Below are 55,560 nucleotides of genomic sequence, written 5' to 3'. Positions count from 1 at the left end.
CGGCGATCACCGTCTTCGGCGGCACGGCGCGGCACTGGCGGCGCTCTCGCTTCTGCTCGTCGGCACAGCCACGCCTGCAAATGCCGTGGAGCAGGCCTTCAGCGTGGAGCGGGTCGAGAACATCAAGCACGCCGCTGCATCCATAGCGGAACTGCAGATCCAAAAGGGGGCTCCGGCTGCGATTGCCGCCATCAGCGATTGCTACGACAAGGAGCTGGAGACGGCGTCCACCGTCACCCTCGGTCTCGAAGCCTGCATGTCCCAGGACATCGCCGTGTCGCGCATGGCGTCCGCCGTCGATAGCCGCCTGTCGCCGGAGGAGCGTGCGAAGGAGGGGGCTGACGATCCCCAGAAGCGTCTGGATGCCATGGCCGAGCGCATCGCCAATATCTACAAGCAATTCGGCATGCCCGACGATGCCATGAAGCAGTTCGTCCGTACCGTGAACGCCTACGGTATGGAATCCTACAAGGATACCATCCTGCGCGAGATGCCGGGTGCGGAAGAGAGTGTCGAAGGATCCGCCCAATGAGAGATCGGCCGGAACGCGCTCTCGACCTTCGATCGTCGGCGAACAAGAGCTTGGGCCAGGGGATGCCATCGCCATGCGGACGCTGCTGACATTCTTCCTCGGCCTGCGTGCCATCATGCTGATCGGCTCCGCCGGCGCAATCGTCGGCGCGCTGCTGATGTTTCTGCAGGGCGGATTTTACCTCGCCGAGGCCTGGCACATCGCCGTGGCCTCCGGCACCGGCTTCGAACATGCGTCCGAACGCCAGGTCACCGTGCCGGTGCTGGAAGCGGTCGACGCCTTCCTGTTCGGCCTGGTGCTGGTGATCTTCGCCTACGGCATCGCCATCGGCTTCGTCTTCACCTTGCCCGAGGGCTATGGCCGCCGCTTGCCGGCCTGGATGAAGGTGGACGGCATCGGCCAGCTGAAAGCCAGCCTGTCCGAGGTCGTCATCGTCGTTCTGATCGTCATGTTCGCCCGCGTGGTGGTCGAATCCGGCGGCAATTTCACCTATGAGATGCTGGTGCTGCCGGCTTCGATCCTGATGATCGCAATCGCCCTCCGCATGATCGATCTCGGCGCGGGCCACACGAACGGCGACGGGGAAGAGCTCGGCAAGATCGAGGCGGCACGGGCAAAGAACGAGAACCACTCAGAGAACGGTCAACACTGATGAGCAACCAGCCAGGCAGCGTCTATTCGTTTCAGTCTTCCGAAGAGAAGCCCGAGACCCATACCATCAGCGTCCTCGTGGACAACGAGCCGGGCGTGCTGGCGCGCGTCATCGGGCTGTTCTCGGGCCGGGGCTACAACATCGACAGCCTGACCGTGTCGGAGACCGAGCACGAGGCCCATCTCTCCCGCATCACCATCGTCACCACGGGCACGCCCATGGTGATCGAGCAGATCAAGTCCCAGCTCGACCGGCTGGTGCCGATCCATTCGGTCACCGACCTGACCGTCGAGGCCAACGCGGTCGAGCGCGAGCTCGCCATGCTGAAAGTGGCGGGCAAGGGCGACAAGCGCGTCGAGGCCCTGCGCCTGGCCGACGCGTTCCGCGCCAAGGTCATCGACACCTCCCTCGATCACTTCATCTTCGAGGTCACCGGCAAGCAGTCGAAGGTGGAGCAGTTCATCCAGCTTATGCAGCCCCTCGGCCTCGTCGAGGTGGCCCGCACGGGCGTCGCGGCGATCTCCCGCGGCCCCGAAGCAATGGCGGAGTAACGCAGGGCGAGAAGGCTTCTCGATACGCCTCAAACCTGCTAAGCCCCGCTCCAATCTCGTCCGAATATTAAGTCTGCAAGGAAGTTCAGCATGCGCGTTTATTACGATCGGGATGCCGATCTCAATCTCATCAAGTCCAAGAATGTCGCCATCATCGGCTATGGCTCCCAGGGCCATGCCCATGCGCTGAACTTGCGGGATTCCGGCGTGGAGAACGTGGCCGTCGGTCTGCGCCCCGGCTCGAGCTCCGCCGCCAAGGCCGAAGGCGAAGGCTTGAAGGTCATGGACGTCGCCGAGGCCGCCAAATGGGCCGACGTGGTGATGATGCTGACCCCCGACGAGCTGCAGGGCGACATCTGGAACGAGAGCTTGAAGGACAACATGAAGGAGGGCTCCGCGCTCTTCTTCGCCCATGGGCTGAACATCCACTTCAATCTCATCGAAGCGCGCCCGGACATGGACGTCTGCATGGCCGCGCCGAAGGGCCCGGGCCACACCGTGCGCGCCGAGTATAAGCGCGGCGCCGGCGTGCCGACCCTGGTCGCCATCGCCCAGGACGCATCCGGCAATGCCCACGACTTGTCGCTCTCTTATGCCTCCGCCATCGGCGGCGGCCGCGCCGGCATCATCGAGACCACCTTCCGCGAGGAGGTCGAGACCGACCTGTTCGGCGAGCAGTCCGTGCTCTGCGGCGGCGTCGTCGAGCTGATGCGGAACGGCTTCGAGACCCTCGTCGAGGCAGGCTACGCGCCCGAGATGGCCTATTTCGAGTGCGTTCACGAGATGAAGCTGATCGTCGACCTGATCTACGAAGGCGGCATCGCCAACATGAACTACTCGATCTCCAACACGGCCGAGTATGGCGAGTACGTCTCCGGCCCCCGCGTGGTCCCGTCTTCGAGCAAGGCGGCCATGAAGGAGGTGCTCGACGACATCCAGACCGGCAAGTTCGTGCGCGACTGGATGCTGGAGAACAAGGTCAACCAGACCAGCTTCAAGGCGACCCGCGCCAAATGCGAAGACCACCAGATGGAAGAGGTCGGCAAGAAGCTCCGCGGCATGATGCCGTGGATCGCCGAGCGTGCCATGGTGGACAAGTCCAAGAACTAGGGCGCTTCGCGCAGATCATTTCGGATTGGGAAGCCCGGCCATCGCGCCGGGCTTTTCGCTTTAGGAGTGGATGGTGCGCTGGGCCCGCCTCCAACCCCGAGGCGTCATCCCCGGCCTTGTGCCGGGGATCCATAACCCCGGTCTCAGTTCTTTCAATAAACGGCGGTGTTCATGGATTGCCGGGACAAGCCCGGCAATGACAATATTCGGACCATGCTCGTCGCCCGCCTCGCCAAAATCGTCATGGTGCTCTGCCTCGCGGCTTTCTGCGCCATCGTGGCCTATGACAACGTCGCCGATTACGAGGCGAATTACGGCTTCGTCGGCCATGTCCTCTCCATGGAGGACACCTTCCAAAACAATCCGCTGCGGGACAGGGCGATCCGTGACGAGGGCGTTTGGCGCGCCGCTTACGCCGGTATTATTGCGGCCGAAGCCGTGACGGGGCTGCTCTTCCTCATCGGCGCCGTCCAGATGAGTCTCGCGCTCCGCAAGCCCGCATCCGAATTCCAGCGCGCCAAGGCGTTCGTGGTCGCCGGCGCGACCCTCGGCTTCCTGCTCTGGTTCTTTGGCTTCATGGTCGTCGGCGGCGAGTTCTTTGCCATGTGGCAGTCGAAGGACTGGAACGGCCAGGAGGCCGCCTTTCGCTTCTACGCCACCATGCTGCTGGTGCTGATCTTCGTGTATGGGCGTGATGAGGCGTCGTGACGCGCCATGCGTGCGGCATCGCCCCACTTGCGTATCCGCGGTAGCTGGCCTATTTACGCTTCATGCAGGCGGCACCACTGCCGCCGAATGACCGTTTATGGGCCACGTTATGTCGTACGAAGTGAAAGAGCAGCAGACGGGGGAAGCCGGCAACGTTGTGTCGGCCGTCTATGCTTGTGCGATGTCCGCCCTCTCCAAGCTCCTCCTTATCCGCCCCTGAGCACCGGCGGTCTCGGATCTTTCCGGGGCGGGCGTTCAGGGGATCGCAACGTAGCCCAAGCGAAAACGGATAAGATCGCCCCGCGCGTCGCAGGACCAGGGCGAGGAGCAAAGGACGAGACCCATGACTTCCGAAACGAACTCCGACTCTAAGACCAAGAGCCCGAAGGAAGAGCGGCGCGAGGACGATCGCGTCATCATCTTCGACACGACCTTGCGCGACGGCGAGCAATGCCCCGGCGCGACCATGACGTACGAGGAAAAGCTGGCGGTGGCCGAGCTGCTCGACGATATGGGCGTGGACGTGATCGAGGCCGGCTTCCCCATCGCCAGCCAGGGCGACTTCGAGAGCGTCTCGGAGATCGCCAAGCGCGCGAAGAATTCGGTCATCTGCGGCCTGTCTCGGGCGCAGATCCCCGATATCGACCGCTGCGCGGAGGCCATCAAGCCTGCGAAGCGCGGCCGCATCCACACCTTCATCGGCACCTCGCCGCTGCACCGCAAATATCAGATGGGCATCGATCAGGACGAGGTACTGAACCGGATCGAGAAATCCGTCACCCGCGCCCGGTCCCACACCGACGATGTGGAGTGGTCCTGCATGGACGCCACGCGCACGGAGGAGGACTTCCTGTGCCGCTGCGTGGAGATGGCTATTCAATGCGGCGCCACCACCGTGAACATCCCGGACACTGTGGGCTACGCGCTGCCCCATGAGTTCGCCGAGCTGATCAAGATGCTGATCGAGCGGGTGCCGGGCGCCGACGAGATCGTCTTCTCTACCCACTGCCACGACGATCTGGGCCTGGCGGTCGCCAACTCCCTGGCCGGCGTCACCAAGGGCGCCCGCCAGGTGGAATGCACCATCAATGGGCTGGGCGAGCGCGCCGGCAACGCCGCGCTGGAAGAGATCGTCATGGCGATCGAGACCCGCTCCGACGCCATGCCCTATTGGACCGGCATCGATACCACCATGCTGACCCGGGCCTCCAAGCTGGTCTCCGCGGTGACGGCCTTCCCGGTGCAGTACAACAAGGCGATCGTCGGCCGGAACGCTTTCGCTCACGAGAGCGGCATCCATCAGGACGGCGTGCTGAAGAACGCCCAGACCTTCGAGATCATGACGCCGGAAAGCGTCGGCCTGACCCAGTCGAACCTGGTCATGGGCAAGCATTCCGGCCGCCATGCCTTCCGGGAGAAGCTGAAGGAGTTGGGCTACGAGCTGGGCGACAACGCCTTCGAGGATGCCTTCGTGCGCTTCAAGGCCTTGGCCGACCGGAAGAAGCATGTCTACGACGAGGACATCGAGGCTCTGGTCGATCAGGAGATCGCCACGGCCCATGACCGCATCAAGCTGGTCTCCCTGACCGTCATCGCCGGCACGTCCGGACCCCAGAAGGCGACCCTGACTCTCGACATCGACGGTAAGCAGCAGACCCACGAGGCCCAAGGCGACGGCCCGGTGGACGCGACCTTCGCCGCGATCAAGGCCATGGTCCCCCATACGGCGACCCTGGAGCTGTACCAGGTCCACGCGGTGACCGAAGGCACCGACGCCCAGGCCGAGGTGACCGTGCGGCTCGAAGAGGACGGCCGCATCGCCACGGGCCGCGGCTCCGACACCGATACCCTGGTGGCGAGCGCTCGCGCCTACATCATCGCGCTCAACAAGATCTTCGCCCGCGATGTGCGCAAGAAGCCCGAGACCATGATGGCCTCGTAAACGGGAATCGAAGTCAGGGCGGTTCCGGAAGGAGCCGCCCTTTCTTTTGGTTGCGGAGTCCAACCGAACCGAATGCGCACGCTGATCCTTGCCGCGCCGCGTCAGAGCGTCCCGGTGGAAACTAGGCCGTTATAGAGCCGGGCTATTTCCCGTTTCGGTAGATGGAGAGCGACACGATATAGGTCGCGTGCTCGAAGAGCTGGAGGTCCATCGCCACCGGCACGTCCGCCTTGGTATGCGGGATGGTGAAATGGGTGTCCTCGACGCCCTCGACCGAGCTTTCCCGCAGGTCGGCCTCGACCTCGTCGAAACAGTCGACGATCTTGTCGCCGACTTCCTTCATTTGGGCCGTGGCCTCCTCCTTCGTCTCGAAGGACACCTCGCAGTCGTAGGACATCAGCCCGGAATCGTTGGTGACGTAGCAGCGCCGCATGCCGGGCAGGGTGATCGTCCCGTCCGCCTGGCTGACGCTGTTGCTCTCGCCCGCGGGCAGCTTCTCCGCGCCCAGATGCACGAAATCCAGCTTCGCCTCGTCGGCGATCTGGTTCAGATCCTCGCAGAACGGATCGCCGCCGCTGCAGCCCGAAAGTGCGGGCGCAAGCAGCGCCAGCCCGCCCAGAACCACTGCGCCGGAGAGAATGCGCGATGCCGATATGAGATGTGTCATATGCCCTGTTGCCCCGTGAAAGCCCTAAGGGATCAAGGATACAGAACTCGCCGAGCGCGGCAATGACCTTGCCGCAGGCAATGACGAGGGACGCGATCAGGGGCGGTCGCGGCGCCGGATACGAAAATGGCGGCCCGGAGACCGGACCGCCATTTCGGATGGGGGAGGGGTTGCCTCCCGCGCATCGGATGCTTTTCAGCGTCGCGTGTTACGCGAGCTGAATGTTGGTGGCCTGCTTGCCGCGGCCGCGCGGATCGTCCTCGATCTCGAAGGTCACGTTGTCACCCTCGTCGATCGCCGGCACGCCGGAGCGCTCCAGAGCAGACGCATGGACGAAAACGTCCTTCTCGCCGCCTTCCGGGGCGATGAAGCCGAAGCCGCGGGAATGATTGAAGAATTTAACAGTGCCGTTAATGCGAGACATATTGGGAGTCCTTTCCCGTTAGTCGTTGAGTGCGGGCCGCTGGGCGAGGCCGGATGGCTTCGTCTTGCGGCGACGTCTTCAGATGTCGGGAAAGGTCGTGCTCGTAATCGGCGCGATAACTTGCCGTCGTCGTTAGTCCACGCCCAACACGGGCGTACCGTCTAGGGGCGCTATATGGACGGCGTTTGTGGCGTTAGCAAGGGCAATTCGGTTGGGCCTGCCGCTTGCCGCGTGGTTTTTGGCCTGTCTGCGCGGTTTCCGCGCCGAAAATAGTTTGGCTGGGAGGGCGTTTATCGCCACCGACGCTCTAGACAGGACGTCTGCCCTGGTGCTAACAGGTCCGTTCGATTTCGCATCCCCCAACACCTTTTCATCGGTGACGCTTTCAGCAGGGGATGCCGGTCGGGCGCATAGCTCAGTTGGTAGAGCAGCTGACTCTTAATCAGCGGGTCCAAGGTTCGAATCCTTGTGCGCCCACCAAATTTCCTTTTGTTTTCAACGCAACAAGCGTTCTGGCTCGACAGAGTGTGCAACACATACAGTGGCACACTCCGGGCACATTTCTCTTTCTCAACAAGACCATCACCTTGGACCCGCTGACGAAAAATCAGCGCGTCCAAGGTGCTATTTCAAGCGCGAAAGCCCTTGGCCCTCATCAGGGTCCTCGCTAAGGCGCCTACGGTAAAGAGTAGCCTCGAGCTATGCTAGCTCATCCGCCCGCAGGCGCTCCGCGGAACCCTCGAAGATAAACGGATTGAAAAAGATGCGCTGCCCCAATAGACGGCGCTCGACGCCACTTAGCGTAGCCTCCTCGCACACTTCCTCCCAGCCCGCTTGGATTGCTGTGATTTGTTGCTCGATGATATCTTCCGCCGCTTTCTTGCTAAGCTGGAAATGAGGTGCCGCCTCCAGGCATGTGGCTAACGTACTCATGCGTTTATTGTCCACGATCAGCATGGCTTGACTTGCCTCATTGCCCGCGCGGTTCTGCGGACAAATGTCGTAGGCCGGCGTCAGCGTCAGTTGCTTGCCATCCCAGAACCCAGCGTGATTGCGAGCATGATCGTCAGTGTTGCCGCACAAAACATTGAAAACCAGCCGCCCGAATAACTCATGCAGTGTCGCTTTAGGCGCAGTGAAGCGATGGCGGATAATTTCAGCCAAGTCTTCATAGCTCGCGTAACGCGCCATCATTTCATCAAGGCCGAACAGCGTAAGCGCCGATACCATAGCCTTGCGCTCCCAACCGTTTTCTACCTTCACACGATCGAACCGTTCCACCAGTAAGACATCTTTTCCCGCGACGTGTTCCAGTTGTACTTTGGCTGAATCCAAGCCCGCTTTGGCAGCGAGACGCATGGCAACATATTCGGCCTTCACCACATTGTGGGTATCCGTTGAAGAGGAGAACTTAGCGATCAGTTTGCGATCACCATCTACGATCATGGCCTTAGGCCGGGCGCCGCCAATGGAGCTTCCATGGAAAAGTGCCTGATCGAGCTCCGGCGTGAGCGTTATTCCCTTTTCAACTTTCTCGGCTGCGTGCAGCAACTCTTCGAGTGTTGCCGCTTGCGCGGCGCGCGGAACGTACTCAGTCGGAGACCGCTGGAAATCGAGAGCACCGATACGATCCGATCCGGATTCCAGAAGGTAGGTCAGCTCATCGAGGGTATCGAGATCGGCGTCTTTGCCTTTGCGCCCGGCGACCTGTTGAGAATGACGCGGCGCCCCCATGCATCTGGCGCAGCATCGCGCAAGCAGCCGGCCATGCGCAATCCCGCATCAGGCGGGATTGCGCCACTTCTTAAGGGAAGCTCCGGTGCATAAATTGGGATCGCGTTGTCCCGCTCGAGATAGCTCTGACCGTAGTTGAAGATCAGGCGATCGCCGTCACGCGCGATGCGCCCAGCAACAACAGGTTCCGTTGTACCGAGCAACCAAAACCAGACATAGGCTTCGTCTGGGGTCTTGGGCCCAGTGGGTTTAGAATTCATCCTTCACCCCCTTGGCCACATGACGAGCCGCTTTCGGCAGCAAGACGAGCTTGTCGCGCTCCATCGACAGTTGCCCGGTCAGCCTCGTCGGCCCGGCATCAAACAGGCGTAGCCCCAAAATCGCCGCCACCTCAAATGCCGCGCCGAGGGAACAGCCCATATCGCCATTCTCGATCCGATGAACGAGCCCCCGAGAAACTCCAGCGCGCTCCGCGACGTCGGCGATTGTCAGCGCGCGCTCAATCCGCGCATTGTGGATCATGACCCCCAGCAGCTCTGCGGCCTCGCGGGCGTACCGGGAATAGGATCTGTTCTCAGGTTTAGCCATTTCTATCTCTTGTTCCATAAATAGGTCGTATAGGGGTTTCTTGCGCTATTTATAGAACATACTAACACGGCACAAGGGCCATGTTCAAGGGATCGTTCTATAAATAAGTCGGGAAAAGCCTATATGATCTATTTATAGATCATATCTATCGATAGAACCGTCGGAAGCCCCATTCACACCGCCCCAGCGAACGGGCCGAGGCGAGTAGTCCAGCTATAATGCGTGGCCTCTGCACCATTGGACACGCCCTTGCCGAAACCAAAAATGCGAGCCGCAATCTTTCTTGCGCCAGATGGAAGGATGCAGGGTCGCGGTGCCGTCGGCATGGTGTGTGACTCGCCAGCAGGGGCGATCATCCGGTAGCAGGTTCATATGAAGAACCTTGTGGCACCCGCAGGGGCACAGCATGGCCGCTTGCTCTTCAAAGCCGTCCTCCTGCACGAGATACAGGGTGCGGCGGCGGAGGCGATGCGGGAGCCTTTCCTCCACGACAATCGTTCGATATGGGGGTACTAGCCAGCGATATAGCGTCTCCTTTAAGTGCCTATACAGCTTGACCAAAGACATCATGCTGTCCGCCTTTCGGCGAGTTCCATCACTCCCAGAAGCGGCGCCACGTCGCCCATGCCAACTTTGCCGCCTAGGATTTCGCAGATCCCTTCCTCGGGATCGCAAATCAATTCCATGCTGGCGAGGCTGAATGTCACAGCGGCGTAATTGTTGTTGGGTTCTTCGCGGAAGGGATGCAGGCGGGCCAGGAACTCATCGACGGCTAGCGCAGCCGCAAACATGTTCACGCTGATGACCGCGGGACGGTTGGCCTGCACGCCAGCAATGTAGCCGTCCCTGACCTGACGATCGTGTGCGGCAGGGTCGTTGCGCCGCAATCCGGCAGCCGCAACTTGCTTCATGCTGAAAAGACCCCGACTCATCAGGCTCGAACGGCCCGGCCGGATGTAGTGCACCGTACCGCAAATTTCGCGGATGTTGCTGCCGGATTCGCGCTGGCTGTCCGCCACGAGCCGGACGCCGACATCGAAATACGGCAGCGTGTAATAAGCAGCTAGGGCGTTCAGCAGATACCGGCCATCGACGGTGTCCATACAGCCGAACACCACGTCACATTGTGCCACGGCGCGGACTACGTCTCGGTCCCAAAGGTTCTTTTTGATTCGGATTACGCGCGTGCCAAGGTCGGCTCGCTCTATGGCATCAGCCAGAACATCGACTTTGCTCCGCCCGTCCAGCGCATCTTTCTTAGTGGAATTCAGGATGCGGTTGACGTTGCGCTCTTCCATTCCGTCATCATCGACGATCAACAGCTCACCTACCCCGAGCCGCACGAGCTGCTCGATCAGCGGACTGCCAGTGCCCGACGCGCCGATGACTGCGACCGACAAGCGCCGCAGACGCTCTATCGTGCCAACGTCAAACGCCTGGGCGTGGGAGGCTACAAAGCTAGGTAGTTCGGCACCGCCGACATCCGCATACCAAAAATGCAGGTCGTCACCTGCAACGCTAATGCAATCGATCGGCTCAAAGGTGTTGCCCGGCCACAGCACGCGTCCGAACATCTGACCGTCGGGCAGCATGACGGCGCTGCCGTGTGGAACATCCGCCTCGACCCAGCCCCGGATCATTGGTAGGAGCCGGGCGTCACCTTCATCGTCGATATGGGAAAAGGCTCCGTAGCCACCTGGATGGCTATGGACTTTTACTACTGAAAGCCGGTCGAGGGCGGCGCGTTCGAGAATGGGGGCGATATAGTCAGGCGGCCAGGTTACCCGCGTCGGCGTCCGTTCAGAACAGTCCTCATAGGGAATGCCATGGACTTCGCGCACGACCAGTCGGTGGCAGCGATCGCCTGCGCGTCGCCCGCAAAGAAGAAGAGCGACGGCCTCATTTCCATCACCAGGATACAAAAAGTCGGTCAGGTGATCGTGCTGGTCACCTGACAGAGCGAGCGTTACGGGCGCGGCCATTTTTCAAACTCCCGTGCCAACCACTCTTCAACCAGAATGATGTGAGTTCCGAGATAGTCGCGGCCGACCTTCCACGGGTTTTGCGCTGTTCGATGGCGTGACCATCGCTGATAGACCTTGCCGTCAATGGTTTGGGTTGCCTGCGTCGCACCGATTCCCCGCCCGTCTTTTCTGGTCAGGGCTGGATAGAAGTACACCATGTTGAGCTCGGCGTTGGGATAGGCCGTTTCCATGCGGATGGCCGCCGTGACTTTGGGGTGGTTGTAGCCTTCGTGCGTCGGGAACTCGTGGACCAGTACCCACTGCGAACCATCGGTTATCGCTTCCCAGGGCAGTCCATACTCGTTGAGAAATTCCCGATCCTGAGGCAGTAGATCAAACTGGCGACGCAGAGACATTCGGTTAGCCCTCCGTCTGGTCGCACGGCAGAGCCTTGAACTTCTCGACGCCGGGATGGCGCAGGTCGACATGCTCGTCGAGCTTGACCTTGTGCGGCTTCTGGCCGGCGAGCTTGACCCGCAATGTGTAGTCTTCCGCGGGCAGCAGCCCCGCCAGGGTCAATATCTCCCGGCCTGTCGGCTTCGGATCGTGCACCACATAGGGCTCGCCGTTGATCTTCAGGCGATATCCCTTGGCGAGAGGAGGACGCTCGCCACGCTTGGCGTATTCTTCAAGGTCGATGATGTCGTCGAGGACGGCTTCGACGCCGGCTTCGCGTTCTTGGGTCTCAATTTCCGTCATTTCTGTTCCCCTTTCAGGTGGTTGTCCTGGCCAATGCCGGCCGGGAATGCCTATCATCAAAATCGCATAGCGTGCTAAGTTTGTCAAGCAAAAACATAGCATGCTTGACGACGAGGTCGGATAACGTTAAAATTCTAAGAGGAACAACACCTTGGAGGAGGGTCACGCCATGCTCGCCCCTGCAGCTGAGAGGAGCACCGTGAAGCTAACGCTAGGACAATATCTCGCCGCGATTCGTAAGGACCGGAAAATGACCCTGCGTGACGTGGAGGAAGCGACAAACAAACAAGTGTCGAACGCATATCTCAGCCAAATCGAAAACGACAAAATTCGTAAGCCGTCGCCTAACGTTCTTCACACGCTTGCGGAGCTCTACGGCATTAGCTTCGAGAATCTTATGGAAATGGCTGGCTATTTTGTCTCGCCTGCAAAACGCAAGATCGAAGATAGACACGGGCGCGTGGCCACCTTCGCTGAATACAATCTGACACCGGAGGAAGAGTTAGAGCTTATGCAGTTTTTGCAGTTCCTAAGGAGTAGGAAGAAACCGGGTGACAAAACCTGACGACAGCAGCCTCGACCCCGAAGACCTTCGCGCGGTCGAGGAGAGAGCAGCACGCCTCCTTGACCGCGCAGACGCTTGGGATCGGTTTCCGATTCCCATCGACGATATTCTCGCCGCCGCCGATGTACAGGTGTCGTCGTCAAGCGCGTTTGATGCTGCCGCTATTGTGGCCTACCTCAAGGGCAAGGCCGCCCATGCCGGAGAGCAAATAAAATCTGCTATCAGCAAAGTGTTTGGCCTCTATGATGCCGGCGAGAACCTGATCCATATCGATGAGACGGTCGTTGAATCAAAGCAGACCTTTTTGAAGCTCCACGAGACGGCGCATCACGACATGCCGACGCACCGAAAGGTGTTTCGGTTCTTTCAGGATTGCGAAAAGACTCTCTCGCCGGAAATAGTCGACCAGTTCGAGCGTGAAGCGAATAACTTTGCTCGGTTCGCTCTCTTCAAGGGCGATCTCTATGCAGAGTATGCCGCCGACTGCGCATTCGAAATCAAGACGCCGATGAAGCTCGCTAAGAAGTTTGGCTCCTCGGTCTATGCATCCGTCCGCGAGTTCGCCCGCACCAACCACAAGGCCTGCGTCGTCTATGTTCTACAGCCGCTAGAGTATGTCCAGGGTGACGGCGCTCAGGCTTCTGTCCGGCGGATAGAACCCTCGCATGCGTTCAAGGCTCAGTTTGGCCAGCCGACAGACACAGTTATTACGCCGGACCATTATCTCTGGCCCGTAATCCCCGTGGGCCGAAAAATGACGCCGCCGGTCTCGCTCTCTTTGATCGATAAGAACGGAGATGCCCATGAATGCCTCGCCGAGGCATTCGACACTACGTACAATATCTTGATCCTGCTCTATCCCGTGAAGGCTCTGACCAGCAGTAGCGCGATCATTCTTCCGCCCGGCTGTAAAGAAGCACCTCCCAACTAGAGACGTCTTCTGGCTGCGCCGCGTGGCTAACACGCTCGTGCGATTCAAACCGAGCCTTGCTCCCATGGGGTTGTGCGCCACGAGCGAATTGGCTGGCACTAGGCGGTTCAAATGGCAACCATGTCTGACGATTGGAACTGGTGGTGGGGGGCGTGGCGAAATCGCATCCGTTGCGGCTCATGTCGCGCACTTGTTGATCTCAACGACCCATGCCCGATCTGTGGTGCCGACTACAGCAAAGTTGAACCCGTCGAAGTCATTATCGATGGCAGCCCCGTGACAGTGTCTCCTGCTTTGCAAGGAGCTCTAGACTGGTCGCCCTACGTGATGCTCAAGCTGATGCACCAGGAATGGCTCCGACCTTTGTCTGAGGAGGACTGGGTATTGCCAGAGGCCAGTCAACCCTCCCCCAGATTGGTAATAGTCTTGGTTTTCTGGACTTATTTCGAGGCGCTCATGGACCGGTATTTCGAGGCCGTAACAAGCGAATTGCCAAGGGCCGTGGCTACAGATTTATTGGCACGCTACAGCGGGATCGGCGTACGCCTAGATCGATTACATCGAGTCTTTTTTAATGCGCGTTATGGCGAGGACCTCGATCGTCTCGGCTTCACCGCAATCCGCGTGCACCTCGAGTTGTTGCAGAAGCGACGCAATGCATTCGTCCACGGAGATCCTGCGGCCATTAGCGACGAGCTGGTTGAAGATACAGTACGGCTCTTGCCCCAGTTCCATGAGGCCTGGTTCAAACGTTTAACCTCCGCTGCGCCAAGCGCTCTTAACTCGTCTCAGAGCCCTAGTAAAAGGCGCGTATAAGGAAAAAGGCATGGGAAGAGATTCAATGAAAGCATGCAATGCCTCGCCCCCGAAGCGTCAGGCGGAAATCAGGGCGCGCTCTGAAACGCTCCAAGAACTCGGCGAGGCTCTCGACTTCACTCAGGAAAAGCTTGCGCATGATCCCGGCGCGCTTCTACGGGGCATCACCCCGGAGAATCTTCACGAAGAAGTCGATTTCGGAGACCCCGTAGGCAATGAGAACTTGTAATAGGCACTCATATGCCCAGTACCAGCAGAAGTCTCGCTTGCCCGGGGGAGCCCAAAAATGACTGGAAGCAGCCAAAAAATACCGAAAGCCACTGGCACACTTTCTGGCACATACACGGCTGCATCCGCAAAAAGTCTATATCGTTCAATAGGTTTAGCGTAGGCTGCGTTATCTCTTAATCAGCGGGTCCAAGGTTCGAATCCTTGTGCGCCCACCACTTTTCAATTCACAGAAGCACGGTGCGATGGGTCAGCGGCGGCGGGCGATCAAAAGCCGTGCCTCGTAGGTGGAGCCGATACTTCCGCCGTGGGCCTCGACAATCTCCCGGACACCCTCGAAGAGCGCCATCTTCACCTGCGCCGGCAAGTTGTGCTGGAACGAGAAGGTATTGAGCAGGCGCACGTAATCCTCCGCCCCCAAAACATGCTCATGCCAATGGGAGCGGTCGGCGAGCAGGTCGAAATCCTCTGACGCGTCGATCTCACCGGCGAGATCGCTGCTGGTCTGCCAGGCCGGCTGATAGAGCGCATCCAGCGCTTCGGGCACCACGCGACCGTAAAGCGCATCCAGCGCCTCGCGCAAAGCCCCGCTCTCCCGGTCATGGCGATGGATATTGTGCACGATTGCGAGCGTGCCGCCGGGCTTCAGCAGGGCGGCCGATTTCTGCCAGCGCGTAGCCTTGTCGAACCAGTGGAAGGCGGTTGCCGCGATCAGCGCATCGAAGCTTTCCGGCGCAGCCTCGAAATCCTCGAAGGAGGAGCAGACGAACCGCACATTGGGGTAGGGCGTGCAATGGGCTTTCGCGATGGCGAGCAGCTCCGGGCTCAGATCCGAGGCAACGATCTCTGCCCCGAGCGGCGCGAGCTTGGCCGTCAGCTTGCCCGGCCCGCAGCCGAACTCCGCCACGCGGGACTCCGCCGTGATGCCGGCAAACGCCTGCCAGTCCGCCACCAGCGCATCGGGATAGCCCGGCCGCACCGCGTCATAATCCGCTGCAACCCGCGCAAAGGTATGCTTGCCGCTATCGTCTTTCAGCATGGGGGAGTGGCCTAAAAGTCCGTCGAGGCGCGCACATTAGCAGGGATGCGGGGCGGACGTGTGGCCAGACAGGCGTGAGACCGGATAAGACAGATGCGAGGCGGTACGGCGGCCCGGCTTTTCGCGCCAAGACCGCCGATTGGGTTTCAAGCCGCCCGAGTGCTCATGCGGCGAGCTGTGCGCGGCTCGCTGCCATCGGCAGGAACAGATAGGCCGAACCCGTCATCACGAGATTGATCCCGACCAGCAGCCCGATGGCCCAGGCCGCCGAGGTCGGCAGGTTCATCACGATCATGATGCCGACCGCGAGCGCCACGATCCCCGCGAACAGCATCCAGCCCCAGCCGTCATGGGGCCGCATGCGCAGCCCCATGGCGATTTCGAGCACGCCCTGGATCGCGAACATCGCGGCCAGGAAGATCGTCAGGGTGATGATGCCCGTCAAAGGGAAGAACGCCAGCCAGGCGCCGGCAATGAGATACAGAACGCCCATCAGCAGGTTCAGGAAGAACTCGCTCCAGCCCTTGGTCGAGAAGGCGTGGAAGATCTGAACGATCCCGCCGATGAGGAACAGCCAGCCGATGAAGATCTTTGTGGCAATTGTGGTCAGGAAAGGAAATGCGATCGCTACGGCCCCGAGGATGATCAACAAAATCCCGAGAATGAAGAACCAGGTGCGATTTTCGGTAATGGTCGCTGATGTTGGCATCGTCGCCTCCTCCAGTTAGCTCCCAAGACTCAGAATACTCGCACTGAAGTCTACCACGCTGCCGCAAGCGGAACGCGAAAAGTGACGCGTTTTCCCGTGGGGATCAGGGGGGCACCTGAGTCAAAGACGCGCGGCACTTCTTCAGCCGGTCGGAGGTTCGCAGCCTTGTGCGCTGACAATTCTTCATCCAGACAATCTTCAAGCGAAGCTAGGAGTTCGCGCGAGACCAAGAAGAGCTGATTATGAAAGTCTTGGTGATTGGTGCCGGAGCAACCCTCGCTGAAGCTCGCCACCTAGGCAATCCTTACGATATTTGCCCCCCTCTCATTCGCGATTTCGCTCGGAAAACCTGGGCCAACTATACGCCGCATCCTCTTCTGGAAGCGTATTTGGCTACGCTCGGCTACCATGAACTGCCTCGCGACCCCCGTGAGCTCTTCTTTCAACTGGAAGAAGAAGGAGTGACGAATATTGAGAGGTTCATGGAGTTCGCTTGGGAAAATAGAGATGAGCCATTCGAAGTGAGCGGACAGCCGGTCCCAGGATACATTTCAGGGTTGCAAGTCAACGGGCCAGGGGCGAGCGAAAGCCGCGCCGAGGGGCCGAGCTTCTGGGAGAACCTACTTTATCATGGGATGGGCAATCCCCTTTCATTCGCGATGCTTCGCTGTTTTCACGCAAACGGAAGTGGCTGGAGAGATCTCGAACTCTCGCGCTGCATGATTGAGCGCCTTAACTCAGAAGACGTGGTCTTAAACCTGAACTATGACACACTATTCGAGTTAGCCCTTGAGCAAGAAGGCAGACCCTTTGCGTACTCACCACACCAGACGGGAGGTGAATCCCTGTTGGTGGTGAAGCCCCACGGATCTCTAAATCTTGTTTCTAACGATGATGGCTTTGCATTTGGACGGCCCGGATGGCTTGGCGCACCGCAACCACGCGGGTATCGGAGCTATTCTGGCCTCATACCCCCAAGGCTTAAGAAGAGCTATCGTCAGCATCCCATTTCTCAGATGATTCTGAAGCCGGCTGAGAGTCTGGAACCAGAAAAGATCATCATGTGGGGGATTGGAATCACCGAAAGCGACGAAGACCTTCTCGCCCTCTATCGCAGGTGGTCGAAACACGTAACGCTGTTGAGATTATTAATCCCGATGCCATGGTATCCTATAAAGTGGCCCACCTTCTCGATTGCAACGTTATTGCTTATCCAGCAATCGAGGGTTGGCTGATGGACAATTAGGGTGGACCCGCCGGAAGCCTTTGCCATCTGCTCCCGTGCACCGTAACAAATCCATCGTAATCCCGGCGTAGGGAAGAGCATCCATCACTCCCTTTCAGGATGTCGCCCGATGTTCTCCGCCAACCCATTGAAATCATGTCTTTTCGCTGGCGCGTTGGTCGCCGGCTTCGCCGCACCGGCCTCGGCCGCCGAGCTGCTCGTCACCACGGGCGCCGATTCCGGCCCGGGCTCGCTCCGCGCCGCTTTGGCCGAAGCCGCCAAGGGCGAGGGCGAGGCGCAGATCTTCGTCACCACCGGCGACGATATCGAGATCGAGAGCACGCTTGTCTACGAGGGTACCGCGCCGCTCGGCCTCTATGGCTCCGGCCAGGTCATCAAGACGGACAAGAACGTCAATCTGCTATCCGTGACCAACGCGCCGACCTCACCGTCAACGCGCTGAGCCTCCAGGGTCCCGGCGGCTTCTCCATCGAAAAACGCGGCGACACGGATGGCCCCGCCGGCAAGGGCATCTTCATGCATGTGCCCAAGGACCGCACGGGAACCGTCCATCTCGACCTTCAGAAGGTCGCCGTGTCCGATGTCGCCGGCCATGGGGTGCACGTCTCCGACTGCAGCCTTGCCGATGCTTGCGGCAATGGCGGCGGCGGCGCGGGCTCCGGTTCGCCGGCATCCGTCTCGGTGCGCCTGACCGATGTGGAGATTGCCAACGCAGGCCAGGGCCGGTTCGACGGAGACGGGCTTCGCGTGGATGAGCGTAGTGAAGGCGACATCGTCTTCCATGCCCAGCACTCGAAATTCACCCATATGGGCGCCGACGGGGTGGAGCTGGATGAAGGCGAGGGGGGCAGCGTGATTGCGACCGCCGTGGACAACGCCTTCAACGACAACGGCACGTATTGCGATCCTGAGCTCCTGAAACCGTTCCTGCCCAAGGAGGTCGAGGGCAAGTTCGAGGACGGCGAGAAGGCGGAGGCCGACATTCCGGCCAAGATCACCGGATCGCCCGACGATGCCTGCTTCGAGCGCGAGGTGAAGCTCTACGAGTCCGGCGCGGTGAAGAAATATGAGATCGCAATCGACCTCGACGACGGCTTCGATATCGACGAGGAGGGGGAGGGCGACCTCATCGCCGTGCTCTCCGGTGTCGAGGTGAAGAACAATAAGGATGAGGGCATCGATTTCGACGAGGCCGACGGGGGCCGGATCAGCTTCGCGCTCCGCGATGCTGAGGTTGAAGCTCAGACCGACGACGGCGTGAAGGTCTCCGAGGAAGGCGCCGGCGGCGTCACGGCGCTCGTGCACGACGTCTCCTCCAAGAAGAACGGCGGCAAGGGCGTCGTGTTTGAGCAGGAAGACGAAGGCGAGATCCGCGTCGTGGCGGTGAAGCTCGAAACCTCCGGCAATGACGACGGCGACAAGACGGGCCTCGAGGTCGTCCAGGCCGGCGACGGCAAGGGCACCCTGATCGTCCGCGAAAGCGACATCGCCGACGGCATTGCCGCAGAGGGCGTCGAGGTGACCCGGGAGAAGCTTGCGGTCAACGAGAAGAAGTAGCGCTCGGAAGGTGAAGCGTCCGGCGGACGTCGGGGAAGGCCCGCGCCGCTGTCGCAGAGAGATCGGGGCCATGCCACACCAGGGAGCATTTCCATGGCATGGCCCCGCCCTCTCAGTCCGATCGTCTAGATGCGATCCGCCGCATTCTGGGTCGACCGGAAGCCGCGGGTTTTGGCGCCCCGCGGATGATAAGCTTCGAAATAGCGCTGCCCGAGCTCAGCCAGCCCGGCGCCGGAGAAATGCTCCAGCCCGCCCTCGGCGGGGATGCCGCCGACATCGACGAAACGCATGAGCATGTGGTCCTGGGCCGCCTCCACCAGGGCGCAATTCACGCAGGCGTCGAGCGGCGAGGCGAGGCCGCCCAGCAGCACCGGCCCATTGCGTTTCAGGATGCGCTTCTCCCGCAGGCTGGCGACCAGCCAGTCGAGCGCTTCCCGGTACCACCCCGTATCGCAGCCGCGGTCGGCCTCACCCTGGTGCCAGAGCATGACGTCGTAGGGCGCGCTGCCTTGCGCCTCGAACACGGCGTCGATGGTGCGCGACATGGTCCCGACCTCCGGCAGCCACTCCACCATCGAAGCGTCCGGATTGGCGACCACCGTCAGACGCACATCCTGGCGCAGGCGCTGGGCCGCGCAATGGGCGAACCAGACACCGAGATTGTTGCTCGGTCCGGTGAGATGGAAGGGTGGGCGCGCTTCTTGCGGATAGACCCAGTCGTATCCGTACGAGCCGTAAGGATTGAAGTTGTTCCAGACCTGAACGCGGTCATCGCAATCCGCGAAGCGTGGGCCGCCTTCGCGCAGCCCCAGCGCGTTGGATTGCCCAGAAAGTAGCACGTTCAACAAGACCGATCCCCAGCCGGATGCATATGCCGACAGATTAGGCATGGAGCGCCTGCCAAACTTGCCATTTCGTGCCAGTACGTTCGCAAGAGCAGCGGAGCGGCTGGATGAAGGCCACTGGATCTGCAAGATATGCGAACGCCCTCCCGGCCGAGGCCGGGAGGGCGTCCAATATTCGTTCATCCGTCGGGGCAAAGCCTTTGCAACGACTCGCTTTTCCGGTGGAAGGGGCCTGCCGTCCTAGATCTCGTCCCGGTGGTAACCGCCGAGCGCGCCGGCCACGCCGCCGATGAAGCCGCCGATCAGCAGCGATATGGCGGTGAAGATCGAGAAGTTCGCAGCGGCCTCGGCCACCTGCTTGGCCGTCTCCTTGGAGACCTCCGCCGCGCTGGCGGCAGCGTCGGCACCCGGCGCCACGGCGTCGACGGCGCCCAAGCCGGCAAACACGGTGCCGACGGCGAACAGGGCCGCGACCAGAAGCGTAGCGAGTGCCCAGGCGAGCAGCCCATGGGCGGAATCCCGGAAGAAGACCTCATCCGTCCGCAGCCCCGGCGTCTTGCTGCGCAGCCGTCCGGCGAGATAACCGCCGAAACCAGAGGACAGCCACTGCATCACGATGAGCCAGACACCGGCTCCGATGGCGAAGTTCTCAGGTGCGCTGTTGGTGAAAGACCAGGCTCCACGGTCGAGAAACCGAAGCCGGAGCCGGCGGTGAAGAGAATGATGGAGACGGCGACGGCGGCCAAAGCCCCGCCGAAGATCGCCCCCCAATCGGTCGCCATCGCGGACCGGTCCAGCGTGAACTGAGAGATGGACATTTCGTCCATCTCCGCCACGGCGATATCTGGCTTCCTTACCATGTCGAAATCCTCCCTCGTACCAGGCGCCGCGAGGACGCCTGGCAGCTTGCCTCTTGATTGCCTCTCGCGACGACGCGCTACCCGCGAAGGGCATGCTGATCGCATCGTCCCGGAACCAACTCGACTTCGGGTTGTTCCGTTCCTGGAGACTACGCAAACGGGAGGAGAGACTGACATGCTGCCTGGTATTCTTCTTTGGCTGATGGGCGTGCCCCTGATCGTGATCGTAATTCTGTACCTATTGTTCTAGCGGCGGGGGCGCGAGCTTCCTTGGCGGAAGGCGCTTTTTCAACGAGCCGAGATCGGCTAGTGGATAGCGTCCGGTAAGTCAGCGGAGTTCGCGCCCGTGCCTTTTCTCAGGCTGATCAATGAAGCGCCGCTGCCCGTCGTGGTCTTCGGCATCATCGGCGTCTGCGAGATCTATACGATCGGCCTCATTCTGCTCGCCCGCCGTCTGTGGGGGCCGGAGCGTCTTCAGCGGAACAACGAGATCGGCGGGTTTAAATTCGCCAATGTCGGCGTGCTCTACGCCGTCATGATCGCCTTCATGGTGATCGCGGTCTGGCAGGATTATCAGGACGTCGAGACCGCCGTTCGCACCGAGGCCAAAGCGGTGCGCGATCTCCATCATCTGACCTATGCCATTCCCGGCAACCAAGGCGAAGCGATCCGCCAGCCGTTGCTCGAATATGCGCGTCACGTCAAAAAGGACGAATGGCCCGCAATGGCCAACGGCACGCTGGGTATGCGGCCTGCGGACCATTTGGCCCATGTCGCAGAATCCATCCTGGCCCTGAACGTTGAGACCCTGAAGGATCTCGCCCTCTTTCAGGAGGCCTTGCGCCTCGTCGCCGTGATCCAGGACAGCCGGAGCGAACGGATCGAGAGCGCCAACGGCTCGATCCCCAACGTCCTTTGGCTCGCGCTCATCGGGGGCGCCTTCATCCTTCTGGGATATCCCGCGTTTTTCGGGGCACAGAATATGGTCGCCCAGATCGCTATGGCCGCCGTGATGGCGGCGCTGGTGGGCCTCGTATTGCTGCCGGCGATCCTGCTCGATTTCCCGTTCACCGGCCCCGTCCATATCTCGGCGGAACCGTTCAATATCGTCGCGCGGGAAGCGCCGCCTCACTGGCAGGCGACCGATCCCGCCGAGCCATAGCCGAGCCATAGCCCTAACCAAGCCCTGGCCAGCTCCCGGTGCCGCCGATCTGTCCCGGAATCGCCTCCGCGATCTCCACAGGCCTTCGATTGACAACGGGAAGTTTCTCAACCGATGATGGCGGCGGCCCGGCCTTGCTACGCCGGGCTCATTCATCCATCCGTTCAGCGTGGCTCCGGATGGAGACGGGGGCGTAAGACGGACAAACTCTGTCTAGCCGGGCGTCGTGTCCTGACCTTCCACGACCGGCCGCGATGCTCATCGCCGGCCTGGCCCGCCTCAGACCTTTGCGCAAAAAATCGACTAATCGGCCGTCCGTTCGCTGTCATTCCAGCGCGCGTTCCGCCGGGCCTCCGCCCGTTATCCCGCTGGTCTTCAATCCATCTGGGGGGACGTTTCCCTGAAAGGAACGATCATGGCTGACAAGTCGAGCGAACGGCGCCACGAAGGTGGCGTCTCATATCACGTGCCGGGCGCGGACTATTTCACCAAGCGGGAGCTGACGCGCTACGCCGGCGTCTTCTCGCTTTGGGCGCTCGGCGTGGGCGCGGTTATCTCCGGCGACTTCTCCGGCTGGAACCTGGGCTTCGGTGTCGGAGGCTGGGGCGGCATGCTGGTGGGCACCATCATCATCACCATCATGTATCTCGGCCTCACCTATTCGATCGCCGAGATGAGCGCGGCGCTCCCTCACACAGGTGGCGCCTATTCCTTCGCCCGGACGGCCTTCGGCCCCTGGGGTGGCTTCATCACCGGCGTGGCGGAGAACATCGAATACGTGCTCACGCCCGCCGTGGTGGTCTTCTTTATCGGCGCCTATCTCACCAGCATCTTCGGAACGCCCGTGGCCTTCCAGCCCGTCTGGTGGCTCATCGGGTATGTGATTTTCGTCGGGCTGAACCTGCGGGGCGTGGCGCTATCCTTCACGGTCACGGTGGTGGTCACGCTGCTCGCCTTGGCCATCCTGATCTTCTTCTTCGTCAGTGCCATCCCGCATATCGACTTCTTCAAATACGCGCTGAATATCGGCGTCGATCCGGGCACGGGGGAGGCGGTCGAACTCCCCGATGGCAATGGACCGTTCCTGCCCTTCGGCCCCTATGGCATTCTGGCCGCCATGCCGTTCGCGGTCTGGCTGTTCCTCGCCATCGAGGAACTGCCTCTGCGGCCGAGGAATCGGCCAATCCCCAGCGCGACATGCCCAAAGGCATCATGCTCGGCATGTTCACCCTGATCGCAACGGCCTTCCTGATCTTGTTCATCAACCCGTCCATCCCGGTCGGCTCATACGCTCTCGGCACCTCGGGCGAACCGATCCTAGACGGCTTCCGTGCCATCTACGGTTCGGGATGGGCGAAGATCCTGTCGCTCTTCGCGGTGGCGGGGCTGGTGGCGAGCTTTCATGCCATCATCTTCGCCTTCGGCCGGCAGATCTATTCCCTGTCCAGGGCGGGCTATTTCCCGCACTTCCTGTCGGTGACCCACGGCACCCATAAGACGCCGAATGTCGCCCTGATCACCGGTGCTACGGTCGGCTTCGTCGTGATGCTCGTGATCTGGTTCACCGAAGGCGGCGAGGATGCCGGCGCGTTTATCGGAGGCGTTCTTCTGAACATGGCGGTCTTCGGCGCCATGTTCTCCTATCTCCTCCAGGCGCTCACCTTCATCAAGCTGCGCAGGGATTTCCCGAACATCGAGCGGCCCTATCGTAGCCCGTTCGGTCTCGTCGGCGCCGGCCTGACGGTGATTATCGCTCTGGTGACCATCGGCTTCCAGCTCTCCGATCCGCTCTATCGCGCGGGCATCATCGGCGTTGCGATCTGGTACGCCCTGACCATCATTTACTTCGCAGCCTATGGCCGCAACACGCTGGTCTATTCGCCGGAAGAGGAGTTCGCGGTGAAGAACCGCGAGGGAGCGGCGAGCATGAAGGCCCAGCCAAGAGGCTAGACGACCAAGCATGAGGAGAGCGGCCCGGTTCACCGCCGGGCCGCTCCAACCTTTTCTAGTGTTGGTGATGGCCGCCTGACGTAGCGGGCGCGCTCAGCATCAGCTGGGGCGCGGGCGCTCGAGGCTATGGGCATCCTCACCGTCCTTCGGCACTTCCGACCAGTCGATCTCGCCTTCGGTGCAGGTCTGCTTGACCGGGAAATAGGTCGGACCCGGCTTCATCTCCTTGGCGAGATAACCCGTGACCACGAACTCGTCGTAGAAATCGTCCGGCACCTCTCCGCCCGACCAGATGACCTTCACCACGCCGTCCTTCTTTGTCATGCCGTGGATGAAGGCATATTCGCGATCGTAATCGCCTTTCACGGTCTCGATCTTCCAGCCCGGCTTCATCATGGGCTTGGCCGAGATGAAGCCCGCAGGCAGCGTCGCCTCCACGCGCACCGTAGCGGCACCGTCGCAGCCATGGGGCAGCTTCAGGATCGCCTTGTAGAAGCTGCCTGACTCGGCATTGGCCGTCTCGAGCGACATATGAGCCTGGGCGCCGGAGCTCAGAAACGCGGCGAACAGCGCCGCCGATAGGGTTGATACGACTCTCGTTTTGCTCATCAGTCTCACCATTTCATCTGAAGGCCGGCGAACACGGCGCGGCCATTGCCGGGCCAATACAGCGCGGCTTCGGGATTGGCCTCGGCGACGATGTCGACCGCGGCGATATAGGTTTCATCCGTGAGATTTCGCGCCTCGACATAGCCGGACCACTTGCCCTTCTCGAAGCCGAGCTTGGCGCCGAGCAGCGCATAGGCATCGGTCCTCGTCGTATTAGCGTTGTCGACGAAATAGCCCTCCGGCACCCAGTCGAGGGTCGGCCCCGCATAGAATCCCCACGGGTGCTTGTAGAGGAGCTCCGCACGGATGATGTGGGGCGGGGCGCCGGGAAGCTGGTTGTTGCCGTAGATCGGATCGTCGTCGAAGAAGAAGTCGTTGTAGGTGTAGACGCCGTTCAGCCAGATCCGGTCGGCCTCCTCGCCCTTCTCGAAGATGCCCTTCACCAGGCTGTAGCCCAGACCGAGCTCCACGCCCTGATGGATCGTCCTGTCGGCATTCACCACCGTGCAGGCTGCGGTCGATGCCCCCAGGCATTGCAGCTCGTTGCGGATTTCCGCCCGGTAGATGGATAGGTCCCAGCTGTAATCCGGACGGCTTCCGCGGGTGCCGATTTCATAGGTGGTCGCCCGCTGGGCGCGGATCTCATCGAACGAGAACACTGCGCCTCCTTCGCCGAAGCTCGGTACCTCGGCGCTGCGGGAGATGTTGCCGAAGACCTGCCAGTCGGGCTCCACATCCCACAACAGTCCGACCTTCGGACTCCAGAGGTCGAAAGTGCTGTCGCCATCGGTCGTGTTCAGGATGGCGATCTGCTCGCGCTCCGCATGGAGGAACTGCGTGCCCGCGACGAAGGCCACATCGTCCATGAAGTAGAACGAATCCTCCAGATAGGCGGAAAGATTGTTGGAGATCTGGTCGGAACTCTGCATCAGCGGGCCTTTCGCGGCGCCCGGTCCGATGCCGTAAAGGTCCGCATCCGTCTCTCCGTTATGGAGATTGACGCCCGCGATCAGCAGGTTGCGCTTGCCCGAGATCTGGCGCTCGTCGAACAGCCGGGCGAAGCCGCCGTAATCGGCATAGTCGTAGTCCAGATACATGAAGATCGGATGGATCAGATGCCGGTCCACGCCGAATGCACCGAGCTCAAGCAAGGTATCGGGCGCAAGCCGGATCGCCGTCTTGTTCGCGATCCGGTAGGACTGGATGTTGCGCTGCCAGTCGTTGATTACGTTGATCGGGGCCGGCGTCTTGGGGGCGGTGAGGGCGACCTGCCGCGTCACCGCGCCCGGCATGTTCTGCTGGATATCGTTGGCGTTGAAATAGAAGCGCGTCTCGATATTCGGCGTGATCTTGTAGCCGATATTGGCGACGCCCCGGCCGGATTCACCGGAGCTGTGCTCGCGGAACCCATCCGATTCCTGGAAGGTGCCGTGCACGAAGTAATCGACATTGCCCGACACGCCGCCTGAGCTGACGGCGACCTTTCGCATGCCGAACGAGCCGATATCGGTGCGCACTCCGAAGGCTTCCGAATTGTAGCCCGTGGGCATCACGAAGTTGATCGCGCCGCCCAGGCTGTTGGCCCCGAAGCGGAGCGCGTTCGCCCCCTTGAACACCTCAACATATTTGTAGGCCGTTGGGTCGATCTCCTGGAAATCGCCGTAGCCGTCCGCCGTGTTGATGGGGATGCCATCCATATAGAGCTGCACCCCGCGCAGGTGGAAATTGCGCGACAGGCTCGATCCGCGGATGGAGATGCGGGAATCCTCGCCCCATTTCGGCTCGATATAGACGCCCGGCACGTAGTTCAGAACGTCCTTCAAGGTCGTGGACGGCGTGCTCTCCTGATAGGCGCTGCCAGGCACGATCTCCACGCCACCCGGCGTCTGATTGATATCGGCGATGGCCTCGCCGATGGTCGGAACGGTCAGGCTTCCCGACCGGGTTCCCGGCGGGATGACGCTGGTTTCGAACCTTTCGGCGTCCTCGGGCAGCGCCGCCGGCGCATCGGCGGGCAGCGCGTAGCGATTGGCCGCGGCCGGTGCCGGCGAAGCGGCCGGACGGGGCGGCGCAGGCTCAGGCTCCGCGGGTTGGGTGACGACGATGGTCGGCAGCTCGTAATCCGGCTCCTCCTGGGCGAAGCCGGGCGACGATAGAAAACTGGTCGCGATGAGCGACAGCGGCCACGCGTAGCGGGCCGGACGCAAAAGTCCCATGGAAAGACTCTCCGATTGAACGATTTTCGGCATGCGCAGGACGTGCCCGCGCGGTCACAAGCGGTTCAGACGGAGAGGAGAGGGGGGCCGCGGCTCTGCGGAATTTGGCCGTCGCGGAACGTCGCGATGGCCGTCTCCCGGGGCAGCGCCATCCGGCGGGAGCCAGGACGCTTCAGGAGGATTGCGGCGGGAGGCGTCGCAGCGAATTGGAACGAGGCGAGGTTCTTGCAGAACGGGCAGTTGGTCTTCGACTTGCCGTCCTGCTTCGCCGGCACCGCGCCGTCGGGCGCGGAGGAATGGCAGATCAGTGTCAGGGCATCGCCGAGCTTCGCCTGCACCAGGTCGTTGCGAAGCTGGGAAATCAGATGGCCGGGAATGAGACCGGAATAGACGAGCACGCCGAGAAGCCCGAGAGCTCCGGCAATCTGCCGCCAAGTTCCGTTACGCCATCCCTGCACGTGATGCCCCCCGACATCGGCAAAACCCCCGGGAGATTATTCGCAACGCGGCCGGTTGCTCAACAAGCAAGTTTTCCCGCGTTTTGCGGGAACTTCGGCGTTCCGCACGCACTTAACAGCGCAAGGTGCGGCAACAACGGACACAACCGTACCGACTCGTCCAAGGCGAAAGCGACAAGAAAGGGGTTGCTCCGATGGGGCTGTTTTCCAAAGACATCGAGACGATGGAGGATCTCTTCCTGCACACCCTGCAGGACATCTACTACGCCGAGAAGCAGGTGCTGAAGGCGCTGCCCAAGATGATCGAAAAATCCACCAAGCGGGAGCTCACTCGCGGTCTCAAGAGCCATTTGAAGGAAACCGAAGGCCAGGTGAAACGGCTCGAGGAGGTCTTCGCCAAGATCGGCCAAAAGGCGAAGGCCGTAGACTGTCCTGCCATCGACGGCATCATCAAGGAAGCCAACGAGGTCTCCGGCGAGGTAGCCGATAAGCGCGTGCTCGACGCGGCGCTGATCGGATCCGCCCAGGCCGTGGAGCATTACGAGATGACGCGCTACGGGACGCTCATCGCCTGGGCCAAGGAGCTCGGGCACAAGGGGGTCGTGCCGCTTCTGAATGCGAATCTGAAGGAAGAGAAAGCCGCCGATAAGACCTTGTCGACCCTCGCGACCGCGAAGGCGAAGGTGAACGCCCGCGCTGCCGGCAAGAAGGTGACCAAAAGCGGCACCAGCACCGCCAAGGCGAAAAAGAAGGCGGCTTAGGGCAAAAGTTAACGGCCCGCCCGCCGATCAAGGCGTTTCGACGGAATAAGCGCCGGTCCGCATGCGGGCCGGCGCTGTTCGCTGGGGCTGCTTCAGCCATAAAAAACGCCGGCTCGGAAACTCCGAAGCCGGCGCTTGGCACCTTCCCAGCGTGTCGCCTCTCAGCGGTCAGGTGCGCCGCGGCGGGGGCAGGGTGCCCCGCTGCGGTCTTGCCTCTCAAAGAGAAAGGCCTATGTCTCTCAGGACCTTAGCGGATCCAGTGCTACTTACTGAAATTCAGCTCGTGGCCGCGGACCGACTGCATGGTGCTCTGTAGGAGCGTAGGCTCATTGGCCCTTGCGTCACGCCGGAGCCAGCTTTTGACCGCGAGATCCATCATCCGGGGACCCATGGGACCGAGGTCAAAGTTGTATACGAGCCAGTAGAGTAGCTTTGTCATGGCGGGTTAACGCAGTCCCGCCCGAAAGGGTTTCAATCGTGGTTAAATATTTTCTTGACAGCACTCTTTCAGATACAGCTCCCGGAATCGCCGGGTGATTTGCCCCGGCGTGCCGTCCCCAATGTTTCGGCCATCTATGGAGATGACCGGAAGCACGAAAGCCGATGCCGCCGTCAGGAACGCCTCCCGGGCGCCAAGCGCTTCATCGATCCCGAAGGGACGTTCCTCGAAGGCAACGCCGTGCTCTTCCGCCAATCTCAGGACCGCACGCCGGGTGACGCCGGGCAGGATGTGCCGGCCGAGGGGCTGGGTCCGCAGCACGCCTTCCGAATCGACGATGAACGCCGACGATGAGGTGCCCTCCGTGATGAGATCGTTTTCGACCATCCACGCCTCGTAGGCGCCGTTCCGCTTGGCGAATTCCTTGCCCATGGCCTGGGGCAACAGGGCGATCGATTTGATATCCCGGCGCCGCCAGCGGATGTCGGGCACCAACACGACCGGAACGCCGCTCTCCGCCAGGGGATTGTCGAGCAGCGGCTTCGCCTGGGTAAAGGCGACGATCGTGGGCGTAAGACCATAGGGATAGGAGAATTCGCGGTCGGCAACGCCGCGGGTCAGCTGGAGATAGACGATCCCCTCGTCCAACCCGTTCCGCGCGATCAGCTTTTCGTGCACCACCCGCAGCTCGCGGTCGGTGAGGGGGGACACGATGTCGAGAGCGGCGAGAGAGCGGTCGAGACGCGACAGGTGGGAATCGAAATCGACCATCCGGCCGCCGACAACCGCCGTCACCTCGTAGACGCCGTCGGCGAACAGGAACCCCCGGTCGAACACCGAAATCCTGGCTTCCGCCTCGGGGACGTAGCTTCCGTCGACATAGATGGTTCTGGACACGTGGGTCAGCCGCGCGCTTTGGCGCAAGCCGCGGCGCTTTCGCGCCCGCCGCAAGACGTGTCCTCCGCTCGCGGCCCGGAAACCGTAAGACCGGCCTCCTCGATCAGCGCGAGATCCTCGCTTGTATCGTTGTTGTCGGTCGTAAGCAGCTTTTCGCCGTAGAAGATCGAGTTGGCGCCCGCCATCAGGCAGAGCAGCTGGGCTTCCTTGGTGAGATTGTGTCGCCCGGCCGAAAGGCGCACCCGGGATTTCGGCATCACGATGCGCGCCGTTGCGATCATGCGCACCAGCTCCATGGAGTCGACCTTCGCCCGATGGGCGAGCGGCGTGCCTTCCACGGGCACCAGCGCGTTGATCGGCACGCTTTCGGGGTGCGGAGTCATGTCGGCCAGGCTCTTGAGCAGGCTTGCCCGGTCGGAAATGCTCTCGCCCATGCCGATGATGCCGCCGCAGCACACCTCGACCCCGGCGTCCCGCACGTTCTCGATCGTGTCGAGCCGGTCCTGGAAGGTCCGGGTGGTGATGATCTTCTCGTAATATTCTTGCGAAGTATCGAGATTATGGTTGTAGGCGGTGAGACCGGCGTCGGCGAGGCGCTTGGCCTGGTCCTTGTTCAGCATGCCCAGCGTCACACAGGCTTCCATGCCCATATCGCGCACGCCGCGGACCATCTCCAGGACGCTGTCGAATTCCTTGCCATCGCGAACCTGCCGCCAGGCCGCGCCCATGCAGAACCGCGTGGCGCCGGCTTCGCGTGCGCGCCGCGCCTTGGAGAGCACGTCGTCGACATCGAGCAGCGCCTCGCGCTCCAGTCCCGTCTTCTTCGCGTAATGGGCGCTCTGGGGGCAGTATTTGCAATCTTCGGGGCAGGCGCCGGTTTTGATGGAGAGCAGGCTGGCCAGCTGCACCGTTCCGTCCTCGTGGTGCCGGCGATGTACCTCCCGCGCCTGATCGAGCAGCGTCATGAGGGGCGCTTCGAGCAAGGCCTGGATCTCGTCCCGCGTCCAGTCGTGGCGCAAGCCGCCGCGTGCCGCGCTCTCCGGCGTGATCACGGGAGTTTCCATCGCGTGGGCGGGCTGCTCGGTAAGGGATTCGGGACGATCAAGCACTTGAACAGGCTCTCGATTGCTGCGGGACCTTCCGTTCGCTAATACAGGATGATGGCACGGAGTGAAAGCCGCTACGGCGCATATCTGGCAGCACAAGGCGAGGCTGGGCTGCAAAGGTCGCTGATCGACATGCGGCCCCTTGACGCGCGCCTGATCGAGGTCGCCGAAAAGACCTACGTCAACTTCTCCAGCAACGACTACCTCGCCCTCCGCTTCCATCCGGCCTTGATCGGCCGGGCGAAGCTCTGGCTGGAGGCTTTCGGCGCCGGCAGCGGCGCCTCGCGCCTCGTCACCGGCAATCTCGAAGCCTTCTCCATCGTGGAGGCGAAGATCGCCAAGTTGAAGCGGAAGGAGGCGGCCCTTGTCATGGCCTCAGGCTTCCAGACCAATGGCGCGGTGCTTCAGGCGCTTCTGGATCCGCAGGTTCTGGGCGGGAGGCCGCTCGTCTTCGCTGACAAGCTGAACCATGCCAGCATGCATTTCGGCTGCGCCGCCGCAGGAATCCGCCAGCAGCGCTACCGCCACCGGGACGCCGGCCACCTCGCCGAACTCTTGGAGAAGTCGAAAGGCGAGGAGGCGCCCCGCTTCATCCTGACGGAGAGCGTATTTTCCATGGACGGAGATGTGGCACCCTTGGAAGAGATCGGTGCGCTCGCGAAGGAATACGGCGCGACACTCATCGTCGACGATGCCCATGGGACCGGGGTGCTCGGTTCGGAGGGGGAGGGGCTCAGCGAGGGCGCCGACATCGTCATCGGCACCGCGTCCAAGGCGCTCGGCGGATATGGCGCTTTCGTCGCCTGCTCCAAGGAAATCCGGGATTACTTGGTCAATCGCTGCAGCGGGCTGATCTATTCCACCGCGCTGCCGCCGGCCGTGCTCGGCGCCATGGATGCCGCGCTCGATCTCCTTCCGAACCTTCGGGAGGCCCGCGCCACGGCAGCGCGGCTCTCGAAGCGCTTCCGTGATGGCACCAACAGCCTCGAATTCGAGACCGGCGCCTCGCAAACCCAGATCGTCCCCGTGATCGTAGGCTCCGCCCAGGCCGCCCAAGGACTGAGCCGGAAGCTGAGAGCGGCGGGGCATTGGGCCACGGCCATCCGTCCTCCGACCGTTCCCAAAGGCACCGCGCGTCTACGGTTCGCCTTCACCGCCGCCCATACGGATGCGGATGTCGACGATCTTTTGAACGTCCTGGAACAGGCCGGGCCCGGCTCCATCAGCGGCCCCCTGGCGGCGGAATAGCGGCGATGCATTTCGTCCTCGTCCACGGCTGGGGCTTCCACCCCGGCATTTTCGACGCCCTCGCCGAAAGACTGGAGGGCGAGGTGAGCCGAGTCGATCTCGGTTTCGTCTCGGGCGGACCGCAAGATGCGTTGAAGCCATCCGACGACTGGCCCCGCGATGCGATCGCAATCGGCCACTCCCTGGGCGTGCTCTGGCTCCTGCACGAACGGCCCCAGAGTTTCCGGGCTCTAGTGAGCCTCCAGGGCTTCGATGCCTTCGCGGCCCATATCGGACGAGCCAAGGTCGCCGCCATGCGCAAGGCCCTTGAGCGCGATCCGTATGGGTTTATGCGCATGTTCTGGAAAGGCTGCGGCGCCGATCCGTTCGTGCCGGAAGACGCTTTGAACGTTGATCGGCTGGGCGAGGGGCTCGATTGGCTCATGACCTGGGACGAGAGCGAGGCAAGGGCCACCCTCGACCGCCCCATCCTGCCGCTCGCCTCTCGTGACGACGTCATCGTGCCGCAAGCGATAAGCGCGACCGTCTGGCGCGAGGCCGTTGAATGGTCCGGCGACTGCGGCCATCTTCTCCCCGCTCGCTACCCCGCATGGTGCGCGGACCGGATTATGCGCTTGGCCGACGAGGTTGGAGCCGAGCGCCAGCCCGCCGTGAATGAGATCATCGATGACGACACCCCGTAGCGCGCAGATCGCAGAGAGCTTCGGCGCCCGCGCCGAGAGCTACGAGCGCCACGCCGCGCTCCAACGTGACGTCGCCGAGCGCCTGGCGCGGCGACTGCCGCGTCTGGAGTCTCCGCGCGTGCTTGAGCTCGGCTGCGGAACGGGCCTGCTCACCCGGCTGCTGCTCCAGGCCTATCCCGATGGCGACTTTCTGATTACCGACCTTTCGCCGGCAATGATCGCCACGGCGAAGGCCAATATCCGGTCGCCGGCTGGCGCCAGGCTCGCTTTCGACGTGATGGATGCCGCCCATATCGCGGATGTTGGCCGGTTCGACCTCGTCGTCACCAGCATGAGCTTGCATTGGCTCACCGATCCGGCGGCCGCGCTGACCCGGCTGCGCGAGTTGCTCAATCCAGGCGGCGCGATCGTCTATAGCGCTCTCGGAGAAGATTGTTTCGCCGAATGGCGCGCGGCCGTGGCTGCGGAAGGCCTGGCGGACGGCATCGTCCCCATTGCGCCTCTGCCGGGCGCCGAAGACGAGGAGAGCCTCGTGATGGAGGAGAGCGGCCTCGCCTTCCTGCGGCGGCTCCGCGCCATCGGAGGGCTCACGCCCAGGGAAGGCTACGCGCCCCTCTCTCCGGGCGCGCTCCGCCGCGTGCTTTCCCGCCTGGACCGCGACCATGGCGGCCAGGTCACCTGGCACATTGTTTATGGGCGTTTGTCGTCCATGGAGAGCTCGGCGGCGGCCAGCCGGTCCAGGCCTTCGATGATCCCCTCATAGGCCCTGTCGAGTTCCGCATCGGTGATGCAGAAGGGCGGCATCAGATAGACCGTTGAGCCAAGCGGGCGGATATTCAGCCCGTTGCTCAGGAACCAGTCCTTCAGGGTCCGGCTTTGCGCCGACTGGTAGTCCGGCGAGCCCTTCACATCGAACGCCATGATGCTGCCGACCTGGCGCGGCCAGGTTACATCGGGCCGATCGGCGATCCGCTCCAGGAAGCCTCGATGCTTTTCCGCGATCTCCCCGATGCGCTTCAGGGTGTTCTCCTCCTCGAAGAGCTGGAGCGAGCGGAGCGACACCGCGCAGGCCAGGGGATTGGCCGTAAAGGAATGGCCGTGCGCCAGGGCCCTTGAGAAGCTATCGCCGATGAAGCTGTCGAACAGCTCGTCCCGCACGACCGTTGCCGCCATGGGCAGATAGCCGGCCGTCAGGCATTTGGAGACGCAGACCATATCCGGCACCACGCCGGCCTGCTCCATGGCGAACATGGTGCCCGTCCGTCCGAAGCCGGTCGCCACCTCGTCGAAGATCACCAGGATTCCGGCCGCCTGCGCCGTCTCCACGAGCCGCGTCAGGAAGCTCGGCCGCGACACGCGCATGCCGCCTGCGCCCTGCAGCAGCGGCTCCAGGATCATGCCGGCAATCTGGTCGGGATATTCCTCGATCAACCGCTCCAGGGCCGCGATGGCGCCGTCTTCCTTCTCCTCTACCTCGTCGTCGCCGATGAAGGTGGACGGATAGGGGAGCACCTGCACCTCGCACATGAGATCCCGGAACAGAGAGAAGAAGCCGCAGCCCTTGCCCACCGACATGGCGCCGACCGTGTCGCCGTGATAGCCGCCGTCGAGCGCGATGAAGACGTTGCGCGGTTCGCCCTGGTTGGACCAGTGTTGGTAGGCGATCTTGAGCGCGACCTCGACCGCCGTCGAGCCGTCATCGGAGTAGAACACCCGGTTCAGATCGCCGGGCAGCAGATTGACGAGACGGGACGCGACCGAGATCGCGGGCGCATGGGTGAAGCCGGCGAACATCACGTGCTCGTAAGCGTTGGCCTGCTCCGCCAGCGCCGCGTTCAGCGCCGGATGGGAATGGCCATGGGTGCAGGTCCACCACGACGAAATAAGGTCGAGCAGCTCGCTTCCGTCCCCGAGGGTCAGGGTCGCGGCCTTGGCGCTCTTGATGAGAAGCGGCGCGCTTTCCGTGCCGTGCTGGGTGAACGGATGCCAGATGTGCCGGTTGTCCAGCGCCATCAGCTCTTCGGGGGAAAGGGTCTCGGGAGAAGGGTGTTCGGGGGAATCGGTCATTTCGCCATCTGCGCCAGTTTTGCCAAATCGAGTTCCGGCGCGATCCCGCAAAGGGCCTGCCGGTCGAGAGGATCGAGCCAGGGGATCTCGGCGATCACCTGGGTGCGGCCATAGCGTTCGATGGCCGCGCGGTTATGGTCGCTCTCCGGCCCCACCATGACGACGCCGGCGATCGCCAGGCCGCGGCGGCGGAGGGCCTCCAGAGAGAGAAGCGTGTGATTGATGGTCCCCAGTGTCGAGCGCGCCACGAGGATGCTGGGCAGCCCGAGATCTTCGATCAGATCGATCACCAGCTCGCTGTCGTTGAGGGGCACCATCAGCCCGCCCGCGCCCTCGACCACGAGGAAGTTGTCTATTTCGGGCAGCCGGATCGCCGCCAGATCGATCGTTACTCCGGCCCGCCGCGCCGATTCGTGGGGCGAAAGAGGGTCGGGCAGCACATAGGATTCCGGGATCACGCGCTCGTCGGGCAGCTCGGCCAGGGCGCGTACAGTCTTGGTGTCCGTGCCGTCTGCTTCGCCAGCCTGGATGGGCTTCCAATAGGTCGCGCCGAGATGCGCCGTCAGCCAGGCGGCGACGACCGTCTTGCCGACATCCGTATCGGTGCCCGTGACGAAAAACCCGCTCAATGGCCTCTTGCGCTCCGCTTCTTTCGAATTGGCGCGGACTTTAGCCGCTCAAGGCGCGGTTACAAGTCCGCAAGTCCGAGCGCCGCAACCCGCCGCGGCCAATCGCCAAACCGGACCGAGAGGGCTAGGCGCATCAAGAAAGGAGCGCTATTGGTTCGACCGATGCGAGTTCTTCTAGCGTTGCTTCTCATCATCGGGGCAGGGATTGCGCCTGCTGTCTTGTCCGGTCCGGCGATCGCCGTGGAGCGGGACAAGACCTTGCGCATGGCCTACGACGCCGATCCGATCTCTCTCGATCCCCATGAGCAGATCGCCAGCGCCACCCTGCAGATGTCCCATCTCTTGTTCGATCCCCTGGTGCGGTTCGACAAGAACATGCAGCTCCAGCCGCGCCTCGCCCTGCGTTGGGAGAAGATCGACGAGCGCACCACCCGGTTCTATCTCCGCCCCGGCGTGAAATTCCATTCCGGCAACACGCTCACAGCCCACGACGTCGTCTGGACCCTGAACCGGCTGAAGCGCAGCCCGGACTTCAAGGCTCTGTTCGAGCCGTTCGAAGGGGCGCGGGTGATCGATGCGCTCACCGTCGATCTCATCACCAAGAAGCCGTATCCGCTGGTCCTGAACCTCGCGACCTACATCTTCCCCATGGATCGCGACTTCTATTCCGGCAACGACCAGAACGGCGAGGCCAAGGATGCGATCGTGAAGCACGGTGCGTCCTTCGCCTCCACCCATGTCTCGGGCACGGGTCCCTTCATCGTGACCGAGCGGGAGCAGGGCGTGCGCCTCGTGATGCAGCGCTTCCCCGACTATTGGGACAAGGAGTCCCCCGGCAATGTGGGGGAGATCGTGTTCACCCCGATCAAGGAGCCGGCGACCCGGGTCGCTGCTCTTCTGGCGGGCGACGTGGACTTCATCGCGCCGGTGCCCCCGGGCGACCTAAAGCGCGTGGAAGCTGCGCCGTGCTGCACCCTCGTCACCATGCCGAGCACGCGCATCCTTACCTTCCAGCTCAATCAGAAGACCGTGGAGGCCTTCAAGGACCCACGCGTGCGTCTTGCGGTGAACTACGCCATCAACCGCGAGGGCATTGTGAACAAGATCATGCGCGGCTTCGGATCGCCCGCCGGTCAGCTCAGCCCCGAAGGCTTCGACGGCTACGATCCGGACCTCAAGCCCCGTTACGACGTCGAGAAGGCCAAGGCGCTGATGGAGGAGGCGGGTTTCGCCGATGGGTTCAGCGTGACCATGATCGCCCCCAACAATCGCTATGTGGGCGATTATCAGATCGCCCAGGCGGTCACCGCGATGCTGGCCAAGATCAACATCACCGTGACCCTGCAGACCATGCCCAAAGCCCAGTATTGGGAGCGGTTCGATGCCCGCGAGGGCGATATCCTGATGATCGGCTGGCAGTCCGACACCCAGGATTCGGCGAACATCTTTGAGTTCCTCGCCATGACCCCGGACCCGAAGACGGGCTACGGGCAATATAATGGCGGCAGCTATTCCAATTCCGAGGTCGACAAGCTGACCCTGGAAAGCCAAACCATGACGGACAAGACAGCTCGGGCCGACTTGCTCCGGAGCATCGAGAGGATCCTCTACGACGATGCCGCCATGGTCCCCATGCAGTGGCAGCATCTCTCCTGGGGCGCGCGAAAGAACGTGCTGATCGAGCCCGTTGTGAACAGTATCGACATGCCCTATCTCGGCGACCTGGTTATCGAATAGAAAGGCTGCATGGACGCCATCCGGCCCGCAGCCTCCTTCCTTCTCCAGCGCCTCGTCCAGATGCTCCTGGTCATGCTGGCGATCCTCGCGATCGCTTTCGCGGTTCGATCCAGCTTGGGCGATCCGATCCGGGAGCTGACCGGTCAGGCGGCCTCGGCATCCGAACGCGCCGAGCTGCGCGAGGAGCTGGGCCTCAACGATTCCTGGCCGGTCCAGTTCGGCCGCTACCTGAAGGGCGCGGCAACCGGCGATCTCGGAACGTCCTACATCTACAAGCGCTCGACCCTTGGGGTGATCCTGGACAAGTTCCCGGCGAGCTTCGAGCTGGTGCTGGCCGCCTCCCTCATCGTCGTGCTGCTCTCCATCCCGGGCGGCATTTATTGCGCGGTGAAGCCGCGGAGCCTTGGCGCCAAGCTCGTGCTGGGCTTCAGCGTGCTCGGCGTCTCCGTGCCGGTCTTTCTCACGGGCATCCTGCTGATCAGCCTGTTCTCGGTGCTCTGGGGCTGGCTGCCGGCCTTTGGACGCGGCGAGACGGTCTCCGTCTTCGGCTGGGAGTCGAGCTTCCTCAGCCTCGACGGTCTCGAGCATCTGCTGTTGCCCGCCGTGACCCTCTCCTCGATCATGTTGCCGCTCTTCATCCGGCTGATCCGGAGCGCCATGCTCGACGAGCTCGGGCGCGACTATGTCCGCACCGCCCGCGCCAAGGGCGTATCGCGCATCCACATCTGGATCGGCCATGCGCTGCGCAACGCCTGGCTGCCGGTGATCGCCCAGGCCGGGCTGCAATTCGGCAATCTGCTGGCCTTCACGCTGTTGACGGAAACCGTCTTTCAGTGGCCCGGCATGGGCTTCCTGTTCCTCGAAGCCGTAACCCGCGCCGACATCCCGCTCATCACCACCTATCTCGTCGTGGTCGGGGCCATCTTCGTCGTCACCAACACCATTGCCGACCTGATGAGCCTCGCCCTCGATCCGCGCGTCAGTCTTGAGGCGGCGCGATGAGCGGGGCGGGGGAGATCGGTCAGCCGCCTGCGCGGGTGTCCTCGGCTCTCCGGCGCCACCCGGGCGCGATCGTGCTGCTGACGTTGCTCGCGCTCTTCGCCCTGGCCGCCCTCTTTGCCCCGGCCATCGCGCCTCAGAACCCGTACGATCTCGCGAGCCTCGACATTCTCGACTCCGAATTGCCGCCGGTCTGGCTCGACGGTGGCAGCTGGACTTATCCGCTGGGGACCGACGCTCAAGGCCGCGATCTCCTGAGCGCCGTGCTTTACGGCTTACGGGTCTCCATGCTGGTTGGCGTGCTGGCCGTCGTCATCCAGGCCGCCATCGGCATCCCTCTGGGCATGCTCGCCGGCTATTCCGGCGGACGCGCCGACACCCTCGTCACCCGCTTCGCCGACATCCAGCTTTCCCTTTCGACCCTGATGCTCGCCATCGTTGCGCTGGCCCTGTTCCGCACCTGGCTGGGGGCGGACAGCCTCGGCGCGAACGCGGTGCCGATTCTGGTGGTGGTGATCGGCCTCGCCGAATGGCCCTTCTTCGCTCGCACGGCCCGCGCAGGCGTTATGTCGGAGAAAGCGAAGGACTACGTTCGCGCCGCTCGGGCCCTGGGCGCCACCGACGCCGCGATCATCCGCCGCCACATCTTCCCCAATATCCTGTCGCCCCTGATCATCGTCGCGGCCATCGGCATCGCCAACGCCATCATGGCCGAGGCGGCGCTGTCCTTCCTGGGCCTCGGCATGCCGCCGACCCGTCCGTCCTTGGGAACCCTGATCCGCTCCGGCTACGACCTGATCTTCGCCGGCGCCTGGTGGGTGACCCTCATTCCCGGCGCCGTGCTGGTCGCGCTGCTGCTGACCATAAACCTGCTGGGCGACTCCTTGCGCGATGCTCTCGACCCGCGTCTGCAGGACCGTGGCGGCAGCGTCACCGTGTGAACCCTCCGCGAACCAAGCCGCAACGCCGGGGCTGATTGGAGGGTTTGAATCGGCTAAACTGCGCACGCCCGCCGTAATGCTCGACACTCCGCCTTTTCGGCGGGACGTCCAGCCGCATAGGCGATCGCAGAGGAGATCACCCAGGAGGTCACCGATGAGTGACGCGCGATCCGTTTCGCCCGATTTCCTTTACGCGCTCCGGCGCGCCACCGAAGCCACCGCATGCGCCGCGGCCGACGGCCTCGCCAGGGGCGACCGCCAGACCGCGGGCAAGGCCGCCCTGGACGCTATGCGCGCCAGCCTGTCGGAGCTCGATTTCGAGGCCGCCGACGTCATCGGCCATGCCCAACAAGGCGAACTTCCTCAATTCAAGCGTGGCGAGATCGTCGGCCGTCCGGGCGCCGCCTACCGCGCCGACCTCGCCGCCGACCCCATGGAGGGCACCGCCTATCTCGAGCCCGGTCAGACCAACGCCCTTGCGGTCATCGCCGTGGCGCCGCGGGGCAGCATGATGGATCCAGGGCCTGCCTTCTACATGGAGAAGTTCGTCGCCCGTGCCGAAGCCCGCGGGCGGATCGATCCCGCCTTGCCGACCAAGGAGAAGATCGAGACCCTCGGCCGCTGTATCGGCAAGCCGGTGGCCGAGCTGAATATCTACGTTCAGGAGAAGCCCCGGCACCGGCGGCTTGTGGAAGAGATCGTCTCGGCGGGCGCGAAGGTCTCGCTCTTCCCGGCGGGAGACGTGGCCGGCGCGATTCTCGCCGCCATTCCGGGATCCGGCATCGACGCCATGATGGGCGTCGGCGGGGTGCCCGAAGGCATCATCTCGGCGGCGGGCATCCGGGCGCTCGGCGGCGAGTTCCTCTGCCGCATCGCACCTCAGCTTCAAACCGAGACCATGGCGGTTCGCGCGGCCGATCTCGACACGACCCGGTGGCTCGACCGGGACGAGGTGATCGGCTCCGACGACATCTTTTTCTGTGCCACGGGCATCGCCTCCGGCCTCATGCTGGATGGCGTGCAGCGCAACAGCACCCATTATCGGACCCAGACCATGCTGATCTCCGGCTTCACCGGCGAGCGGCAGGTTTTGACCAGCTATCGGCCCTTAAGCGGCGCGTTAGCCGAAAATGTCACAGCACGAGACGTGGCCTAGACCTTGGCGTAAGATGCCGCAAAACCAACGTGAAATAAGTCGCGTGCGTGGGGAGGAAAATGCCGAAGCAGGTCGATCATCCGATCATCCTGGGCATCGTTGGCGATTCAGCGTCGGGCAAGACGACGCTGGCGGCTGGCGTCGCCCAGATTCTGGGTGAAGACCGCTGCACAGTCATGTGCACGGATGATTACCACGCCTTCGACCGGTCCGAACGCGCCAAGCTGGGTCTTTCCGCCCTCGATCCCCGCGCCAACTATGTGGACATTCTCGAGCAGCATCTGCGCCTGCTGCGCGACGGCCATGCGATCCTGAAGCCGCTCTACGATCATGCCCGCGGCACCTTGGAGCGGCCGGTCTATCTGCAGCCCAAGGACTTCGTGATCGCCGAAGGCCTGCTCGGCTACACCACCCGCACCATGCGCGACTGCTACGATGTGAAGATCTATCTCGATCCCATCGAGGATCTGCGCCGGAAATGGAAACGCCGCCGCGACACCACCCAGCGGGGCTACACCTCAGGCGAGGTAGAGGAGTCCCTCGAGAAGCGGAAGAAGGACGCTCCTCAGTTCATCCATCCTCAGCGGACTTTCGCCGATATCGTGATCCGTTTCTCGCGCCCCGAGGGAGCCAACGGCTCCGATATCCACCTGGACGTGCGCCATCTGCTCCGACCGACTCTGCCGCACCCGGACTTTTCCCCACTTTTCGACGGCTCCAATCACGCCGACCTCAGGCTCGAGCTCTCCCGGGACAGCGATGGGAAGCCGGTGGATGTGCTTGAAATCAAAGGCGATATTTCCGATTCCCGTGCCGAGAAGATCGAGAACCTTCTGTGGGACCTTATTCCGGAGGCAGGCCATCTGCGCGACCAGGTCGGCCGGATCGACGTCTCCAATGGCGCACCGATGAGCCATCCCCTAGCGCTCACCCAGCTTCTTGTGGGATACCACGCCGTGAAGGCGTCCATGGGCGAGCGCGCCTATTAGTTCTGAACTTACGCATTGGAGACTGTTATGGCCGAGAGCCTGAACCCGGAGCAGGCTTCCCCCGCCGCAACCCGCGAAGACATGGCGAATGCGATCCGCTTTCTCGCCATGGATGCGGTCGAGAAGGCGAATTCGGGCCATCCCGGCATGCCCATGGGCATGGCCGACGTGGCCACTGTGCTGTTCACGAAATTCCTGAAATTCGATGCCGAGCATCCTGAATGGCCGGACCGCGACCGCTTCGTGCTGTCGGCGGGCCACGGCTCCATGCTGCTCTATTCGCTGCTCTATCTGACCGGCTCCGAGGTCGTCGATATCGAGCAGATCAAGGACTTCCGCCAGTTCGGCTCCAAGACGCCGGGTCATCCTGAGGACTTCATCACGACGGGCGTGGAGACAACCACCGGTCCGTTGGGGCAGGGGCTGGCCAACTCCGTCGGCATGGCCATGGCCGAGCGCATGCTCAACGCCCGCTACGGCGACGACATCGTCGATCACTTCACCTATGTGGTCGCCGGAGACGGCTGCCTTATGGAAGGCATCAGCCACGAGGCCATCTCGCTGGCCGGTCACATGAAGCTCGGCCGGCTGATCGTGCTGTTCGACGACAATCACATCTCCATCGACGGCGACACGGATCTCGCCGTCTCCGACGATCAGCTGGAGCGTTTCCGGGCGTCGGGCTGGCATGTCGCCCGTGTCGACGGGCACGATCCGGAGGCCATCGCGGTCGCCATCGAAAATGCCCGTAACGTCACCGACCAGCCGAGCATGATCGCCTGCCGGACCGTCATAGGCTTTGGCGCGCCCAACAAGCAGGGCACCGCCTCCACCCACGGCTCGGCGCTCGGACCGGACGAGATCGCCGCATCCCGCGAGAAGCTGAACTGGCCCCACGCACCCTTCGAGATCCCGAAGCAGGTGCTTGCGAGCTGGCGTGCCGCTGGCGCCCGCCATCGTGACACCTACGAGGCCTGGATGGAGCGGGCGGGCAAGCTGGACGCGGCCGAGCGCAGCGCCCTTGTCGAGCCCATCGACGAAGACGTCGCGATCAAAATCAAGAATGCGGTGCGCGAGGCCAAGGCCCAGTTCGTCGCCGAGGAGTCGAAGCTTGCGAGCCGGCAATCCTCCCAGAAGATGCTGGAGCGGCTCACCCCGTTGGTGCCCCATCTGATCGGCGGCTCCGCCGACCTGACCGGCTCCAACGGGACCCTGACCAAGGCCCATACCCCGATCACGCCGGAAGACTTCTCCGGCAACTACATCCATTGGGGAGTGCGCGAGCACGGCATGGCCGCCGCCATGAACGGCATGGTGCTCCATGGCGGTTTCGTGCCCTATGGCGGCACCTTCCTGGTCTTCACCGACTACTGCCGTCCCGCCATCCGCCTGTCCGCCCTCATGAAGAAGCGGGTCGTCTACGTGATGACCCACGACTCCATCGGGCTTGGCGAGGACGGTCCGACCCATCAGCCGGTCGAGCATCTGGCCGCCCTGCGCGCCATGCCGAACCTCAACGTCTTCCGCCCCGCCGATTCTGTGGAATGCGCCGAGTGCTGGGAGGTCGCACTGCTCTCCCGGACCAAGCCGTCCATCATGGCGCTGAGCCGTCAGGGCCTTCCGCTCCTTCGGACCGAGGCGACCGACGAGAACCTTTCCGCAAAGGGCGCCTACGTGCTGCGCGAGGCGGACGGCGAGCGGGACGTGACCCTGCTCGGCACCGGCTCCGAAGTTCTGCTGGCGGTCCAGGCGGCCGAGGCCCTCGCCAAGGAAGGCATCAAGGCCGCCGTGGTCTCCATGCCGTCATGGGAGCTTTTCGAAGCCCAGCCGGCCGAATATCGCCGGGAAGTCCTCGGCACCGCGCCGCGCGTCGCCGTGGAAGCCGCCATGGAATTCGGCTGGCACAAATGGATCGGATTGGATGGCGCGTTCGTTGGAATGTCGAGCTTCGGGGCTTCAGCGCCTGCCAAAGACCTATATAACCACTTCAACATTACGAGCGAGGCTGTCTCCGCCGCTGCGCGAAGCTGCCTCGGCAAAGATTAGATACGAAAGACTAGCGAGGAGAGATGTCGAATAAGCGCGTCGCGATCAACGGCTTTGGCAGAATCGGACGGCTCACGTTGCGAGCCTATCTGGAGTCGGGCAGGGAGGATCTGGACTTCGTGGCCATCAACGATCTGGCCCCGGCGGACATGAACGCCCATCTGCTCGAGTTCGATAGCGTACATGGACGTCTCCCCATGGACGTCAGCCTTTCCAACGGAAACATCCGGGCCAATGGCAAGGAGATCAAGGTCGTCTCCGAAGCGATCCGGAGCAGCTTCCCTGGAAGGACCTCGATATCGATATCGTCATGGAGTGCACCGGGCGCTTCACGGATCGCGACGCGGCCGCCCAGCATCTGGAGGCCGGCGCGCGCCGCGTGCTCGTCTCCGCGCCGTGCAAGAACGCCGACCTGACCGTGGTTTACGGCGTCAACGACAAGGACCTCACCCAGGACAATCTCGTCGTTTCCAATGCGTCCTGCACCACCAACTGTCTCGCGCCGGTCGTGAAGGTGCTGAACGATGTGGTCGGCCTGGAGCGCGGCTACATGACGACGATCCACTCCTATACGGGCGATCAGCGGACCGTGGACACATTCCACAGCGATCCGTACCGGGCCCGCGCCAGCGCCGTGAACCTGATCCCAACCTCGACCGGCGCGGCAAAGGCCATCGGCCTGGTGCTGCCGGAGCTGGCGGGCAAGCTCGACGGCGCCTCCATCCGCGTGCCGACGCCCAATGTCAGCATGGTCGATCTGACTTTCCAGTCGTCCAAGCCGACATCGGTGGATGAGATCAACGAGGCCATGACGAAGGCCGCCAATGGCGAGCTCCTGGGTGTCCTCGGCGTCAACGCCAAGCCACTGGTCTCGTCGGACTTCAACCATGACCCCCGGAGTTCGATCTTCGATCTGCCGAGCACCCAGGTTATTGACGGAGTCTTCTGCCGGGTCGTCTCCTGGTACGACAACGAGTGGGGCTTCTCCAACCGCATGAGCGACACTGCCGCGGCCATGGAGAAGCTCATCCCATGACGGTCGACCTCTCCCGCATCCGGTCCGTCCAGGACGTCGACGCAGAGAACAAGCGCGTGGTCCTGCGCGCCGACCTCAACGTGCCGCTGATGGATGGGGACGTCACCGACGCCACCCGTATCGAGCGACTCGTGCCGACCCTGGAGCTACTGCAGGAGAAGGGGGCGAAGATCGTCCTCATCTCCCATTTCGGCCGGCCTAAGGGAGAGCGGATCGCGGAGTTCTCGTTGAAGCCCGTGGCGGATGCTCTCCGCACGATCCTGCCCGACGCCAAGATCGAGTTCGTCCAGGACTGCATCGGCAAGGTCGCCCACGATGCGATCGCAGCCATGCAGCCCGGCGACATCGTGCTCCTGGAGAACCTTCGCTATCACCCGGGCGAGGAGGCGAACGACGAAGCCTTCGCCGAAGAACTCGCATCCCTCGGCGACCTCTACGTCAACGATGCCTTCTCGGCGGCTCATCGGGCCCATGCTTCGACCGACGCGATCGCCAAGCGGCTTCCCGCCTATGCCGGCCTGCTGATGCTGGAGGAGATCCGCGCCTTGGAGAAGGCGCTGGAGGACCCGCAGCGTCCGGTCATGGCGATCGTCGGCGGCTCAAAAGTGTCGACCAAGATCGCCGTGCTCGACAATCTCGCCCAGAAGGCCGACGTCATCGTCGTCGGCGGCGGCATGGCCAACACCTTCCTCTTCGCAGACGGGATCGATGTCGGAAAATCCCTTTGCGAGGAGGATGCCACTGGTCTGGTGCAGAGAATCGAAGGCCACGCGAACCAGAGCGATTGCGAGATCGTTCTTCCCACGGATGCCGTCACCGCCAAGGCTCTCGAATCCGGCGTCGACACCGAGAAATGTTCGATTTCGGACGTTCCGGAGGACAGCATGATCCTGGATGTCGGCCCCGATACCGTCGCCGACCTGAAGCGCAGGATGGCCGATGTGAAGACCTTGCTCTGGAACGGGCCCCTCGGCGCATTTGAGATCGCGCCCTTTGAGGAGGGAACGTTCGAGGTGGCCCGCGAAGCGGCCCGCCTGACGAAGGAGGGCAAGCTCGTGAGCGTCGGGGGCGGCGGCGACACGGTGGCGGCGCTGAAGAGCGCCGGCGTGCTGAACGACTTCACCTATGTCTCGACCGCCGGCGGCGCCTTTCTGGAATGGCTGGAGGGCAAGCAGCTCCCCGGCATCGCCGCGCTGGCAGCAGAGACGCACGATACGGCCGAGACGAAAAGTTGACGGCGGAGACCTAAAGCTAAAGAGGTTCGACCATGGCACTGATCACCCTAAGACAGCTTCTCGATCACGCGGCCGAGCACGATTACGGCGTGCCGGCCTTCAACATCAATAACATGGAGCAGGGGCTGGCCATCTGTCAGGCCGCCAAGCAGACCGACGCGCCGGTGATCATCCAGGCGAGCCGCGGCGCCCGTCAGTATGCGGGCGATCTGATGCTCGCCAAGCTCATCGAGGGTCTCCAGGCGCTCTATCCCGAGATCCCGATCTGCATGCATCAGGACCACGGCAACAACGCCGCCACCTGCCTGTCCGCCATCCAGCACGGCTTCACCTCGGTCATGATGGACGGCTCCCTCGGCGAGGACGGCAAGACGCCGACCGAGTACGACTACAATGTCGACGTCACCAAGAAGGTGACCGAGATGGCCCATATGGTCGGCGCCTCCGTGGAGGGCGAGCTCGGCTGCCTCGGCTCCCTCGAGACCGGCTCGGGCGAGGCCGAGGACGGCCATGGTTTTGAGGGCAAGCTCGACCGCGAGAAGCTGCTGACCGATCCGGACCAGGCGGCTGAATTCGTCGCCGAGACCAAGGTGGATGCCTTGGCTGTCGCCATCGGCACCTCCCACGGCGCCTACAAGTTCACCCAGAAGCCCACCGGCGATGTGCTGGCCATGAACGTTATCGAGGCCATCCACAAGAAGCTCCCCGACACGCATCTGGTGATGCACGGCTCGTCCTCAGTGCCCCAGGAGCTCCAGGAAGAATTCAACAAATGGGGTGGCGAGATGCCCCAGACCTACGGCGTGCCCGTCGACGAGATCGTCCGCGGCATCAAGCACGGCGTGCGCAAGGTCAATATCGACACGGATCTGCGTATCGCCTGCGCCGCGACGCTGCGCCGGGTCGCGACCGAGGACAAATCCCAGTTCGATCCCCGCAAGTTCCTGAAGCCCGCCGTCGCGGCCATGAAGGAAGTCTGCGTGGCGCGCCTGGAAGCCTTCGGCACCGCCGGCTGGGCCTCCAAGATCAAGGTCATTCCCATGGCCGAGATGGCCGAGCGATACGCCTCCGGCGAGCTCGACCCGAAGATCGGCATGGCCAAGGCCGCCGAATAGCAGAACGCTAGATCAAAGCCGATCCTACGGTAATCGAAAGACCGTCATCCTGAGAGCCTGTCCCGGGCTTGAACCGGGACGGCCGCGCAAGCGGTTCTCGAAGGAGGCGGTCTTTTCGTTTGTCCTTCTATTCCCAGCTCACTCCGCCGGGGCCATCTCCGCTTTCGGCGTTTGCCGGCGGTCCAGCAAGACCGACCAGGCCCAGAAGAACAGTCCGCAGATCGCCAGCAGGCTCCCGACCCAACCGGTCTCCGACAGGCCCCACCCGGCAGCGAGCGCCATGCCGGCCAGCCATGGCCCGAGCGCATTGGCGAAGTTGAAGGCCGAATGGTTCAGGGCGGCCGCCAGGGTCTGCGCCTGGCCGGCCACATCCATCAGCCGAATCTGCAGCGCCGTGGCGAGCCCGCCACCGCACCCGATCGCGAGCACGGCTGGGCAGAGCGTCCCGAGGCTGCCCGTTGTGAAGGGGTAGATCGTGAGCGCGACCAGGCTCCAGACGAGCACGGCGCCAGCGGTCGGCATCAGCGCCTTGTCCGCCGCCCAGCCCGCCACCAGATTGCCGATGGTCAGCCCGACGCCGAACACGGCCAGCGTGAGGGGGATCATCGCCGGCGGTTCATTCGTGACCTGCAGCACCGTGGAGGCGAGATAAGTGTAGACGGCGAACATGCCGCCGAAGCCGATCGCGCCAATGGCCAGCGTCAGCCACACTTGCGGCTTGGCGAGCGCGCCGAGCTCGGTGAGGGGGGCGCCGCCTTCCGGCTCGGCCACCCGCGGCGCCGACAGATGCAGCAGAGCGGCCGCCAGAAGCGCCAGGCCGCTGACCAGCACGAAGGCCCACCGCCAGCCGAAATACTGCCCGATCCCGTTCGCGAGCGGCACGCCTGCAATGGTCGCTACCGTCAGGCCCAGCATCACCCGCGCGAAGGCCTGGCTTCTCTTGTGGGCGCCCACGAGCTCCGCCGCGAGCAGGGCCGCGACACCGAAATAGGCGCCGTGGGGCAGACCGGAGAGGAACCGGGACAGCATCATGAACTGATAGCTTCCGGAGGTCGCCGTCAGGAGATTGCCGAGCGCGAACGTCACCATCAGCCCGATCAACAGCGTCCGCCGGCGGATCCGCGCGCCGAGAACCGCGATGACGGGGGCACCGATCACCACGCCTAGCGCATAGGCGCTGATCACGTGCCCAGCCGTCGGCTTGTCGAGCCCCAGCTCCTCGGAGAAGAACGGCAGCAGGCTCATGGCCGCGAACTCGGTCGTGCCGATCGCAAAGCCGCCGAGCGCGAGCGCGAACAGGACGAATCCGACGGGAGCGGAAGACGAGTCGGGAGCATTCCGCATGGCGCGGCGATCCTTCTTGTTATCGGCTGACCGGACGGTAGGAAATGACGGCAGAAGCTTGCAGACGGCTTTTCCGCTTCGCCAATACCTTCCTGCCTCTCAGAAGTGACAACGATCCAGCCGGATGGAAGATCGCGCAGCGAATTGTCGCGGCTCGCCCGAGCCAAGGGCGGGGAGAACGGGCCCCGCCGTTACGGAGGGGTAGGGCACGCCGCCTCCCGGCGTGCTATAGGGCGGAACAGCTGTTATAGGGCGGGACAGCGCACCGCCGACTGGCTAAGAGTGCGGTAAGTTTCGGGACTTATGAGGGTCATCATGACCGGCGAGATAATCATTGCGCCATCCATCCTCTCCGCCGACTTCGCCAAGCTCGGCGAAGACGTGCGGGCCATCGACGAGGCCGGCTGCGATTGGATCCATGTCGACGTGATGGACGGCCATTTTGTGCCCAACATCACAATAGGCCCCGACGTGGTGAAGGCATTGCGCCCTCACTCGCCGAAGCCCTTCGACGTCCATCTCATGATCGCGCCTTGCGATCCCTATATCGAAGCCTTCGCCAAGGCGGGTTCCGACATCATCACGGTGCATGCCGAATCCGGCCCCCATCTCGACCGCTCCCTCCAGCTCATCAAGAGCTTCGGCAAGAAGGCGGGTGTCACGCTCACCCCCTCGACCCACGAATCCGCCCTTGAATACGTGCTCGATAAGGTCGATCTGATCTTGGTGATGACCGTCAACCCGGGCTTCGGCGGCCAGGCCTTCCTGACCTCGCAGCTCGAAAAGATCCGCAATATTCGCGCGATGATCGGCGACCGCCCGATCGATCTCGAGGTCGATGGCGGCGTGAATGCCGATACTGTCGCCGACGTGGTGAAAGCAGGCGCCAACGCCCTCGTGGCCGGCTCCGGCGTCTTCAAGGGCGGCGACTACAAAGGCAATATCGAAGGCCTGCGGACGCGCGCCGAAGCAGCCCGGAAAGAGGCGGCCTAATGCCCGATAGAAGCCAGCACCAGATCGCCGATGCCTATCTCGCCTCGGTGCTCCCCTTCTTGCACCGCGCCGGCGGCATCTGGCCGAAGGCGGTGGTCTTCGATCTCGACGGCACCCTGGCGGATACGGCCGAAGATCTCGCGACGGCCCTCAATACCGGTCTCGCGGAGGTCGGCATCGAGCCCTTTCCGGTCGATCAGGTGAGGCTCATGGTCGGCGGCGGCCTGAAGGCATTGATGGAGCGGGCTCTGAAAGCTCGCGACGCAGAGCTGGGCGAAGCCGAACGCGAAGCCCTGGTCGCGCGCCTCTATGAGCTCTATGCGGCGAACCCGGTCGAGAAATCCCGCACCTACGAAGGCGCCGAGGCCATGCTGCAGACCCTGGGCGAGGCCGGCATCGTCTGCGGCGTCTGCACCAACAAGCCCCAGTCCATCGCAGAAGACGTGCTGGAAGGATTGCAGATCGCGCACCGCTTCGCCTTCATCCAAGGCGGGGACACGGATCTGCCCAAGAAGCCCGACCCTGCGCCTCTCGTACATGTGATGCAGAAGTTAGGTGCCAAGCCGTCCCAAACCGTTATGGTCGGCGACAGCACCGCCGATGTCGGCGCGGCGCGGGCGGCAGAGCTCGCCGGTATCGTGCTGGTGAGCCACGGCTATTCCAAGCTGCCGCCGTCCGAGATGGGCGGCGACGTCATCATCGACAGCCTGCCCGAACTGCCGCGCAGTCTCGCCGTTCTCGCAAGACGGACCCGGACGAGGAGGTAGCCGCCCAGGGCCGCCGGGCCGAAGAGTCTCATCTCGTTTGAAAGCTGTTCCATGACCGTTACGTATTTCGGCGCCCTCCTGGCAGGGCTCTTGAGCTTTTTGAGCCCCTGCGTGCTGCCCTTGGTCCCGCCCTATCTCTGCTTCCTCGGCGGCACCACCTTCGACCAGCTCGCCGGCGACGAAGAGACACCGGACCACGTCTACGGCACTGTGATCATGTCGGCCGTGGCCTTCGTCCTGGGCTTCACGACCGTCTTCGTGATGTTGGGCGCGACGGCCACCACCTTGGGCTCCCTCGTACAGGGCCATCTGGAGCTTCTCAGCCAGATCGCCGGTGTGGTCATCATTATCGTGGGCCTGCATTTCCTGGGTGTGTTCACCCTGAACTTCCTCCACCGCGAGGCCCGTTATCACGTCGAATCGCGGCCTGCCGGATTCATCGGCGCCTATGTCGTCGGTCTCGCGTTCGCCTTCGGCTGGACGCCGTGCATTGGACCGGTGCTGGGCACGATCCTGGCCTTCGCAGCCCAGGAGGACACGATCAGCCAGGGCGTTCTGCTTCTGCTCGTCTATTCCCTCGGTCTCGGCATTCCGTTCATCTTGGCCGCCGTGGCCATCCGGCCCTTCCTGGAACTGCTGGAGAAATACCGCCGCCATCTCTCCAAGATGGAGAAGGTGCTCGGCGCGTTCCTGGTGCTGACGGGCATCCTCTTCCTCACCAACTCCATGACGCTCATCGCCAATTGGCTGATAGAGTGGTTCCCGAATCTCACCAATATCGGCTAACCGACTCAGACGACTCGATGATCGGCGCCCCGGGCAACCAGGTTCTCACGCTCCCATGACGGCCATCGCGCTCACCATCGCAGGTTCCGATTCCGGCGGCGGCGCCGGCATCCAGGCCGACCTGAAAACGTTCTCGGCCCTGGGGGTCTATGGCGCCAGCGTCATCACCGCGCTCACCGCTCAGAACACCAAGGGCGTCCAGGGCTGGATCGCGGCGCCGGCGGAATTCGTCGCTGCGCAGATCACCTCGGTCACCTCGGATCTCGACGTCGACGCCATCAAGATCGGTATGCTGGCGAATGCGGAGATCGTCGGCGCCATCGCCGAGACGCTCTCAGGCTTGCGCGAGCTCCCCGAGGTGCCGGTGATCGTCGATCCGGTGATGATCGCGGCGAGCGGCGATCCCCTGATCGGCGAGGATACGGTGGAAGCCATGCGGGAAATGCTGCTGCCCCTGGCCGACTTGGTGACGCCCAATCTGATGGAGGCGGCGAAGTTCCTGGACGAACCAGTCGCCCAAGACGAGGCGGCCATGATCGGCCAGGCCGAACGCCTCTATGAGTCCGGTATGAAAGCGGTGCTGCTGAAGGGCGGCCACCTTCCGGGCAGCGAGGCCGTGGACATCCTGTTCGACGGAGAAATGGCCCGCTTCACCGCGCCCAAGGTGAAGACCGAACACACCCATGGCACAGGCTGCACGCTCTCTTCGGCCATCGCCGCGGAGATGGCGAAAGGGGCGGAGCTCGCCGAAGCCGTCCGCCTCGCCAAGCACTACCTCACCGATGCGATCAAGGCCGCCGATGACATCATGATCGGCTACGGCAAGGGCCCCGTGCACCACTTCTATCGCTGGTGGGACGGGGAGTGGGCCTCCGCGGAAGACGACAACTGAGTTCGGGGAATCCCGTATCGGGGCGTCATGCCGGCGAAAGCCGGTATCCAGCGATACGTATTGAATCTGCGACTGGATCCCGGCTTGCGCCGCTATGACGGCCATGAGGTGTGTGACACCTCATGGTGAGGGGCGCAGCGACGCTGCGCGCCTTAAACCATGAGATCGGCGCTAATTCCCCCGCACGAGTTTCTGGGTCTGCTCGCCGAGGCCTTCGACCGCGAGATGCATCACGTCGCCGTCCTTCAGGAAGATGCGCGGCTTGCGGCCCATGCCGACCCCGGGAGGCGTGCCTGTGCTGATCACGTCGCCCGGCATCAGGGTCATGAAGCGGCTGATATAGGCGACCAGCTGGGCCACGTTGAAGATCATGGTGGAGGTGGAGCCGGTCTGCATGCGCTCACCGTTCACGTCGAGGGTGAGGTTCAGCGCCTGGGGATCCGGAATCTCGTCCTTGGTCACGACCCAGGGACCCATGGGGCCGAACGTATCGTAGCTCTTGGCCTTGAACCACTCGCCGGGCCCGCCGACCTGGAGCCGCCGCTCGGAGACGTCGTTGCAGATCGTGTAGCCAGCGACGTGATCGAGCGCTTCGGCCTCGGAAATACGCTTCGCCGGATCGCCGATGACCACGCCGAGCTCGACCTCCCAGTCCATGCGCTCATAGCCGTCCGGCATCAGCACGTTGTCGTTGGGGCCGCAGATGCAGGAGCTCGCCTTCACGAACACGATGGGTTCCTCCGGCACGGGCAGGCCTGTTTCGGCGGCATGGTCGCTGTAGTTCAGCCCGATGCCCAGGAACTTCTGCACCAGGCCGATCGGCGCGCCGATGCGGGGCTCGCCCTCGACCTTCGGCAGGGTGTTGGGATCGATCTCCGCGAGTTTCTTGAGACCCTGGGTCGTCAGCACATCGCCGGCGATATCGTCGATCTTGCCTGAGAGATCGCGGATCGCGCCCTCGGCGTCCAGCAGCCCCGGTTTCTCCGCACCCTTCTCGCCAAACCGCAACAATTTCATCTGCTTGATCTCCCAAAGCCAAAAAATTTTGCGCATGTTGCATAGGCTGAAGCCGCGCGGCAACTGCCCGCCGCAAAATCGCGAGCCTATCTCTGCCGCGTACGGAACATCTTGACTCGAATACGAGCCGTCCCGTTACATGCGCGAACTCGTGGGTTCCCGTTCGGCCGTTCGCCGGGCGGGTGAAAAGGGAACGCGGTGCCGGGCTTTGCTCCACTCCGCGGCTGCCCCCGCAACTGTAAGCAGCGATGTCTGCTCCGAATGCCACTGGCGGTGACGCTGGGAAGGCGGAGCAGGCGGTTAGAGACGCTGCGAGCCAGGAGACCTGCCCATCGAGCGTCACCCATCTTCCCGTGCGTGGGGCGCGGAGGAACGGCTTTACTCCCGGAGTGGTGACGATCCTCAGGCTGACTAAGGAGGGTCGTCTCGATGAGCTTAGCGCGTTTGGTTTTCCGCCAGCATCGCGACAGGCGTCGTGCGCGTTGCGCCATGAAGCGCCCTCCAAGGTTGGCCCGCTAACGGCAACCAATTGGGGGGACATCTCCGATGACCGATTCTGGGGGGAGGGCGCTTATTGGCGCCCTGACGATCTTCACCGTATGCACGGCCGGGCAGGCCGTCGCTCAGGAGAGTTCTGAGCAGAATTCCTACGAGCTCGAGGACGAGCTGATCCTGCCGCCCATCGTGGTGGAAGGCGCGACGCTCGACAATTCGCTACAGAAGACGACGCGGGAGCCGGCGAGCGCACCGCAGGCGCCTGCCCGCCGCGGCGCGGCTTCCGGGCCGAGCGAAGACGTGCAAGCCGGCGCTGTCAGCGGCAATGCCGTCACGCCGGGAGAGGCCCGCCGTCTGCCGACCACCGGCAGTGCCGTCAGCGTCGTGACGTCCCAGGATCTCGAGCAGCAGCAGATCCGTCATGCCGCCGATGCCCTGCGCAGCTTGCCGGGTGTCGAGGTGAGCCAGGCCGGTTCCTTCGCCGGGCTCACCCAGGTCCGCATTCGCGGCGCCGAGGCCAATCACACCCTCGTCGTGATCGACGGGGTGGAGGTGAATTCCACCACCAATGGCGAGTTCGATTTCGCCAGCCTCCTGGCCAACGATATCGAGCGGATCGAGGTGATCCGGGGGCCCCAGAGCGGCCTCTACGGCTCCAATGCCGCCGGCGGCGTGGTCAATATCGTCACCAAGTCCGGCAAGGGGCCGGCCCAGGCGATCCTGCGTGCCGAAGGCGGCAGCTTCACCAGCCAGGGCTATGCCGCAACCTTGTCTGGCGGCAATGACGAGGCCCACGGCATCTTCAGCTTCCAGAAGCGCAAGAGCGACGGCTTCAACATCTCCCGGTTCGGCGATGAGGACGACTTCGCCGACGTCACCAACGCTTTCGCCAAGGGCGGCGTCCAGGTCTTTCCCTGGCTGAAGGTCGACGGCGTGCTGCGTCTGGACCAGAACGATGGCGGTCGCGATGCCGACGGCATCGGTCCGGGTCCGTTCTTCATCCAGCGCGACGACCCCTCCTATTTCGAGCAGCGCAATCGCGTGGCAGGCATCGACGCCACGGCGACCCTCCTCGACGGCCACTGGGTGCAGCACTTCAAGAGCAACTACAGCGACACGACGGCCGACGATTACTCGTTCTTCGGAGGAAGCTTCTTCCCGTATCGGAACGACGGTCAGCGGGTCGAGAACAGTTACATCTCGACCTTCTCCGGCGACACCCCGGCCTTCCTCGATGCCCACCACGCAGTGACGGGGCTGCTGGAAACCACGAAGGAGAGCTTCACCCCCGTCACTGCCGACAATATCGAGAGGAGCCGGGAGACCCGGGCCGCGGCCATCGAGTATCGGGGCGATTTCCTCGATCAGCTCAACCTCGTCGCCTCCTTGCGCCACGACGATAACGACAGCAATGTCGAGGACTTCACCACCTATCGCGTGGCTGGGTCCTACGCGGTGACGAACACCCCCGTGCGGGTCCACTCGAGCGTCGGCACCGGCGCCAAGCAGCCCACCATGTTCGAGCTCTACGGCCAGATACCCGGGAGCTTCGTGCCCAATCCGGATCTCGTCCCGGAGGAATCGTTCGGCTGGGACGCGGGCGTCGAGCTGACCCTCATGAAGGGCCGCGTGCTGTTCGATGTGACCTATTTCGAGGCGGATCTGGAGAACGAGATCGCCACCGACTATATCGGCCTCTCCTCGACCGCGGTGAACCTCCCCGGCACCAGCCACCGGAGCGGCGAGGAGTTCTCCGCCGCCTGGCGCATCGCCGACGGCCTGACCCTGAGCGGGGCCTACACTCATCTGCGGGCGTTCGACCCGGCCGGGCTCGTGGAGATTCGCCGGCCTGAGCATGCCGGGCGGGTGGACGTCGATTACCGGTTCGCCGAAGACAAGGCGAATATCCGCCTGGGCGTCATCTATAATGGCACTATGGAGGATACGGCTCTGGCCGTTCCGTTCTACACGCCGACCCGCGTCCAGCTGGACTCCTATACGACCGTCCGTCTGGCCGGCAGCTACGAGTTCAAGCCGGGAATGGAGGTCTTCGCACGCGCGGAGAACCTCTTCGATGCGGATTATCAGGAGGTCTACGGGTTTGAGACCGCACCGGCTGCCGTCTATGGCGGCCTGAAGATCAAAATCGGCGGCAACGACTCCTGACCGCGACCGGGTCCGCGCCCGATCGGTCCGTACGAAACCGCGCAGGGCCTGGCGATCTGCGGCTTGGCGATTGCGTCTCGGTGATATGAGACTTGGCCACAGGAAGAGGGCGGCGTCCCGGCGCTGCCCTTTTTGTCGAATCGCGCCCCTCTCATGGGGTATCGCCGAGAGATCGAAAAAGGGGTCATATCGGCCTCGCCGGCGGGGGTGTGTTTTTCTGGTCACATGAATTCCGGCCCAGAGGCGATTGACGTCGCTAGGAAATTTTCTTGATCGAGCGAATTTATCCGGTTTCGCCGACGCCGTCGAAGTCAGAAAGAAAACCGTAAAGCATTGTTTTGGAAAGATAAACAGACAATCCTTTCGCTCCATTCACCCGACGAATGAAGGCCGAGTGCATTTTTGCAACAGGACTTTGCGATTTGCATTTTGGGGTATTGCGCAAACTTGATGCAGATCGGGGGGCTGGGTAGCTTAACTCCACTAGACGGGGGCACACGGGCTGGGGGGCCCACTGCCTCAAGAGGCGTCAAACTGGAGCCAAGTCGGGGGACGTAAGGCTCCAAACGGACCGAGAGGTTCGAGGGACAGTTGAACGGATCCGATCCAATAAGAAGTAAGGATCCGGGAGACATTGGGGGGGCGAGTTGGAGACCTTGTTGAGGCATTAGCCTCCGAGCCAACTCGTTTCGCAGGGAAAACCGGCCCGCTTTGCGGGCCGGTTTTTTTTGTGCGTCCGTAGGTGAAAAAACGGCCGCAAAACGCGGGTTCTAAAGCCCGATTCGCCGTAGCGTCGAATCGATGCCTCCCAGGTATCCGGCGCCGAAAAGCCGGACATGCACCAGTGTCGGATAGAGATTGTAGAGATCCTTCCGCAGCGTATGGAAGCCCGGCTCCAACGGCGAGATCGCCTCGTAAGCGTCGAAGAAGGCGTTCCCGAAGGTCCCGAACATGGTGGTGAAGGCCAGCTCGATCTCCGGATGGCCGAAAGATATGGCCGGGTCCACGAAGCCAGCGATTCGGTCGCCTTTCAACAGCACGTTGCCGGTCCAGAGATCGCCGTGGAGCAGGCTGGGGTGATCCGGCTTCACAAGGTATTCGTCGAGCCGTTCAGCCAGGCGCTCAAGCCGCCCCAGATCGGCGGTCGATAGCGGACCCTTCTCATGGGCCATCCGCGCCATGGCCATCAGCCGA

53 protein-coding genes, 1 tRNA gene, 3 pseudogenes and 1 riboswitch (2 of these 58 only partly in view) are annotated in these 55,560 nt (G+C 62.8%); of the genes and pseudogenes, 34 read left to right on the top strand and 23 right to left on the bottom strand.

Annotation, left to right across the window (positions count from 1 at the left end):
* From A7A08_RS03880 to A7A08_RS03855, 6 genes are all read left to right on the top strand, one after another.
* Positions 1-532: the 3' portion of a hypothetical protein gene (locus A7A08_RS03880; RefSeq protein ID WP_069094165.1), read on the top strand. It extends 5 nt beyond the left edge of the window; only the last 532 of its 537 coding nucleotides appear in the window; its start codon lies beyond the left edge, outside the window; the stop codon is at positions 530-532.
* A 73-nt stretch (positions 533-605) separates the two neighbouring features.
* Positions 606-1,184 (top strand): YqhA family protein, encoded by a 579-nt coding sequence (locus A7A08_RS03875; protein WP_069094164.1) that lies wholly within the window; start codon positions 606-608, stop codon positions 1,182-1,184.
* Positions 1,184-1,735 (top strand): acetolactate synthase small subunit, encoded by a 552-nt coding sequence (ilvN, locus tag A7A08_RS03870; RefSeq protein ID WP_069094163.1) that lies wholly within the window; start codon positions 1,184-1,186, stop codon positions 1,733-1,735. The genes A7A08_RS03875 and ilvN overlap by 1 nt, the downstream gene beginning before the upstream one ends.
* 90 nt (positions 1,736-1,825) lie before the next feature.
* The gene (gene ilvC, locus A7A08_RS03865; RefSeq protein ID WP_069094162.1) at positions 1,826-2,845 is read left to right on the top strand and encodes a ketol-acid reductoisomerase; all 1,020 of its coding nucleotides are present in this window, start codon (positions 1,826-1,828) and stop codon (positions 2,843-2,845) included.
* A gap of 171 nt (positions 2,846-3,016) precedes the next feature.
* Positions 3,017-3,553 (top strand): DUF2165 family protein, encoded by a 537-nt coding sequence (locus A7A08_RS03860; RefSeq protein ID WP_245290790.1) that lies wholly within the window; start codon positions 3,017-3,019, stop codon positions 3,551-3,553.
* Between the two features lie 343 nt (positions 3,554-3,896).
* On the top strand, positions 3,897-5,495 hold the full coding sequence (locus tag A7A08_RS03855) for a 2-isopropylmalate synthase (RefSeq protein ID WP_069094161.1): 1,599 nt from the start codon (positions 3,897-3,899) through the stop codon (positions 5,493-5,495).
* Between the two features lie 142 nt (positions 5,496-5,637).
* On the opposite strand, the gene A7A08_RS03850 is transcribed toward A7A08_RS03855, so the two are convergent.
* Positions 5,638-6,162 (bottom strand): hypothetical protein, encoded by a 525-nt coding sequence (locus A7A08_RS03850; protein ID WP_069094160.1) that lies wholly within the window; start codon positions 6,160-6,162, stop codon positions 5,638-5,640.
* 208 nt (positions 6,163-6,370) lie between these two features.
* Positions 6,371-6,586 (bottom strand): cold-shock protein, encoded by a 216-nt coding sequence (locus A7A08_RS03845; RefSeq protein ID WP_069094159.1) that lies wholly within the window; start codon positions 6,584-6,586, stop codon positions 6,371-6,373.
* Positions 6,587-6,990: 404 nt separating this feature from the next.
* On the opposite strand from A7A08_RS03845, the gene A7A08_RS03840 reads away from it, so the two are divergent.
* Positions 6,991-7,066 (top strand) — tRNA-Lys (locus A7A08_RS03840).
* 219 nt (positions 7,067-7,285) lie between these two features.
* On the opposite strand, the pseudogene A7A08_RS03835 reads toward A7A08_RS03840, so the two are convergent.
* From A7A08_RS03835 to A7A08_RS03815, 6 genes and pseudogenes are all read right to left on the bottom strand, one after another.
* Positions 7,286-8,580 (bottom strand): annotated as a pseudogene (locus tag A7A08_RS03835) (type II toxin-antitoxin system HipA family toxin).
* On the bottom strand, positions 8,570-8,908 hold the full coding sequence (locus tag A7A08_RS03830) for a helix-turn-helix transcriptional regulator (protein WP_069094311.1): 339 nt from the start codon (positions 8,906-8,908) through the stop codon (positions 8,570-8,572). Before A7A08_RS03830 ends, A7A08_RS03835 begins: the two are co-directional and overlap by 11 nt.
* Positions 8,909-9,121: 213 nt before the next feature.
* Positions 9,122-9,475, bottom strand: coding sequence for a ubiquitination-like system serine protease family protein (locus A7A08_RS17690; protein ID WP_280948645.1), 354 nt, complete (start codon positions 9,473-9,475; stop codon positions 9,122-9,124).
* Positions 9,475-10,890, bottom strand: a complete 1,416-nt coding sequence (locus A7A08_RS03825; protein ID WP_069094158.1) for a ThiF family adenylyltransferase — start codon at positions 10,888-10,890, stop codon at positions 9,475-9,477. Before A7A08_RS03825 ends, A7A08_RS17690 begins: the two co-directional genes overlap by 1 nt.
* Positions 10,875-11,288, bottom strand: coding sequence for an E2/UBC family protein (locus A7A08_RS03820; RefSeq protein WP_069094157.1), 414 nt, complete (start codon positions 11,286-11,288; stop codon positions 10,875-10,877). Before A7A08_RS03820 ends, A7A08_RS03825 begins: the two co-directional genes overlap by 16 nt.
* 4 nt (positions 11,289-11,292) lie before the next feature.
* On the bottom strand, positions 11,293-11,631 hold the full coding sequence (locus A7A08_RS03815) for a multiubiquitin domain-containing protein (RefSeq protein WP_069094156.1): 339 nt from the start codon (positions 11,629-11,631) through the stop codon (positions 11,293-11,295).
* A 169-nt stretch (positions 11,632-11,800) separates the two neighbouring features.
* Here A7A08_RS03815 and A7A08_RS03810 point away from each other — a divergent pair, with 169 nt between their 5' ends.
* From A7A08_RS03810 to A7A08_RS16440, 4 genes are all read left to right on the top strand, one after another.
* A complete protein-coding gene (locus A7A08_RS03810; protein ID WP_069094310.1) occupies positions 11,801-12,196 on the top strand; it encodes a helix-turn-helix domain-containing protein in 396 nt (131 codons plus the stop codon).
* The gene (locus A7A08_RS03805; protein WP_069094155.1) at positions 12,183-13,127 is read left to right on the top strand and encodes an ImmA/IrrE family metallo-endopeptidase; all 945 of its coding nucleotides are present in this window, start codon (positions 12,183-12,185) and stop codon (positions 13,125-13,127) included. Before A7A08_RS03810 ends, A7A08_RS03805 begins: the two co-directional genes overlap by 14 nt.
* Before the next feature lie 111 nt (positions 13,128-13,238).
* The gene (locus A7A08_RS15865; RefSeq protein WP_141693827.1) at positions 13,239-13,943 is read left to right on the top strand and encodes a hypothetical protein; all 705 of its coding nucleotides are present in this window, start codon (positions 13,239-13,241) and stop codon (positions 13,941-13,943) included.
* A gap of 10 nt (positions 13,944-13,953) precedes the next feature.
* On the top strand, positions 13,954-14,172 hold the full coding sequence (locus tag A7A08_RS16440) for an AbrB/MazE/SpoVT family DNA-binding domain-containing protein (RefSeq protein WP_208430558.1): 219 nt from the start codon (positions 13,954-13,956) through the stop codon (positions 14,170-14,172).
* 249 nt (positions 14,173-14,421) lie between these two features.
* Here the strand turns inward: A7A08_RS16440 and A7A08_RS03790 are convergent, their stop codons facing one another.
* Positions 14,422-15,210 carry a class I SAM-dependent methyltransferase gene (locus A7A08_RS03790; protein WP_069094152.1) on the bottom strand — a complete coding sequence of 263 codons (789 nt, stop codon included), beginning with the start codon at positions 15,208-15,210 and terminating at the stop codon, positions 14,422-14,424.
* Between the two features lie 163 nt (positions 15,211-15,373).
* Entirely contained in the window at positions 15,374-15,919 is a 546-nt protein-coding gene (locus A7A08_RS03785) for an HdeD family acid-resistance protein (protein WP_069094151.1), read from the bottom strand.
* A gap of 242 nt (positions 15,920-16,161) precedes the next feature.
* On the opposite strand from A7A08_RS03785, the gene A7A08_RS15855 reads away from it, so the two are divergent.
* The 3 genes from A7A08_RS15855 to A7A08_RS03770 all read left to right on the top strand — a co-directional run bounded on the left by A7A08_RS15855 (position 16,162) and on the right by A7A08_RS03770 (position 18,722).
* Positions 16,162-17,154 (top strand): SIR2 family protein, encoded by a 993-nt coding sequence (locus tag A7A08_RS15855; RefSeq protein WP_141693826.1) that lies wholly within the window; start codon positions 16,162-16,164, stop codon positions 17,152-17,154.
* A gap of 120 nt (positions 17,155-17,274) precedes the next feature.
* Positions 17,275-17,607 carry a hypothetical protein gene (locus A7A08_RS03775; RefSeq protein ID WP_069094149.1) on the top strand — a complete coding sequence of 111 codons (333 nt, stop codon included), beginning with the start codon at positions 17,275-17,277 and terminating at the stop codon, positions 17,605-17,607.
* 74 nt (positions 17,608-17,681) lie between these two features.
* Positions 17,682-18,722, top strand: coding sequence for a hypothetical protein (locus A7A08_RS03770; protein WP_069094148.1), 1,041 nt, complete (start codon positions 17,682-17,684; stop codon positions 18,720-18,722).
* Between the two features lie 125 nt (positions 18,723-18,847).
* Here the strand turns inward: A7A08_RS03770 and A7A08_RS03765 are convergent, their stop codons facing one another.
* The 3 genes from A7A08_RS03765 to A7A08_RS16695 form a co-directional block, all read right to left on the bottom strand.
* Complete coding sequence (locus tag A7A08_RS03765) at positions 18,848-19,561, bottom strand: sialate O-acetylesterase (protein WP_245290809.1); 714 nt, start codon at positions 19,559-19,561, stop codon at positions 18,848-18,850.
* A gap of 246 nt (positions 19,562-19,807) precedes the next feature.
* On the bottom strand, positions 19,808-20,179 hold the full coding sequence (locus A7A08_RS03760) for a hypothetical protein (protein ID WP_069094146.1): 372 nt from the start codon (positions 20,177-20,179) through the stop codon (positions 19,808-19,810).
* Positions 20,179-20,427, bottom strand: a complete 249-nt coding sequence (locus tag A7A08_RS16695; protein ID WP_069094145.1) for a hypothetical protein — start codon at positions 20,425-20,427, stop codon at positions 20,179-20,181. The genes A7A08_RS03760 and A7A08_RS16695 overlap by 1 nt, the downstream gene beginning before the upstream one ends.
* 346 nt (positions 20,428-20,773) lie before the next feature.
* Here A7A08_RS16695 and A7A08_RS03750 point away from each other — a divergent pair, with 346 nt between their 5' ends.
* Positions 20,774-21,589 carry a bestrophin-like domain gene (locus A7A08_RS03750; protein ID WP_069094144.1) on the top strand — a complete coding sequence of 272 codons (816 nt, stop codon included), beginning with the start codon at positions 20,774-20,776 and terminating at the stop codon, positions 21,587-21,589.
* 415 nt (positions 21,590-22,004) lie between these two features.
* Positions 22,005-23,539 (top strand): annotated as a pseudogene (locus A7A08_RS03745) (amino acid permease).
* A gap of 99 nt (positions 23,540-23,638) precedes the next feature.
* Here the strand turns inward: A7A08_RS03745 and A7A08_RS03740 are convergent.
* The 3 genes from A7A08_RS03740 to A7A08_RS03730 all read right to left on the bottom strand — a co-directional run bounded on the left by A7A08_RS03740 (position 23,639) and on the right by A7A08_RS03730 (position 26,822).
* Positions 23,639-24,148, bottom strand: coding sequence for a YcnI family copper-binding membrane protein (locus tag A7A08_RS03740; protein WP_069094309.1), 510 nt, complete (start codon positions 24,146-24,148; stop codon positions 23,639-23,641).
* Between the two features lie 5 nt (positions 24,149-24,153).
* Positions 24,154-26,364 (bottom strand): TonB-dependent receptor family protein, encoded by a 2,211-nt coding sequence (locus tag A7A08_RS03735; RefSeq protein ID WP_069094143.1) that lies wholly within the window; start codon positions 26,362-26,364, stop codon positions 24,154-24,156.
* A gap of 65 nt (positions 26,365-26,429) precedes the next feature.
* Positions 26,430-26,822: a DUF2946 family protein gene (locus A7A08_RS03730; protein ID WP_141693824.1), complete on the bottom strand. Its 393-nt coding sequence runs from the start codon at positions 26,820-26,822 to the stop codon at positions 26,430-26,432.
* 194 nt (positions 26,823-27,016) lie between these two features.
* On the opposite strand from A7A08_RS03730, the gene A7A08_RS03725 reads away from it, so the two are divergent.
* A complete protein-coding gene (locus A7A08_RS03725) occupies positions 27,017-27,583 on the top strand; it encodes a YciE/YciF ferroxidase family protein (protein ID WP_069094141.1) in 567 nt (188 codons plus the stop codon).
* 481 nt (positions 27,584-28,064) lie between these two features.
* Here A7A08_RS03725 and A7A08_RS03720 read toward each other — a convergent pair whose 3' ends face one another.
* Complete coding sequence (locus A7A08_RS03720) at positions 28,065-28,919, bottom strand: D-amino-acid transaminase (protein ID WP_069094308.1); 855 nt, start codon at positions 28,917-28,919, stop codon at positions 28,065-28,067.
* A gap of 5 nt (positions 28,920-28,924) precedes the next feature.
* Complete coding sequence (bioB, locus tag A7A08_RS03715) at positions 28,925-29,983, bottom strand: biotin synthase BioB (protein ID WP_083226440.1); 1,059 nt, start codon at positions 29,981-29,983, stop codon at positions 28,925-28,927.
* A 93-nt stretch (positions 29,984-30,076) separates the two neighbouring features.
* Between bioB and A7A08_RS03710 the strand changes: the two genes are divergently transcribed.
* From A7A08_RS03710 to A7A08_RS03700, 3 genes are read left to right on the top strand one after another with little or no spacing between them, the layout of a single operon-like run.
* Positions 30,077-31,273 carry an aminotransferase class I/II-fold pyridoxal phosphate-dependent enzyme gene (locus tag A7A08_RS03710; protein WP_208430557.1) on the top strand — a complete coding sequence of 399 codons (1,197 nt, stop codon included), beginning with the start codon at positions 30,077-30,079 and terminating at the stop codon, positions 31,271-31,273.
* Positions 31,274-31,278: 5 nt separating this feature from the next.
* Positions 31,279-31,956, top strand: coding sequence for an alpha/beta hydrolase family protein (locus A7A08_RS03705; RefSeq protein WP_069094138.1), 678 nt, complete (start codon positions 31,279-31,281; stop codon positions 31,954-31,956).
* The gene (locus A7A08_RS03700) at positions 31,940-32,719 is read left to right on the top strand and encodes a methyltransferase (RefSeq protein WP_069094137.1); all 780 of its coding nucleotides are present in this window, start codon (positions 31,940-31,942) and stop codon (positions 32,717-32,719) included. Before A7A08_RS03705 ends, A7A08_RS03700 begins: the two co-directional genes overlap by 17 nt.
* Here the strand turns inward: A7A08_RS03700 and bioA are convergent.
* Positions 32,647-34,023: an adenosylmethionine--8-amino-7-oxononanoate transaminase gene (gene bioA, locus A7A08_RS03695; protein WP_069094136.1), complete on the bottom strand. Its 1,377-nt coding sequence runs from the start codon at positions 34,021-34,023 to the stop codon at positions 32,647-32,649. The two genes, A7A08_RS03700 and bioA, sit on opposite strands and share 73 nt — an antisense overlap.
* Positions 34,020-34,652: a dethiobiotin synthase gene (gene bioD, locus A7A08_RS03690; protein WP_069094135.1), complete on the bottom strand. Its 633-nt coding sequence runs from the start codon at positions 34,650-34,652 to the stop codon at positions 34,020-34,022. Before bioD ends, bioA begins: the two co-directional genes overlap by 4 nt.
* Positions 34,653-34,814: 162 nt before the next feature.
* Between bioD and A7A08_RS03685 the strand changes: the two genes are divergently transcribed.
* The 9 genes and pseudogenes from A7A08_RS03685 to fba all read left to right on the top strand — a co-directional run bounded on the left by A7A08_RS03685 (position 34,815) and on the right by fba (position 45,906).
* Positions 34,815-36,389 (top strand): ABC transporter substrate-binding protein, encoded by a 1,575-nt coding sequence (locus tag A7A08_RS03685; RefSeq protein WP_069094134.1) that lies wholly within the window; start codon positions 34,815-34,817, stop codon positions 36,387-36,389.
* A 9-nt stretch (positions 36,390-36,398) separates the two neighbouring features.
* On the top strand, positions 36,399-37,391 hold the full coding sequence (locus A7A08_RS03680; protein WP_069094133.1) for an ABC transporter permease: 993 nt from the start codon (positions 36,399-36,401) through the stop codon (positions 37,389-37,391).
* Positions 37,388-38,329 (top strand): ABC transporter permease, encoded by a 942-nt coding sequence (locus A7A08_RS03675; protein WP_069094132.1) that lies wholly within the window; start codon positions 37,388-37,390, stop codon positions 38,327-38,329. The genes A7A08_RS03680 and A7A08_RS03675 overlap by 4 nt, the downstream gene beginning before the upstream one ends.
* Before the next feature lie 154 nt (positions 38,330-38,483).
* The gene (locus tag A7A08_RS03670) at positions 38,484-39,485 is read left to right on the top strand and encodes a class II fructose-bisphosphatase family protein (protein WP_069094131.1); all 1,002 of its coding nucleotides are present in this window, start codon (positions 38,484-38,486) and stop codon (positions 39,483-39,485) included.
* 59 nt (positions 39,486-39,544) lie between these two features.
* Positions 39,545-40,474 carry a phosphoribulokinase gene (locus A7A08_RS03665; RefSeq protein WP_069094130.1) on the top strand — a complete coding sequence of 310 codons (930 nt, stop codon included), beginning with the start codon at positions 39,545-39,547 and terminating at the stop codon, positions 40,472-40,474.
* 27 nt (positions 40,475-40,501) lie between these two features.
* Positions 40,502-42,520, top strand: a complete 2,019-nt coding sequence (gene tkt / locus A7A08_RS03660; protein WP_069094129.1) for a transketolase — start codon at positions 40,502-40,504, stop codon at positions 42,518-42,520.
* 23 nt (positions 42,521-42,543) lie between these two features.
* Positions 42,544-43,556 (top strand): annotated as a pseudogene (gap, locus tag A7A08_RS03655) (type I glyceraldehyde-3-phosphate dehydrogenase).
* Positions 43,553-44,791 carry a phosphoglycerate kinase gene (locus A7A08_RS03650; RefSeq protein WP_069094128.1) on the top strand — a complete coding sequence of 413 codons (1,239 nt, stop codon included), beginning with the start codon at positions 43,553-43,555 and terminating at the stop codon, positions 44,789-44,791. The pseudogene gap and the gene A7A08_RS03650 overlap by 4 nt, the downstream one beginning before the upstream one ends.
* Positions 44,792-44,823: 32 nt before the next feature.
* Positions 44,824-45,906, top strand: coding sequence for a class II fructose-bisphosphate aldolase (gene fba / locus A7A08_RS03645; RefSeq protein ID WP_069094127.1), 1,083 nt, complete (start codon positions 44,824-44,826; stop codon positions 45,904-45,906).
* Between the two features lie 138 nt (positions 45,907-46,044).
* Here the strand turns inward: fba and A7A08_RS03640 are convergent, their stop codons facing one another.
* Positions 46,045-47,250, bottom strand: a complete 1,206-nt coding sequence (locus A7A08_RS03640) for an MFS transporter (RefSeq protein ID WP_069094126.1) — start codon at positions 47,248-47,250, stop codon at positions 46,045-46,047.
* A gap of 315 nt (positions 47,251-47,565) precedes the next feature.
* On the opposite strand from A7A08_RS03640, the gene rpe reads away from it, so the two are divergent.
* From rpe to thiD, 4 genes are read left to right on the top strand one after another with little or no spacing between them, the layout of a single operon-like run.
* Positions 47,566-48,243, top strand: coding sequence for a ribulose-phosphate 3-epimerase (gene rpe, locus A7A08_RS03635; protein WP_069094307.1), 678 nt, complete (start codon positions 47,566-47,568; stop codon positions 48,241-48,243).
* Positions 48,243-49,010, top strand: a complete 768-nt coding sequence (locus tag A7A08_RS03630) for an HAD-IA family hydrolase (protein WP_083226408.1) — start codon at positions 48,243-48,245, stop codon at positions 49,008-49,010. Before rpe ends, A7A08_RS03630 begins: the two co-directional genes overlap by 1 nt.
* Before the next feature lie 51 nt (positions 49,011-49,061).
* Complete coding sequence (locus tag A7A08_RS03625; RefSeq protein ID WP_069094125.1) at positions 49,062-49,796, top strand: cytochrome c biogenesis CcdA family protein; 735 nt, start codon at positions 49,062-49,064, stop codon at positions 49,794-49,796.
* A 55-nt stretch (positions 49,797-49,851) separates the two neighbouring features.
* Positions 49,852-50,688: a bifunctional hydroxymethylpyrimidine kinase/phosphomethylpyrimidine kinase gene (gene thiD / locus A7A08_RS03620; protein ID WP_069094124.1), complete on the top strand. Its 837-nt coding sequence runs from the start codon at positions 49,852-49,854 to the stop codon at positions 50,686-50,688.
* 171 nt (positions 50,689-50,859) lie between these two features.
* Here thiD and A7A08_RS03615 read toward each other — a convergent pair whose 3' ends face one another.
* Complete coding sequence (locus tag A7A08_RS03615) at positions 50,860-51,705, bottom strand: fumarylacetoacetate hydrolase family protein (protein ID WP_069094305.1); 846 nt, start codon at positions 51,703-51,705, stop codon at positions 50,860-50,862.
* Positions 51,706-51,840: 135 nt separating this feature from the next.
* Positions 51,841-52,052: riboswitch (cobalamin riboswitch) on the top strand.
* A gap of 199 nt (positions 52,053-52,251) precedes the next feature.
* Between A7A08_RS03615 and A7A08_RS03610 the strand changes: the two genes are divergently transcribed.
* A complete protein-coding gene (locus A7A08_RS03610; RefSeq protein WP_069094123.1) occupies positions 52,252-54,366 on the top strand; it encodes a TonB-dependent receptor plug domain-containing protein in 2,115 nt (704 codons plus the stop codon).
* 770 nt (positions 54,367-55,136) lie between these two features.
* On the opposite strand, the gene A7A08_RS03605 is transcribed toward A7A08_RS03610, so the two are convergent.
* Positions 55,137-55,560, bottom strand: partial view of a fructosamine kinase family protein gene (locus A7A08_RS03605; protein ID WP_069094122.1) — the 3' portion only. The gene runs 458 nt beyond the window's last position; only the last 424 of its 882 coding nucleotides appear in the window; its start codon lies beyond the right edge, outside the window; its stop codon occupies positions 55,137-55,139.

Origin of the sequence: Methyloligella halotolerans (genome assembly GCF_001708935.1) — a bacterium.
In the GTDB taxonomy this organism is placed as follows: domain Bacteria; phylum Pseudomonadota; class Alphaproteobacteria; order Rhizobiales; family Methyloligellaceae; genus Methyloligella; species Methyloligella halotolerans.
This window is presented reverse-complemented; position numbering and strand designations above follow the sequence as displayed.

Excerpts from the sequence above, each read along its gene's own strand:
- A7A08_RS03875 (WP_069094164.1), top strand. The coding sequence starts at position 606 with ATGCGGACGCTGCTGACATTCTTCCTCGGCCTGCGTGCCATCATGCTG.
- ilvN (WP_069094163.1), top strand. The coding sequence starts at position 1,184 with ATGAGCAACCAGCCAGGCAGCGTCTATTCGTTTCAGTCTTCCGAAGAG.
- ilvC (WP_069094162.1), top strand. The coding sequence starts at position 1,826 with ATGCGCGTTTATTACGATCGGGATGCCGATCTCAATCTCATCAAGTCC.
- A7A08_RS03860 (WP_245290790.1), top strand. The coding sequence starts at position 3,017 with ATGGATTGCCGGGACAAGCCCGGCAATGACAATATTCGGACCATGCTC.
- A7A08_RS03855 (WP_069094161.1), top strand. The coding sequence starts at position 3,897 with ATGACTTCCGAAACGAACTCCGACTCTAAGACCAAGAGCCCGAAGGAA.
- A7A08_RS03850 (WP_069094160.1), bottom strand. The coding sequence starts at position 6,162 with ATGACACATCTCATATCGGCATCGCGCATTCTCTCCGGCGCAGTGGTT.
- A7A08_RS03845 (WP_069094159.1), bottom strand. The coding sequence starts at position 6,586 with ATGTCTCGCATTAACGGCACTGTTAAATTCTTCAATCATTCCCGCGGC.
- A7A08_RS03830 (WP_069094311.1), bottom strand. The coding sequence starts at position 8,908 with ATGGCTAAACCTGAGAACAGATCCTATTCCCGGTACGCCCGCGAGGCC.
- A7A08_RS17690 (WP_280948645.1), bottom strand. The coding sequence starts at position 9,475 with ATGTCTTTGGTCAAGCTGTATAGGCACTTAAAGGAGACGCTATATCGC.
- A7A08_RS03825 (WP_069094158.1), bottom strand. The coding sequence starts at position 10,890 with ATGGCCGCGCCCGTAACGCTCGCTCTGTCAGGTGACCAGCACGATCAC.
- A7A08_RS03820 (WP_069094157.1), bottom strand. The coding sequence starts at position 11,288 with ATGTCTCTGCGTCGCCAGTTTGATCTACTGCCTCAGGATCGGGAATTT.
- A7A08_RS03815 (WP_069094156.1), bottom strand. The coding sequence starts at position 11,631 with ATGACGGAAATTGAGACCCAAGAACGCGAAGCCGGCGTCGAAGCCGTC.
- A7A08_RS03810 (WP_069094310.1), top strand. The coding sequence starts at position 11,801 with ATGCTCGCCCCTGCAGCTGAGAGGAGCACCGTGAAGCTAACGCTAGGA.
- A7A08_RS15865 (WP_141693827.1), top strand. The coding sequence starts at position 13,239 with ATGGCAACCATGTCTGACGATTGGAACTGGTGGTGGGGGGCGTGGCGA.
- A7A08_RS16440 (WP_208430558.1), top strand. The coding sequence starts at position 13,954 with ATGGGAAGAGATTCAATGAAAGCATGCAATGCCTCGCCCCCGAAGCGT.
- A7A08_RS03790 (WP_069094152.1), bottom strand. The coding sequence starts at position 15,210 with ATGCTGAAAGACGATAGCGGCAAGCATACCTTTGCGCGGGTTGCAGCG.
- A7A08_RS03785 (WP_069094151.1), bottom strand. The coding sequence starts at position 15,919 with ATGCCAACATCAGCGACCATTACCGAAAATCGCACCTGGTTCTTCATT.
- A7A08_RS15855 (WP_141693826.1), top strand. The coding sequence starts at position 16,162 with ATGAAAGTCTTGGTGATTGGTGCCGGAGCAACCCTCGCTGAAGCTCGC.
- A7A08_RS03775 (WP_069094149.1), top strand. The coding sequence starts at position 17,275 with ATGTTCTCCGCCAACCCATTGAAATCATGTCTTTTCGCTGGCGCGTTG.
- A7A08_RS03770 (WP_069094148.1), top strand. The coding sequence starts at position 17,682 with ATGCATGTGCCCAAGGACCGCACGGGAACCGTCCATCTCGACCTTCAG.
- A7A08_RS03760 (WP_069094146.1), bottom strand. The coding sequence starts at position 20,179 with ATGCAGTGGCTGTCCTCTGGTTTCGGCGGTTATCTCGCCGGACGGCTG.
- A7A08_RS16695 (WP_069094145.1), bottom strand. The coding sequence starts at position 20,427 with ATGGTAAGGAAGCCAGATATCGCCGTGGCGGAGATGGACGAAATGTCC.
- A7A08_RS03740 (WP_069094309.1), bottom strand. The coding sequence starts at position 24,148 with ATGAGCAAAACGAGAGTCGTATCAACCCTATCGGCGGCGCTGTTCGCC.
- A7A08_RS03735 (WP_069094143.1), bottom strand. The coding sequence starts at position 26,364 with ATGGGACTTTTGCGTCCGGCCCGCTACGCGTGGCCGCTGTCGCTCATC.
- A7A08_RS03725 (WP_069094141.1), top strand. The coding sequence starts at position 27,017 with ATGGGGCTGTTTTCCAAAGACATCGAGACGATGGAGGATCTCTTCCTG.
- bioB (WP_083226440.1), bottom strand. The coding sequence starts at position 29,983 with ATGGAAACTCCCGTGATCACGCCGGAGAGCGCGGCACGCGGCGGCTTG.
- A7A08_RS03710 (WP_208430557.1), top strand. The coding sequence starts at position 30,077 with ATGATGGCACGGAGTGAAAGCCGCTACGGCGCATATCTGGCAGCACAA.
- A7A08_RS03705 (WP_069094138.1), top strand. The coding sequence starts at position 31,279 with ATGCATTTCGTCCTCGTCCACGGCTGGGGCTTCCACCCCGGCATTTTC.
- A7A08_RS03700 (WP_069094137.1), top strand. The coding sequence starts at position 31,940 with ATGACGACACCCCGTAGCGCGCAGATCGCAGAGAGCTTCGGCGCCCGC.
- bioA (WP_069094136.1), bottom strand. The coding sequence starts at position 34,023 with ATGACCGATTCCCCCGAACACCCTTCTCCCGAGACCCTTTCCCCCGAA.
- A7A08_RS03685 (WP_069094134.1), top strand. The coding sequence starts at position 34,815 with ATGCGAGTTCTTCTAGCGTTGCTTCTCATCATCGGGGCAGGGATTGCG.
- A7A08_RS03680 (WP_069094133.1), top strand. The coding sequence starts at position 36,399 with ATGGACGCCATCCGGCCCGCAGCCTCCTTCCTTCTCCAGCGCCTCGTC.
- A7A08_RS03675 (WP_069094132.1), top strand. The coding sequence starts at position 37,388 with ATGAGCGGGGCGGGGGAGATCGGTCAGCCGCCTGCGCGGGTGTCCTCG.
- A7A08_RS03670 (WP_069094131.1), top strand. The coding sequence starts at position 38,484 with ATGAGTGACGCGCGATCCGTTTCGCCCGATTTCCTTTACGCGCTCCGG.
- A7A08_RS03665 (WP_069094130.1), top strand. The coding sequence starts at position 39,545 with ATGCCGAAGCAGGTCGATCATCCGATCATCCTGGGCATCGTTGGCGAT.
- tkt (WP_069094129.1), top strand. The coding sequence starts at position 40,502 with ATGGCCGAGAGCCTGAACCCGGAGCAGGCTTCCCCCGCCGCAACCCGC.
- A7A08_RS03650 (WP_069094128.1), top strand. The coding sequence starts at position 43,553 with ATGACGGTCGACCTCTCCCGCATCCGGTCCGTCCAGGACGTCGACGCA.
- fba (WP_069094127.1), top strand. The coding sequence starts at position 44,824 with ATGGCACTGATCACCCTAAGACAGCTTCTCGATCACGCGGCCGAGCAC.
- A7A08_RS03640 (WP_069094126.1), bottom strand. The coding sequence starts at position 47,250 with ATGCGGAATGCTCCCGACTCGTCTTCCGCTCCCGTCGGATTCGTCCTG.
- rpe (WP_069094307.1), top strand. The coding sequence starts at position 47,566 with ATGACCGGCGAGATAATCATTGCGCCATCCATCCTCTCCGCCGACTTC.
- A7A08_RS03630 (WP_083226408.1), top strand. The coding sequence starts at position 48,243 with ATGCCCGATAGAAGCCAGCACCAGATCGCCGATGCCTATCTCGCCTCG.
- A7A08_RS03625 (WP_069094125.1), top strand. The coding sequence starts at position 49,062 with ATGACCGTTACGTATTTCGGCGCCCTCCTGGCAGGGCTCTTGAGCTTT.
- thiD (WP_069094124.1), top strand. The coding sequence starts at position 49,852 with ATGACGGCCATCGCGCTCACCATCGCAGGTTCCGATTCCGGCGGCGGC.
- A7A08_RS03615 (WP_069094305.1), bottom strand. The coding sequence starts at position 51,705 with ATGAAATTGTTGCGGTTTGGCGAGAAGGGTGCGGAGAAACCGGGGCTG.
- A7A08_RS03610 (WP_069094123.1), top strand. The coding sequence starts at position 52,252 with ATGACCGATTCTGGGGGGAGGGCGCTTATTGGCGCCCTGACGATCTTC.